Below are 57,671 nucleotides of genomic sequence, written 5' to 3' on the forward strand. Positions count from 1 at the left end.
TTCCAGAAGAGGAGCACGGAGCTGTCAGCTGGAACGGTAACCGTAGTATTGGCTTTGTTTTTATCTGCAAATACTACCGAAGCGGTAGCCGGAGTAAACGACCAGGTGCCTTTCGCGCCGAGCTCAGTGGGAGCAGTAGCGTTGAGGGTAAATACGGTTTTATCGCAGGCAATCTGGTTGGTGCCCGCATCGCGCATCTGCGGTTTTTTCAGACTTGTGATTCTAACAGTATCAAAGTTAGTAGCAGCACATTCTGAGTTGTCAATTTTCCAGAAGAGGAGCACGGAGCTATCAGCCGGAACGGTAACCGTAGTGGTGGCGCTGTTGATGTCAGCAAACTTCACAGAAGCCGTAGCCGGAGTAAACGACCAGGTGCCTTTGGCGCCGAGCTCAGTAGGAGCGGAAGCATTGAGAGTGAAGACCGTTTTATCACAGGCAATCTGGTTGGTACCCGCATCGCGCATCTGCGGTTTTTTCAGGCTGGTGATCCTAACGGTATCAAAGTTAGTAGCAGCACATTCTGAGTTGTCAATTTTCCAGAAGAGGAGCACGGAGCTATCAGCTGGAACGGTAACCGTGGTAGTAGCGCTGTTGATGTCAGCAAACTTCACCGAGGCTGTAGCCGGAGTAAACGACCAGGTGCCTTTAGCACCCAGCTCAGTAGGAGCAGTAGCGTTGAGGGTAAATACCGTTTTATCGCAGGCAATCTGGTTGGTGCCCGCATCGCGCATCTGTGGTTTTTTCAGGCTGGTGATCCTAACTGTATCAAAGTTGCTGGCCGCACATTCTGAGTTGTCAATTTTCCAGAAGAGGAGCACAGAGCTGTCAGCCGGAACGGTAACAGTAGTATTAGCCTTGTTTTTATCAGCAAAAGCTACTGAAGCGGTAGCCGGTGTAAATGACCATGTACCTTTGGCGCCGAGCTCAGTAGGAGCGGAAGCATTGAGAGTGAAGACCGTTTTATCACAGGCAATCTGGTTGGTACCAGCATCGCGCATCTGCGGTTTTTTCAAACTTGTGATCCTAACGGTATCAAAGTTAGTAGCAGCACATTCTGAGTTGTCAATTTTCCAGAAGAGGAGCACAGAGCTGTCAGCTGGAACGGTAACCGTAGTATTGGCTTTGTTTTTATCTGCAAATACTACCGAAGCGGTAGCCGGAGTAAACGACCATGTACCTTTAGCGCCCAGCTCAGTAGGAGCAGTAGCGTTGAGAGTGAAGACCGTTTTATCACAGGCAATCTGGTTGGTACCAGCATCGCGCATCTGCGGTTTTTTCAGGCTGGTGATCCTAACGGTATCAAAGTTGCTGGCAGCACATTCTGAGTTGTCAATTTTCCAGAAGAGGAGCACGGAGCTATCAGCTGGAACGGTAACTGTTGTAGTAGCGCTGTTGATGTCAGCAAACTTCACAGAAGCAGTAGCGGGAGTAAACGACCAGGTACCTTTGGCGCCGAGCTCAGTAGGAGCGGAAGCGTTGAGAGTGAAGACCGTTTTATCACAGGCAATCTGGTTGGTACCAGCATCGCGCATCTGCGGTTTTTTCAGGCTGGTGATCCTAACGGTATCAAAGTTAGTAGCAGCACATTCTGAGTTGTCAATTTTCCAGAATAACAACACAGAGCTGTCAGCCGGAACGGTAACCGTAGTATTGGCTTTGTTTTTATCTACAAATACTACCGAAGCGGTAGCCGGAGTAAACGACCACGTACCCTTCGCGCCGAGCTCAGTAGGAGCAGTGGCGTTGAGAGTGAAGACCGTTTTATCGCAGGCAATCTGGTTAGTGCCCGCATCGCGCATCTGCGGTTTTTTCAGGCTGGTGATCCTAACGGTATCAAAGTTGCTGGCAGCACATTCTGAATTGTCAATTTTCCAGAAGAGGAGCACGGAGCTGTCAGCCGGAACGGTAACAGTAGTATTAGCTTTGTTTTTATCAGCAAAAGTTACAGAAGCAGTAGCGGGAGTAAACGACCAGGTGCCTTTGGCGCCGAGCTCAGTAGGAGCGGAAGCGTTGAGGGTGAATACGGTTTTATCACAGGCAATCTGATTGGTGCCCGCATCGCGCATCTGCGGTTTTTTCAGGCTTGTGATCCTAACGGTATCAAAGTTAGTGGCAGCACATTCTGAGTTGTCAATTTTCCAGAAGAGGAGCACGGAGCTGTCAGCTGGAACGGTAACCGTGGTAGTAGCGCTGTTGATGTCAGCAAACTTCACCGAGGCAGTAGCCGGAGTAAACGACCAGGTGCCTTTAGCGCCGAGCTCAGTAGGAGCGGTAGCGTTGAGAGTGAAGACCGTTTTATCGCAGGCAATCTGGTTGGTGCCAGCATCGCGCATCTGCGGTTTTTTCAGGCTTGTGATCCTAACGGTATCAAAGTTAGTAGCAGCACATTCTGAGTTGTCAATCTTCCAGAAGAGGAGCACGGAGCTATCAGCCGGAACGGTAACTGTTGTAGTAGCGCTGTTGATGTCAGCAAACTTCACAGAAGCCGTAGCGGGAGTAAACGACCAGGTGCCTTTAGCGCCCAGCTCAGTAGGAGCGGAAGCGTTGAGGGTAAATACCGTTTTATCACAGGCAATCTGGTTGGTACCCGCATCGCGCATCTGCGGTTTTTTCAGACTTGTGATCCTAACGGTATCAAAGTTAGTAGCAGCACATTCTGAGTTGTCAATTTTCCAGAAGAGAAGCACGGAGCTGTCAGCTGGAACGGTAACTGTTGTAGTAGCGCTGTTGATGTCAGCAAACTTCACAGAAGCAGTAGCGGGAGTAAACGACCAGGTGCCTTTGGCGCCGAGCTCAGTAGGAGCAGTAGCGTTGAGAGTGAAGACCGTTTTATCGCAGGCAATCTGGTTGGTTCCTGCATCGCGCATCTGCGGTTTTTTCAGGCTCGTGATTCTAACGGTATCAAAGTTGCTGGCAGCACATTCTGAGTTGTCAATTTTCCAGAAAAGTAATACAGTACTATCAGCCGGAACGGTAACCGTGGTAGTAGCGCTGTTGATGTCAGCAAACTTCACCGAGGCTGTAGCCGGAGTAAACGACCAGGTGCCTTTGGCGCCGAGCTCAGTAGGAGCGGAAGCGTTGAGGGTAAATACTGTTTTATCACAGGCAATCTGGTTGGTACCAGCATCGCGCATCTGCGGTTTTTTCAAACTTGTGATCCTAACGGTATCAAAGTTAGTAGCCGCACATTCTGAGTTGTCAATTTTCCAGAAAAGTAATACAGTACTATCAGCCGGAACGGTAACCGTGGTAGTAGCGCTGTTGATGTCAGCAAACTTCACCGAGGCAGTAGCCGGAGTAAACGACCATGTACCTTTAGCACCCAGCTCAGTAGGAGCAGTAGCGTTGAGAGTGAAGACCGTTTTATCGCAGGCAATCTGGTTGGTGCCAGCATCGCGCATCTGCGGTTTTTTCAGGCTCGTGATTCTAACGGTATCAAAGTTATTAGCAGCACATTCTGAGTTGTCAATTTTCCAGAATAACAGCACAGAGCTGTCAGCCGGAACGGTAACAGTAGTATTAGCCTTGTTTTTATCAGCAAAAGTTACTGAAGCGGTAGCCGGTGTAAATGACCAGGTACCTTTGGCGCCTAGCTCAGTAGGAGCAGTAGCGTTGAGGGTAAATACTGTTTTATCACAGGCAATCTGGTTGGTGCCCGCATCGCGCATCTGCGGTTTTTTCAGGCTGGTGATCCTAACGGTATCAAAGTTAGTGGCAGCACATTCTGAGTTGTCAATTTTCCAGAAAAGTAATACAGTACTATCAGCCGGAACGGTAACCGTGGTAGTAGCGCTGTTGATGTCAGCAAACTTCACCGAGGCTGTAGCGGGAGTAAACGACCAGGTACCTTTGGCGCCCAACTCAGTAGGAGCAGAAGCGTTGAGGGTAAATACGGTTTTATCACAGGCAATCTGGTTAGTACCCGCATTTTGAACCGCTGGTTTTTTCAGACTCGTAATTCTTACGGTATCATAAGTAACAGCGGAACACTTGGAATTTGAAATCTGCCAGAAGAGTAACACGGTACTATCCGCCGGAACGGTAACAGTAGTATTGGCTTTGTTCTTATCAGCAAAGACTACAGAGGCTGTAGCTGGTGTAAACGACCATGTACCGAAAGCGCCCAGTTCCGTAGGAGCAGTAGCGTTGAGCGTAAACACGGTTTTATCACACGCAATCTGATTGGTACCGGCATCACGAACAGCCGGCTGCTTATAATTGGTAATAAATACCGTGTCATTAGTAGTTAAACATGGTCCGTTGGAAATAGTCCAAACCAATGAAGCAGTATCACCAACAGGTACTTTCACAGTAGCATTCCACTGCGTTGGATTGGTAATCGTAACTCTTGGATTAGGAGATGTCCATACGCCCGTTGCGCCCGCAGGAGCAGGCGTATTACCGGCTAACTGGAAGGCAGTAGCACGTTCACATTCTGTTTGATCGGTACTTGCGTTGGCAGCATTAGGCTTCGCAAATACCTTTACTGTTACACTCGCACAGGCTGTATTGCCACAAGGGCCGGTACTTTCGGCACGTACATAATAAGTAGTGGTAGCAGTTACATTATTAAACACCACTTCAGCTCCATTATTAATAGAGGAAGCCGGAGTAACGGCTACGCTGCCCGGTAAACCAGGACAAGCGCCGGTATACCATTTCCATTTATGGGTATTACCGAGAGAATCAGTTCCCAGGGAACCCCCGGTCACTTTTAAAGTAACATTACCGGAAACGCATATACTATCTATGCTGGCATCAATAGCAGTAGGAGCGGTTGACGGTTTTTCTACTGAAACAGAGAATGGTACAGTAACCTCACATCCGTGTAAGGTATCTTCCTTTGCTGTAATTACGAAGTCGTAACTACCAGCCGGTGTGTTAGCAGGCAGCGGCACATTAAAGGTACCGGAGGTATTGTTAGATGGCCATGCCTGGGCCACCGCTACAAAACCAGGCATCTTCCGGGTGCTGGCTACATCAAGCACATACTTCGTTAAAGTTCCAGGTGTTACATTGCTGTAGGCTACAGTAAAGGAGGCTACATTATTACAAACCGCGGCCGCAGTAACACTCAGCGTAGGCTTATCCTTAATGGTGAGCTTAACGGTAGTTGAGTTCGGACCAGGACAAACGCCATTGGAGATAGTCCACGTCAGCACAAAGGTTTTAGGCCGAGCATTGCTGACAACGGAGGCAATCGCATTATAAGCGGTGTCGTAGTTAATGGTGATATCCGAAGAGGTGGTACCGGGCTGTAATGTCCATTTACCGGTTTCACCAACACCTGGCTTACTGGCGTTCAACTGGAAATCACGTATCTCGCATTGTACCTGATCCAGGCCGGCAACACTTGGTGTGAGCGGTTTGGTGTTAATGAGTGTAACACGGTTGGTATCTGTACACGCAGCCAGCGCTTTGTTGGTAATTACCCAGAAGAGACGTACTGTATCACCCGCGGGAACACCCGTTACGCTGGTGGCGGGAGTAGTGGCACTGGTGATAACAGCTCCTTTGCTAGGACCGTTAAATGACCAGGTACCTTTCTGATCCGCAGGAGGCGTGCTCCTTTTAATATTAAAGGTAGAGGTATTACACTGTCTGTAGGTAGTATCCACATCTGCTATCGGTACCGACCGCACATTTACCCTGAATGTGTCAACCACCACGCAGGTTTTGTTGGTCACCACAACGTTATACGCTTTGGTACCGGTATCTGCCGGAACGTGGGTAATAGCAGGAACTTTACCTTTAATAGAATCAATTCCGTATTTCCATTTCCAGTTCAGGCTGTCGGCGGGCGCGCCTGTTATGCCTAAGTTCAGGTTAACCTGTGCACCAAGACAAATATTTACCGGTCCGCCTGTGATAGCAGTTACCGGTTTTTTATCTACAATAACCCTGGCAAATCCACTGTCCTTACATTGCCGCGGTTCGTTCTTCACGGAGTTCCAGCCATAATCGGCAATCCCGATAGCCCAGTAGTCTCTGGTGCTGTCGGGAAATACGGTCATTTTAGGACCAATATAAACCGGGTTCACTTTCCATTCATAGGTACTATATCCTCCATCTGCCGTCAGGTCCACACTTTCGCCGATACAGATCCTGCCGGACGAAATGGTTACTTTAGGTTTTGGGAGAATAGTGATCTTGGTGTATTTCGATGGAGACGCACAGTTGCTGACGTTCCCCGATTCGAGGATATTTACCCGGTAGTATTTATGTACTATCTGGTTGGGATCCCCTTTCAGCGCGCCATCCGCAAATGTGAGCGTGTTGGTGGCAGCTCCCGAAATACCATTTCCGTTTACAACAGGAAACCAGTCGGCCGGATTATTTTCGTCGCCGGTGTTACTGTAAAACCATTGGTATATTGGATTCTTAAAATAATCCTGGTTGGGATCATAAGTACCGTTCGGCAAATGACCATCCGGACTATATAACGCTTTAATAGTAATAGGAGCGCCTTCGCAAAGTGAATCTGCTCTTAATTCTGTATCAATCTGACCATCGATAAATGAGTAGATATCCGGGCTGCAATAATTAAAGCCGATATCATCTATCGCAATATCATTTCCGCAATCACCAAGACGGTCATTCACAATTTCCAGTGTAACAGCTGTTACACCTCCGGGTGTTTTAAAGCTGCCGCCATATTGCTGCCATGTTGAATAAGACAGGTTCATGGATACGTCGTAGGTTTTAAACCTGGCGAGTGTATCCCACAAAGCAGCGTTAGTACTGCCCTTTTTATTAATGATCAGAAAGGTAACCCCGGCATAGTGATAACCATCCCAGTTACCTGCCGCACAGTTATTGTTAAATACACCGTAACTGTTCACGTTCAGGAACCAGGCGCTGAAATTATAGGAAGAGCCCGGACATACCTGCACATTATTTTTAGTATAGAAAGATTTTTTATTGATAGATGAGTTGGCGATGAGCATACCACCCACGGAATCTACGGTGCTTCCTGTGTGGTCAGTTGCCTTTACCCACTCACTTCTTATTTGTGTATGCCAGAAGATATTGTAACTATCATCAATAAAATTAGCCCCGTTCAGAGGCATGGGTACATAGTTATATCCGGTAACCGCTGCGTTGGAGCGGCTGTCGGTTGCATTCTTTTTAAATTTACCAAAGTCCTCCAGGAAATCGCTTTTACTGGTGGTATTACCCAAACAGGGTTGAATGGTACAGTCTTTTACATAAATAGGCTTTTTAACTGTATACTTATTGTTTCCTCTGAACAACACTACGGTGACCTGGTACTGGCCGGCGTCGTTGAATTTAATGGTCAGAGAGTTCTTATTAATATTTGTGCTGTTATCCCGCAGCTGTCCCACTAACTCATGGCCTGGCCTGTTGTCAGTGGTGAAGAGAACATCATAGGTCCCCCCCGTGATGGTCCAGGTAGCCGAATCCGCGTAGTTACTGGTGTTATTCCAGAAAAAGGCATTCATACTGGCGAAACTTCCCTTACATATAGTATCGGGAAGGTTCATAAAAGGAGTGCCGTTTGCCGGCGCAGATTGTGCCGCCACCTGCTTATTAAGCAGCACAAACCCCAGTATCAGGTACAAAAAGGTTAATAGTCGTTTCATAGGTGCAAACAGTTAAGTAAGAAAAGTATCAGGGTTGAGCAGTTTGTTTGCTCAATCCATATTGTACCTCAACTCTTTACATCGGTTATCTTTCCCGGACGGTTTTTTCCGGCAGAGGGTGGAGCAAGTGTAAAATGGTTTCATAGGCGTCAGGTGTTTATACATGGTATGGCTAAAATATATAATTAAAATAAGATTAAAATTAGATATAATATAGTGAAATAAAAAAAGTGTTATTATTTGTAATATGATAAAGTGCCAGATAAGTTGGAGGAATGGGTTAGCGAAAAATTGATTGTCAATTGCTTAAAGGGGGTAAAAAAATATCAGAAAAGTTATCCACATTCAGGATGGGAGCTGAATTATTTGCAGGAGACTGTGCTTTATTAAATTATTTTCATACCTTTGCAGACCAAATTTGATGTAAGATGCCCAAAGTAAAGACACATTCCCGTGCCAAGAAAACGTTCAAGGTTGGTGGGAACGGACAGATTAAGCGGTTCATGGCCTTCAAAAGCCACTTACTGACTAAAAAATCTACGAAAAGAAAACGTAGCTTAAGAGGTAGTACGCTGGTTCATGAAGCAAATCTTAACCTGGTTAAGAGAATGCTCGGAATGCGCTAGTATCTGTCAAAAGAATCGAATTTTATAACCTGAGAAAAAACAAAGCAAATGCCTCGTTCAGTTAATGCCGTAGCTTCAAGAGCCCGGAGAAAAAGGATCTTAAAGCAAGCCAAAGGCTTCTACGGTAAAAGAAAAAATGTGTACACCGTAGCAAAGAACGTTCTTGAAAAAGGACTCACTTATAGCTATGTTGGCCGTAAATTAAAGAAAAGAAACTATCGCCAGCTGTGGATCGCCCGTATCAACGCTGCTGTTAGAGCAGAAGGGTTGACCTATTCTGTGTTTATGAACAAATTAGCCGGTAAGAATATCGACCTGAACAGAAAAGTTCTCGCTGATCTGGCTATGAATGAACCAGAAACATTTAAAGCACTGGTAGCTTCTGTAAAGTAAGACTTACCTGATAGTAAATACCCGGTAGCTGGCATCCCACAGGATGTCAGCTATTTTGTTTTTAGGATATATCCCGAATATCGCGGAACCACTACCACTCATCGCTGCGTATATCGCCCCGGAAGCATACATCTGCTCCTTTATCGCCCCCAGCACGGAATGTGCCCGGAACACCGGCGCCTCAAAATCGTTCGTCACTATATCTTTCCATTCTTCTACCGGCAACCGGATCATCTCCCGGAGCGAATGAACCGGCGTACCCGGAATGAGTTGCTTAAATGCCCAGCCCGTATTTACATGAATACCCGGATGCACCAGCAAAAAGGAATAGCCGGACAAATCCAGCGTTATCTCCTCCATGATTTCTCCACGCCCGGTGGCATAGCAAGGCTTATTGACAACAAAAAAAGGGCAATCACTGCCCAGTTGAGCGGCATAGTTCACCAGCGCGGCTTCCGGAAGCCCCAGCTGGTATTTCTGGTTCAGGAGCTGCAGCATAAATGCGGCATCCGCCGAACCACCACCCAGGCCGGCGCCAATGGGTATATTTTTCAATAAATGAATGTTCACCGGCTGCAGTTGCGGAAAATCGGCCTGCAACAACTGAAATGCCCGTATACAAAGATTATCAGCCGCATCACCGGGAACCGGAATGCCGCTGCTTTCAAACTGAAGCTGTGTATGCGTAATTACCTCCAGCGCGTCATTAACAGGCAGAGGATAGAAGATGGTTTCCAGGTCATGGAAACCATCCGGGCGCTTACCGGTAACATGCAGGCCCAGGTTTATCTTACAGTTTGGAAATACAATCATATAGTTAATTGCACGGCAAACCAACAGCTACAGTCTTTACACCGCCGGCTGCAGGGAGTATACGAAATAAAAAGTTATTTGCTTTTGCGGCTGTTGATCTCATCGCGGATAGCGATGGCACGGATATAATCTTCCTGTTCCAGCACTTCCTGTAACAGGGTCGTTAATTCCTCTACATTCAATGCTTTCAGGTCATCTTCCACACCTTTCTCATGCTCTGAAATAGTAGGGGTTACCGGCTTATTGGTTTTCTTACCGGCAGGGTCATCCAGCAGGATTCCCGCGCTGTTGAGGATATTTTCAAAAGTATAAATAGGGCATCCAAAGCGAACTGCGAGGGCCAGTGCATCCGATGTCCTGGAATCTATCTCTATTGTTTCGTCGTTGTTAGAACAGATAAGCTTTGAGTAAAAGATGCCTTCCTGCAGATTACTAATGACCACCTCCTGTAATTCTACATTAAAGGCGTTCATAAAGTTTTTCATCAGGTCGTGTGTTAAAGGCCGGCTGGGTTGCATTTTTTCCAGAGCTACTGCAATCGCCTGCGCTTCAAAGCCACCAATCACAATAGGCAAACGGCGCAAACCGTTTACTTCTCCCAGTACCACGGCATATGAATGAGTCTGCGTAATGCTGTGCGATAAAGCAACTATTTCCAGTTCTATTTTTCTCATATCTGTCTTGCGTTGTCGCTGAATAGTTTGTAAGACCGTGAAGTTAGAAAAATATTCCTTATCTAAAAAAAATCTATAATGATAAATCTATGATATAAGAATTACGGTACAGGAATTACGAATGAAAAATCAACACGATCTTAAAAATTGAATACCTCACTCGTAATTCTTATACCGTAAACCCTTTGATTAGCTCTGTTTCAGCTTTTTCACTGCGTCTGTAAGCTTAGGCACTATTTCAAATGCATCACCTACTATGCCATAATCTGCTGCTTTGAAAAAAGGCGCTTCGGGGTCCTTGTTAATGACCACAATCACCTTGCTGCCGTTCACACCGGCGAGGTGCTGAATGGCCCCGGAAATGCCCACCGCGATGTAAAGGTTGGGGCGTACCGTTAAACCAGTCTGACCCACATGCTCATGATGCGGACGCCAGCCTGCATCAGCTACCGGGCGGGAACTTGCGGTTGCTGCTCCCAGCGCCTTTGCCAGGTCTTCCAGAATTCCCCAGTTTTCAGGACCCTTCATACCACGGCCACCACTCACAATTACCTCCGCTTCGGTTAACGGCACCTCGCCGCTCACGGTTTCCGTTTTCACCACCTTCACTTTAAAATCAGCATCGCTGATAGCGGGAGAGAAGGCTTCTACTGTTGCTGTGGCAGTTCCCGGGTTTACAGGGAAGGTATTGGGTATAATGGCAATCACTTTCTTATCTGAGGTAATATTGATATTGGCAAAAGCCTTACCGGAGAATACGTTCTTTTTTACCACAAACCCGTTGGTCGTATCCGGATAGGAGATGGCGCCGGCCACCAGACCTGCTTTCAGCCTGGCAGATACTCTCGGCGCAATGGCTTTACCATCAAAATTATGAGGGAAGATCAGCACCTTACTGCCTTCTTTTTCTGCTGCTTCGGCAATAGCTTTGGTATATACAATGCTTTCCACTTCATGTAAGCGGGCATCTGCTGCGTGTAAAACTTTCTGTGCGCCATAGTTGCCCAGTGCGGCCAGCTCGGCAGCGTCAACAGGACCCAGTACCAGCGCAGTAGCAGTAGTACCCAGCTGTTCAGCCACTTTGGCGCCATATTGCACGGCTTCCAGCGCCGCTTTCTTGATTTTACCCTGTGCCTGGTCGGCGAATATTAATATAGACATGAATAATTTAATTAGTAGTTGAGAGATAGTTTACCCTTAGATCACTTTGGCTTCTTCGTGGAGCAATTTCACCAGTTCGTCCACGTTATCAGGACTGATCAGTTTAACGCCGGCCTTTGCAGGAGGCAGTTCAAAGCTTACTATGGAAGTGAGGGCATCTGCCGCAACAGGTTCCACCACCGTGAGGGGTTTGGTTCTGGCGGCCATAATACCGCGCATATTGGGGATCCGGGCTTCTGCCATTCCTTTCTGGCAGGAAACAACTACCGGCAGCGATACTTCACAAACTTCTTCTCCGCCTTCTATTTCCCTGTTAACAGTAGCTACTGTACCATTCAGGTCAAATTTGGCAGCTATGGATACATAGGGCAGTTCCAGCAGCTCCGCCACCATACCGCCTATACCGGAACCATTGTAATCAATGGTTTCTTTCCCGGTAAAAATAATATCGTATTGTTTATCCTTTGCATGCGCAGCTATCTGCGATGCAATATAGTAACTGTCTGCACTATCCGCATTTACACGGAACGCCTCGTCTCCGCCCAAAGCCAGGGCCTTGCGGATCACGGGATCACAATCTGCACCACCTACCGTAATGAGATGCACATCAGCCCCTATGGTTTCTTTCAGCTCCAGCGCCCTTACCAATGCATACCATTCATCGTACGGATTAATAATAAACTGTACACCAGCCTCATTGAATTTCGTGTTATTGTCCGTGAAAGCTATTTTTGCAGTCGTGTCCGGAGTTTTGCTGATACATACTAAAATCTTCATGGCCTTAAACTGTTTTGTTTTAAAATGCGGTAATAGCAAATATATCTAAATAATATACGCCAACCGCAGAGAGGGAAGATGATTTTAATCAGTGTCAGAGATCGACATATTGTATAATTAAATAATAACAAACGGAATGGACAGAATCGCACAAATAAAGCAGTTCCTGGCAGCCACACCTAACGACAGCTTCCTGAAACATGCGTTGGCGCTGGAATATATTAAGCTCAACGACGATGTAACAGCCAGGCAGTTGTTCGAAGAACTGTTGGCTCATGAACCCGGCTATGTAGGTTCTTATTATCACCTGGGGAAGTTACTGGAACGTGCAGGTGATAACGCCGCTGCTATCAGTACCTATGAAAAAGGAATGGCAATGGCCAAAGCAGGTAATGAAAGACATGCATACAACGAATTACAGTCGGCCTATGAAGACCTGGTATACTGATATTATTAATCCAACAAACAACGCATGCCTCAACATTTAGTAACTGATTTCGCTGCTTATATCTCCCGCCAGCAATTGTTTGATCCTGCACAAAAGGTGCTGCTGGCCGTAAGTGGTGGTGTGGATTCCATCGTAATGGCCTGGTTGTTTAAAAAAGCCGGTTACCGTGCCGGTATTGCCCACTGCAACTTTCAGCTGCGGGGCGAAGAATCTGAACGGGATGAAACCTTTGTGCGGAACATGGCTGCAACCCTGGAACTGCCGCTGCACGTGGTGAAATTTGATACCAATGCCTATGTGGCCCAACATCGTGTAACCATACAGGTAGCGGCCCGCGAACTGCGCTATCAGTGGCTGGAAGAAATACGCGCCGCTGAAGGATATGCGTATGTTGCTACTGCCCATCATATGCAGGACAGCGTGGAAACAGCGCTGATGAATTTTGCAAAAGGAACCGGTATCGCCGGCCTGCATGGTATTCTGCCAAAGCAGGAGCACCTGATCCGCCCGCTGTTATTTACGGAGAAAGACAGGCTCGTAGCTTATGCTGCCTTGAATAATATTTCTTTTGTAGAAGACAGCTCCAATATAACTGACAAGTATACACGTAATTATTTCCGTCACCAGGTAATTCCGCGCTTACAGGAAGCTTTTCCCGGTGTGGTGAAAAATATGTCGGCTACCATTGAACGGATGAAGGAGGCGGAAATCCTTTACCAGGAAGCATTGACGAAGCACCGCAAACGGCTGCTGTTTCAGCAGGGGAATACCTGGATGGTACCGGTGCTGAAGCTGCAGAAAACAATTCCGCTGCAAACAATTGCCTGGGAACTGTTCCGCACTTTTGGCTGTTCTTCCGCGCAAACGCTACAGGTATTGTCATTGCTGGAAAGTGAGTCCGGCCGTTATGTTGATACTGCCAGTCACCGCATCGTGCGTAACCGCCAATGGCTGCTCATTACCCCGCTGGCAACAACAGCGTCGCCACTGGTGGTGATTGAACCGGGACAACAACACATTCACTTCGGCGGCGGACAATTACAGATCCGTGAACAGGAGCGGGGTAACGCCGGTATTCCAACAGCGCCGGAAATTGCCTGGCTGGATTCCGCGCAGGTCAGCTTCCCGCTGATCCTTAGAAAATGGAAACAAGGGGATTACTTTTACCCGTTGGGTATGCCCAAAAAGAAAAAGGTAAGCCGCTTCCTGATTGATCAGAAGTTATCAATGCCGCAGAAAGAAAATGTATGGGTGCTGGAGTCCAACAAACGTATCGTGTGGCTGGTAGGAATGAGGGTAGATGACCGGGTGAAAATTACGCCCAAAACGAAAGCAATACTTAGTATCACTTTTGCGAAATAACATCTGTTATTAAAAGGACTGGCTTCCAATTTTGGAAGCCAGTCCGGAGAGGTGGTTAATTAATATGTGTTACTCAAAAAACTCATGAGCATATTCAACTGTCCCGGAGATTCCTTCCAGTCCTTTTGGCACAAGTTCCACAGCCATGCAATTTTCCGCAGGAACTTCAAAGGGCAGGGAAATGCCAAAGTTAACTGTTGGCACATAACCGAATTTAGGGTAATACCCGGCGTGGCCTAGCAGTATCACTGATTTGTGGCCTGATTCAGCTGCAACGCGATGCGCAGCCATAATCAATTTCCCACCAACTCCCTGTCCCTGGAAATCGGGATCCACAGCTACCGGAGCTAAAGCCAATGATGGCCATTCCCCGCTACCGTTTTTGATGTAGATTCTTGTCAGTAAAATGTATCCAACAATTCGGTTATCAATTTCTGCCACCAGGGATAATTCCGGGATAAAAGCAGTCGAGTTCCTTAATCGTTCTACCAGGAATTGCTCTTTATGGTCTGAATGTTCTAAAGCGCTAAAAGCTTTCGTAATCAGGGTAAAGACATGTTTATGGTCAGCGGATGTTTCCTTCCGGATATTTAAATGTGCGGTCATTGTATAAATATTTACCTCATCGTTCAAGTATTAAAACTTTAAACGATAAAAGATCATGTTCAATAATAAATAAATAGATAACGTGCCATAGGTCTATGGCAGTGGTATAGCGCCCGGAAATGGGCTATTATGCTATTGCAGAGAGGCGATATATGAAGTTGTTACTTAACATAGGACACGAAAATAGGATTTTAAAATTAAACTACCTATAATTTATAAGGAAATTTTACATGATCCGATAGGGTTTCCATATTTTCAGCAGAATGCTTTCGCCGGAAAAGAAAATGGGAGGAGTCTATCAATTATAGACTCCTCCCATTTTGTAATCTATTGTTTGTTTTTTGAGTTTTTTAGTAGAAAATATATTGAGAATATAAACACAATTCCGTAAATAATGGCTAATCCTGTATTCTCAAATTTTAAATTTTTGAAGTCGAATTGCTTGAATAATGTTACACCTAAAATGATTGCTACAACACTAAAAGTAAACGTTAGTGCCTTTTTCTTTTCCATATTTCTATTGTTTTATTATCAGGTTATTGATGTTGCTGAAAGAATTGCCGGCAGCGTAAATGTTATCGGTAGCCCGGGTACAGTAAGCAGCACCTAAAAACCCGCGTTGCACCAGGTCAAAATGTATTATGCTGATAGGATTCAGGGGTATTCCGGCGAAAGGAGACATGCTGCAATTGTATTTTCCTCAAAAATCGAAACAAAAAATTTGTAAATGCCTACACCGGGGTGTAAATTTAGTTTTCTATAAATTTTGTACATGAAGCACAACGCCGGTTCTACCTTACTGACCACCAATAAGCTGGGAGATATCACGGAAACCGACCAGCACTACCTGGAGGCAGTAAAGGCCTTTGCCCGCCTGAGCTACGAGAGTATATATGTGATCGACTATAAGGACATGTCGTTCGAATACGTTTCAGAAAATCCGCTTTTCCTGTGCGGGTATAGTGCGGCCGAGGTATTGCAACTGGGTTATGAGTTTTACTTCCGGCAGGTTCCACCCCAGGACATGGAGTTATTATCGCAGCTCAATGAAGCAGGCTTTGAGTTCTACGCGCAACTTCCCGTGGAGGAGCGAATACTTTACAGTATTACCTATGATTTTCATTTGCGCCATAAAAACGGCAAACAAATCCTCATCAATCATAAACTAACTCCGCTCTTCCTGACACCAGAGGGGAAGATGTGGAAGTCTATGTGCGTAGTATCCTTATCGCGGCAGCAGGCTGCAGGGAATGTACGGATTTACAGACAGGGGAGCAACGAGATGTGGGAGCTATCCATTGGAAAAAAGAGCTGGCAGAAGTTGGTAAAGCCTTCGCTCACGGAAAGAGAGCTGGACGTTTTGCGGTTGCATGCCCAGGGCTTTTCAATCGATCAGATTGCGGAGAAGTTATTTGTTGCTCCGGATACGGTGAAATATTACCGTAGAAAGATCTTTGAACGGCTGGAGGTGGGCAATGTGATGGATGCGTTGTCGTTTGCAGTGGCAAGTAAGTTGATTTGAGGGGTAGCTAAACGAATTTAGTGTCTCCGGGGCGTAGGCAACTATTTTCATTGTGTGATGGACTATTTCAAAAACGGAGACCTGGGTAAAAGCTACTAGAAAATAGTGGGCTAATACCAATGACGCAGTAGCAGGTAACACTCAATTATACGATTGCCTAAATTCCAGTGGTGTCAGTAGTGTTTTCTTTTTGAATAGTTTGTTGAAAGACTGCGGATATTCGAAACCTAATCGGTAGGCTATTTCATTTACCGATAAGTTGGTTGTAGTAAGCAGTTCTTTTGCCTGCTCAATAAGATAATTATGCAGGTGCTGCTGTGTGGTTTGCCCTGTAAGATTTTTGAGCATATCATTCAGATAATTGGCAGATACAAAAAGACGGTCAGCAAAATATTGAACCGTTGTTAGTCCTGCTGTTTCAGCTTTACCTTCTTTAAAATATTCTTTTAAAAGAGTTTCGAATCTTACTAGTAAATCATTAGATACTTTTTTTCGGGTAATAAATTGACGGGCATAAAACCGGTTACAGTAGCTAAGTAAAAGGTCTATATGTCCAATTAAAACATCCTGGGTGTGGCTATCGATCCTTTCCACGATTTCCCGTTGCAGATTTTGCATTAAACCCACAATAATTTCGTCTTCGGCTTCTGAAAGATGTAGCGCTTCATTGGTGGCGTAATCGAAAAAACCGTAATCTTTTATTTTTTTTGCAAGTGGATAACCATGAAGAAAATCGGGATGGATAACCAGCATCCAGCCTTCTACTTTGGTGGGCTGGACACCCTCCAGGCTTATTAATTGCTTAGGTGCATAAAAGGACATTGTACCATTGTCAAAGTCGTAATATTTATGGCCATATTTGACCCGTCCATCAAAATTTCTTTTCAAAAAAATGGTATAAAAATTAAAGACGATTGTTGCCAGACCCTCACTTGCATTGGGGCTGATATCTTCAAGTTTCACGACACTTATCAACGGATGGGCAGGCTTTTTTAGATTCATTACAGCATGATAGTCCGAGACAGAATCGAATATATATGGGGTACTTTTTTTCATAATATAAATAATATAAAGAGAAGAAATCTCCAGCACATAAAACAGCTGGAGATCAAAATATTATAGATTTACACCTTTCATGCTTTGCGCATCGTACCTGTCACCCGTATCTGTTCCTAAAGGAATAATACGTTCCAATCGGCTTAGATCTTCTTGCGTCAGTGAAATGCTTGCTGCTGCTATATTCTCTTCCACATATTTCACTCGTTTTGTCCCCGGAATAGGCGTGTGTCCTTTGGCAATAACCCAGGCAATAGCCAATTGTGCAGACGTGATATTTTTTTCGACTGCTACTTTTTTAATTTCATTCACCAATTCCACATTCTTGTAAAATTGCCCGCCTTGATATTTGGGTATAAATTTTCGGAAATCATTTTCGTTAAAATCTTCGGGCTTTTGTATTTCGCCATTTAAAAATCCCCTTCCTACCGGTGAATAGGCAATCAGACTGATGCCTAATTCTTTCAGCGTATCCAAAATGCCCAATTCTTCAATTTGTCTTTCAAACAAGGAGTATTCGGACTGAACTGCCGTAAGCGGGTAAACTTGGTGTGCTTTTCTGATGGTTTCAGAATTTACCTCCGAAAGACCTATATATTTTACTTTTCCATCTTTTACTAATTCGCCCATTGCTTCTACGGTCTCTTCAATGGGCGTATTGGTATCCAATCGATGCAGATAATACAAGTCAATATAATCCGTAGCAAGATTTTTTAATGAACGTTCTACAGCTTTCTTTACATAATTTTTACTTCCATTTATTGCACCTGTAGCTTGTCCATTATCATCAATTTCAAATCCGAATTTTGTGGCTATAATGAATTTCTCCCTGTTTCCCTGAATGGCTTTTGCAATTAGCCGTTCGTTGAGAAAAGGACCATATATATCTGCCGTGTCCAAAAAATTACCGCCCAATTCTAATGAACGGTGAAGGGTAGCAATCGCTTCTTTCTCATCTGCTTTTCCATAGATATCTCCCCCGAACCCTGTTGTCATACCCATACAGCCCAGACCAATCGTTGGTACAGTAAGTCCCTGATTGCCCAATTTCACTTTTTTAATATTGCTCATAGATTTATATTTTAATTTATAGCAAAATTATGCTACACTACATTCTTAAAAGTGTCCAAATCCCATGATGTTGTATCCAAAAACCTTTTTGCAGTAAGTGTGTTGCTTTTTAGAAGAGGAGACGTTATGCTCGACATATGTTGGAATAACTCCAAAGCAATACCGTAATAAATTATCTTAATAAGATTGCGGTTTGCCAAATGCCCCCTGAAGTTAAGCCATCATAAACGGCATGGTTTGAATTCTGGCTGGGATATTCGGGTTATGAATTATCAATTTTTGTAACGCACTAAAACTATACTGCGTTATAAATTAAACAGGGATAGCATCTGACTAACCATTTTTAGTTTACCGAACCGCAATTCGTCGCCTGCATTAATAACAATTAACAATGCCTCTTGACGATCATATGTACAAAATAAAACAGGACAAAGTGAATATTTTCACTTTGTCCTGTGTGGTGACCCCGTCAGGATTCAAACCTGAAACCTTCTGATCCGTAGTCAGATGCTCTATTCAATTGAGCTACGGAGCCATGCGTTTATAGTGGATGCCAAAGGTAGGAGATTTTTTGAAAATCCCAAATAGTTGTTAAAAAAATCCTGCAATCTTCTGATTTACACTTACTTTTACATCAATTGCTTAATTATTATACGAAGTGAAAATTCAACTCTGGAGCATAGGAAAAGAACATGATCCCTACATCAGGGATGGGATGGCTGTTTTTCAGAAAAGACTGCAGCATTACGTGGATTTTGAGGTGAAATTGATCCCGACGGTAAAACAGGCCGCCAGTTTATCTGTTCCGGAATTGAAGAAACAGGAAGCAAAAATTATCCTGGATATGTTGCAGCCCACCGACTTTCTGCTGGCGCTGGATGAAAAGGGAAAGATGATGACCACTGTGCAATTTGCCGACTTCCTGCAACAACGTAATAATGCAGGTACGCGGCAGCTGATCATATTAATCGGCGGTGCATTTGGTATCGATGATGCCGTGCTGCAAAGAGCGCAACTGAAAATGTCTTTATCCCCGCTTACTTTCCCGCATCAGCTGGTGCGTCTTATTTTTGCAGAACAATTGTATCGTGCCTATACAGTTTTAAACAGAGAAAAGTATCATCATCAATAAGTACCTTTACTATCTAAATAAACCGGCTATATGACGCTTTCCATCAGTTTGATCATTATCATTATTACCTGTCTTGTTTCCTATACTGCCCTTAAGAACTATGACCAGCTGGACAAGATGAGCCTGCAACCCTATATGGTACAGCGTTACAAACAATATTACCGCTTTATTACTTCAGGGTTTGTGCATGCCGATTTTCAGCATCTTATTTTCAATATGCTTACCTTATTTTTCTTTGGACCGGCCATTGAAAATTTATTCATGCAGCTTTTTCATAGCAAGCTGGTTTATATCTTATACTATATACTGGGAATAATTGTTGCGAATATTCCATCTTACATAAAACACCGGAACAACTCCAGTTATTCTTCCCTGGGCGCTTCGGGCGCAATTTCCGCGGTAGTGTTCACCGCCATCATGATAGATCCGTGGAACACTATCTTTTTATTTTTCATCCCCATTCCTGCGGTAATTTATGGCGTTTTATTTCTCGCTTTATCAGCGTATATGTCGAGAAAAGGCGGAGACAATATCAATCATGATGCGCATATGTGGGGAGCATTATTCGGAATTGTATTTCCACTGATCTTCCATCCTGAACTGGGAACCTATTTCCTGGAAGCGCTCAGGCATCCACGATTCGGGCGATAAATAAAAACGGCCGGCAGTAGTGGTATTTTCCGCTCCTGCCGGCCCGTCTCAAAAGCTGCCATACAGGCCGGTTATCTGCTGAAGCCTGCTTCTTCTTGATATGCCAGGTGAACAGTTGGATGATATATTTCCAGTAAGCCGGAAGCGTTAGCAAGATCCTTAAATTGAAATTGACGATATAAGCCATGTGCATCGCTTGTATTCAACATCTTCCTCCTCAAGCGCTTTGACCAGGGCTGATCCAGTATATAGGCTAACATTTTTTTTGAAATGCCCTTCCCCCGGTATGCGGGTAATACAAAAAAGTCGGCGAACCATCCGAAAGTATAGTAATCGGTAATCACTCTTCCAAACCCTACCTGTTCACCATTTACAAAAGCGCCGGTACAAAATGAATGGGTCAGTGAATGATCTACCAGCGCATAAGAAATGCCTTTGGCCCAGTAGGAGTCTTCCTGCAGGAAACGATGTATCATCTTAACATCCATATTTTCCTTACCTGTTTTAATGATTACTTCTGGCATATTTATGTATAGTTTTTATGCAAAAATAATCATGACGGCTCAATGGGTACAGTCACAGTTTTGTGTATTTTGATAGACACAGTTATCTTTATCCTATGAAGAACGACTTTCTATACGTGGAGATATCAGATAACATGGCAAAGCTGATCAGGAACGGAGTTTTAAAAGCGGGTGACCGCCTGCCTTCCGTAAGAATGCTATGCCGGGAACACAACATCAGTATGAACACTGCCAAAAGGGTATTCCTGGAACTGGAAGCGCAATCGCTTATCGAATCAAAGCCACAGTCGGGGTACTTTGTAAGCAGGCTGCCTTATCAGAGGCTTCCGCTTCCGGAAGTAAGCAAACCTTCACCGGTCAGTAACAGTAAGGAGCCAGCAGAATTGATCGGGAAAGTTTATGCCAACATGGGTAAAAATAACCTTACGCTTTTTTCTGTTGGCGCGCCGTCCAATGAATTATTGCCTTTGGCAAAACTGAATAAGGAAATAATGCATGCCACCCGGGAACTCAGCGATAGCGGTACCGGGTATGAACAGTTGCAGGGCAACGAAAAGTTGCGGAGGGTAATTGCTGCCCGCTCTTTATCATGGGGAGGGAGCCTCCATGAAAATGACCTGGTAACTACTGCCGGAGGAATGAATGCGTTGTCTTTTTGTATGATGGCGCTGGGAAAGCGGGGGGATACCATTGCTATTGAAAGTCCTTGTTATCCGGGCATCCTGCAACTGGCGGGTAGTTTAGGGCTAAAAGTATTGGAGCTGCCTACGCATCCGGCTACAGGTATTGAATTGGATGCCTTGAAGAAAGCCATCCCCAAAATCGACCTCTGTTTGCTGGTTCCCAACTTCAATACGCCTTTGGGCTCTTGTATGCCTGATGAACATAAAAAGGAAGTGGTGAAACTTTTGGCCAGACATGGCATTCCGCTTATCGAAGATGATATTTATGGCGATCTTTATTTTGGAAGGCAACGTCCCAAATGTTGCAAGTCGTTTGATCAAGAAGGTACAGTGCTGTGGTGCAGTTCTGTTTCCAAAACCCTTGCGCCAGGCTACCGGGTAGGCTGGGTAGCACCTGGTATATACAAAGAGCAGATCCTGAAACTAAAACTGGTGCATGCCATATCCTCGCCAGCAATTACGCAGGAGGCAGTAGCCGGCTTCCTGAAAAGTGGGCGGTATGAAAATCATCTGCGTAAGCTTCGGCACACTTTGGAGAGCAATTATCAGCACTATATAGAGGCCATCGCCGAATATTTTCCGGCAGGTACCAAAACAAGCAGGCCACAGGGTGGGCTTGCCTTGTGGGTGGAGTTCAATAAAAAAATCAATACTACAGAACTGTTTGACAGTGCCATGAAACAAAGGATCAGTATTGCTCCGGGAAGGATGTTTACCATGCAAAATCAATTTGAAAACTGCATGAGACTTTCTATCGGCCTGCCCTGGTCGGAAGAGGTACAGCTTAAATTGAAACAGCTGGGTAGATTGGTTGCAAATTTATGAGTTACTGCCCGGTGCTATTTATCAATTTAATTTCCTGCTATTATTTTTTTTACAGAAGAATGATCGCCGCCATCCATTGATGGCAGCGGCTTGCAGGGAGGTACATAAACTGCGTGTACCCGTTAACGATAGCCTCCTGAAAAAATAGTACTAATTTTTTTTGTTTAATTTAAAACAAATCCTACATTTGCAATCCCAAACGGGGAAATGGCTTCATAGCTCAACTGAATAGAGCATTTGACTACGAATCAAAAGGTTTCTGGTTTGAATCCAGATGAGGTCACAAAAAGATAGAAATGCTGCATTAACTGCAGCATTTTCTGTCAAAAGAAAAAATCTGAAGAAAAGCTTTCAGATATAAAAAATTGAAAAATAATTTGTTAGAATAAGAAATTGTTCTACATTTGCAATCCCGAAACGGGAAAACGGCTTCATAGCTCAACTGAATAGAGCATTTGACTACGAATCAAAAGGTTTCTGGTTTGAATCCAGATGAGGTCACCAACTAAAGGACGAACACGAGTTACATCGGTTCGTCCTTTTTTTATGTGCAGATATTTATATTATTTATATTTAGTATATATTTAGGTGTCGCTACCTATTGCTGTCTTTTGCCAACACAACCATGAAAACACTACTCGCATCCGCACTTCTTATACTGATCTCGGCTACCTCCCTGGCTCAGCCGCAAAACAATCATACGGAAGAGAAGATCTGCTTCCTTACCTACGGCTTCCCGGACGTGGAAAGAGTGGAGGTGGAACAGGCCATTGCCGGAAAATGGGGCTTTGCTTTTTATACGGTAGGAGAGTGTACCATCAATCAGGCGCTGATCGACAGCGTGGCCCGTGTAAATGACGCAGCCAATAAGAGGATGGAAGCAAGATACGGCGGCAACTGGCGGAGCAGGTACCAGCAGGAAGTAGATGCGGCTTTTGCTACGCCGGAGAGGGCGCAGCAACTGGTGAACCAGCAGTTGTACATCTGGCGTAAAGAACAGGAATTAAAAATGCATAACGACAGCCTGCACTATGCCTGGGCTGCCACCGGAAGAAAAGGCGTTTATAAGGTAATCGTTTCCGGATCACTAAAAAATACTATCTTTTACAAGCTGTTGGTGGACTATCCGAAATATAAAGTTTCCCTGCTGACAAACTGATAATTGTTTTACCCAAACGGAAACCGGGAATTATGATACGGATCAAAAAAGAAGGCATACTCCTGAAACAAAGCGATCTGGAATTTGAAAACGAAGGCGTGCTGAATCCAGCCACTATCAGGGCGGGAAACCAGGTGCTTTTTTACTACCGGGCAGTGCAGAAAGGCAATCACTCCAGTATTGGTTTTTGTAAATTAAGCGATCCGCTCACGATAGAACAACGCCTGGATAAACCCATTTTATTTCCGGAACACGATTACGAGGCCAAAGGATTGGAAGATCCGCGCGTGGTGCATATCGATGGGTTATACTACCTCACCTATACCGCTTACGATGGCGTGAGCGCCTGTGCAGCACTGGCTACTTCTTCAGATGGTCTGCAGTTTGAAAAACACGGGCTGATAGTGGCGCAGATGGACTATACAGAGTTTAAACAGCTCGCAGAAACCAATGCACCACTGGATGAAAAATATATCCGGTACAACGATTTTAATCCCCGTTTATGGGATAAGGATGTTGTATTTTTTCCAAGAAAGATTAACGGCAAATTCTATTTTCTGCACCGTATCAAACCGCATATACAATTGGCGGTGGTGAACGAAATAGCTGACCTCACCCCGGAGTTCTGGAAAGATTATTATCTCCACCTCCAGGATCATATCATACTAACGCCAAAGTATAAACACGAAATGAGTTATGTGGGCGCTGGTTGTCCGCCGGTGGAAACCCCGCACGGCTGGCTTTTCATATACCACGGTGTGCATGAAACACCTAACGGGTACGTATATGTTGGCTGCGCTGCACTGTTCGACCTGGATGATCCCATGAAGGAAATTGCGCGGTTACCTTACCCCATACTGGTGCCGGAGCGGGATTGGGAAATCAGGGGAGATGTGGACAATGTTTGTTTTCCTACAGGTACGGTCGTATTTAACGATACCCTTTATATTTATTATGGAGCCGGCGACGAGGTGATCGCCACCGGAACCATCAGCTTAACCGAACTGCTGAATGAACTGCTGAATTATCCTGCATAACAGGCTATAACCGTTTCTATTACCCGTTTCGTTTCATCGGGGTCACGCACTTTGATGCAGGTTACGCCGGTTTCTTTTGCCGGGTAATCATTGCCGCCGGGAAAAATTGCATCTCCCGCAAACAACATCTCTTCAATAGGGATACTTAAAATATCCCGGAGTTTACGGATGCCGTAAGCCTTGTCGATGCCGGGTTTGGTGATATCTACCGAAGTGGTGCCACCCAGGCTCACAGAAAATTCAGGAATAATACCAGCCAGTAATGCTTTCATTTTTTGCCGCTTTGCAAAGTCAGGGTCCCACTTTTTCTTTTCTTCCAGCGGCGCTTCCTGTCCTAATGCGGAGAAAGTGATCTGGCTGCCACGGTCTTCTATAGCAGGCCCCCAGAGTTTAGCCGCCTTGTAACCCAGCGTGTTTACCACTTCGTTCAAAGCATCGGTGATTTTCTTTTTTTCTGCTGTGGTAAAATCTTCCGCATATAGTTTATGCCATTTGCCGGTATACTCATAAAACTGCGTGCCGCAGGTAGGGAGAATGGATAACCGTTCCAGTCCCTTTTCGCCAGGCAGTTTTGCCAGCACCTGCTGCTCAAACTGTGGCCAGGCGCCGCCGGAAATAATCGCTATCCTGGCCACAGCTAACAGTGAATATAATAATCCGCTCATTTCTTCATCAATGGCAGACTTGCTTTGCGCCAACGTGCCATCCAGGTCAAATACCACCAGCTTCTTCATTTGTGATAGTTATTTTTTTAGTAAGGCCAGTGCATGTTCACAGATATTTTCTACCGTGAATCCAAACTCGCGTAACAACACTGGTCCCGGTGCGGATGCCCCAAAGTGGTCGATGGATATAATTTCGCCTTTGTCGCCCGCATAACGGTGCCAGCCCTGTGAAATGCCTGCTTCCACCACTATCCTGTTGGTGACATCAGGAGGAAGTATCTGGTCGCGGTATGCCGGCGACTGCGCCTCAAACAACTCCCAGCTGGGCATGGATACGGTGCGCACCGCGATATTAAACGATTGCAGCTTTTCCTGCGCGGCTACAATTAAATCCACTTCAGCGCCGGTGGCTATCAGGATCAGCTCAGGCTTTGCATCGGGCGCATCTGCGAGGATGTAACCGCCATAGCGCAGGCCATTGGCTGCTGCATATTTGCTGCGATCCAATGTAGGCACCGCCTGGCGGGAGAGGATCAATGCAACCGGTTTGTCCGGTTCAAGTATCGCTATTTGCCACGCTGCAATGGTTTCATTGGCATCTGCCGGACGAATCACTACCAGGTGGGGTATGGCGCGAAGTGCGGCCAGCAGTTCCACCGGTTGGTGTGTAGGGCCGTCTTCTCCCATCGCAATACTGTCGTGCGTAAAAACATAGATCACTTTCAGCTCTGAAAGTGCCGCCAGCCGGATGGATGGCCGCATATAATCTGAAAAAGTGAGGAAGGTGGCGCAATAGGGGATAATACCTCCATGTGCTGCCAAACCGTTGGAAATAGCGCCCATAGCGTGTTCACGCACACCATACTGGATGTTCCTGCCGTCGTATCCCCATACGCCACCGGCTGCGCCCTGGAGGTCGCCCTGCTTCATAGCCGGACTTTCAAAATTACCGGCATCCTTTAATTCTGTATTGGTGGAAGTATTGAGGTCCGCAGAGCCGCCGATGAAGCCGGGAAGGTGTTTAAAAAATGCCTGTATCACTTTACCGGAAGCAGCACGGGTGGCCAGTCCTTTAGGATCTGCCGGGAATGGGGTGATATCCTTATCCCAGTCTTCCGGAATATGATCATGCATCAGCGAACGTAATTCTTTTGCCAGCTCCGGGTATTTTTGTCCGTAGATGATCATTTGCTCTTCCCATTTGGAAGATAATGTTTTCCCAACGTCTACGGCTGCACGAAAATGATCCAGGGCTTCCGCAGGTTCTAAAAAATCCGGTGCTACCGGCCAGCCGAGTTTTTCTTTCGTCAGTTTTACATCTTCAGGCCCCAGGGGAGAACCATGCGCGCCGGTAGTATCCTGTTTCGGGGAACCAAAACCAATATGTGTGCGCACCAGGATGATGGAAGGCCGGTCTGTTTCCGCCTGCGCATTGCGGATCGCTTCATCAATGGCTTCCAGGTCGTTGCCGTCCGCTACTTTCTGGGTATGCCATCCATACGATTCAAACCGTTTGGCGTGATCTTCTGTAAAGGTAACCGGTGTGGCAGATGCCAGGGTAATCCGGTTATCATCATATAAATAGATCAGCTTGCCCAGCCGCAAATGGCCGGCGAGGGAAGCGGCTTCGGAGGCTACGCCTTCCATCAGGTCGCCATCGCTTACCAGCGCATAGGTGTAGTGATCAATTACTGCATCACCCGGACGGTTATACTTTTCTGCCAGGTAGGCTTCCGCCATGGCAAGGCCCACACCGTTGGCAAAGCCTTGTCCAAGCGGACCGGTAGTTACTTCCACGCCCGGCGCCAAACCCCGCTCGGGATGCCCCGGCGTTTTACTGCCCCATTGCCGGAACCGTTTCAGTTCTTCTAACGGTAAATCATACCCGGTAACATGCAGCAAACTATATAACAAGGCAGAGCCATGCCCGGCAGATAAAACAAACCGGTCGCGGTTAAACCAGTGCGGATCTGAAGGGTTGTGACGCAGGAACCGGGTCCACAATACATAGGCCATCGGCGCCGCTCCCAATGGTAGCCCGGGATGTCCGCTGTCTGCTTTCTGCACGGCATCCACCGATAAGAAACGAAGCGTATTGATACATAGCTCATCCAACGCAGCAGGATTGGGAATAAGAGAAGTGTTGTTGGTCATGGTATTCTTTTTTTGTAAAAGATGATCACACATAGGTCAACAAACTTCATGCGCAGAAGGTTGCCGTATTATTTTTTAATTAGTCTACTAAAATTATAGACTTTTCAAAAAATATTGTATTATTGTACTTCGTAGGCTTTCCGGGTCCGCTTTAGGGGAAATTCATCCACCTGTTGACATACCCCGTTTATCTTTCAAAAAATACCGACATGGATACATCATTACACTTAATGAGGAAAATTTGCTGCGTGGAATATTCAGCAAACCGATGTTAGGAAGCATCAATCAGAAATAAAAAGGCCGGAACTGTTGACGCAGTTCCGGCTGGTAATCAAGGCTGTTGGAGACATTTTACAGTGATGGCAGTTACCTGCTTTCACCGGCCTCATTTTTTCATACCAAAGTAAAGATAATGAAAATTGCTATTGCATGCAGCTGCGGGCTGCTGCTGGCGGCTACCGCATGGTCGCAGGAATTGCGCGCACCTCACAGCGCCGACACCACCAAACCTGCGCACAGGAACATCGTTCAAAACAACATTTCCCTTTCCGGACGAATTATCGACGCCAAATCACAACAACCTATCGCCGGCGCTATTGTACATATCAAAGGCACCACCCATGAGGTGCAGAGCGGTACAAACGGGGAGTTCGCGTTTCTTACCGGTCAGAAAGTGCCGGTCATCTACCAGATCTCTTCCCTGGGTTATAAACTCAAAGAAATATATGCCGATAAGTCTAATGCCGGCAACATCGCCCTGGAAGAGCTCAGTACACAACTAAACGACGTGGTGGTAGTAGGATATGGTACCCAGAAAAGAAGGGATCTTACCAGCGCCATTTCCTCCGTAAAAGGCAGCGACGTGGTAACCGTACCGGTAGCCAGCTTTGACGCACAGCTGCAGGGCAGGGCCGCCGGGGTGCAAATTAATTCGAATACCGGCGTTCCCGGCGATGGCGTGTTTGTAAGGGTACGGGGTACTACCTCCATCAACGCCGACAATGATCCGCTATACATCATCGACGGCGTATTTATGAATAATTCCAGCCTGCAAACGGTAAACACCGGCGGCCGGTCCAGCTCCCCGCTGGCAGATATCAATCCTGCCGATATAGAAAATATAGAGGTATTGAAAGATGCCAGCGCAACAGCCATCTATGGCTCCCGGGGCGCCAACGGCGTGGTGATTGTTACTACCCGCCGCGGCAATTATAACAGCAAAGCCAAAGTAACTGCAGATGTATCGGCAGGCGTGGCCTGGGCGCCCAAAATGTGGGACCTCACCACGGGGCCGGAACATGCTACGCTGGTCAATGAGTTTTACCGCAACTCCCTGGCAGATGCCACCGCCCTTAACGATAAGGCTGGCATCACCAAATACAGCTACCAGCCTTTCCGCGCGCTGAATGATAATCCGGATAAATCGCCTGCCCCGCGTGGACTGCCGCAGGATCAGCATACCTACGACCGCCTCGGGGAAATTTTCCAGACTGCCCCGCTCCAGAATTATAACCTGTCGCTTTCCGGTGGTAACCGCGAAACAAAGTATTATTTCGGTGGCGGCTACTCGAAGCAGGAGTCTATTCTCCGGCCCATTTCCTTTGAAAGAGCCAGCTTTAAACTGAATATCGATCAGCGCGTGAATGACAAGGTGACCATAGGTTCCAGCAACAGCTTCTCGCGTAGCTTCCGCAGCCAGGGCCGCGCAGGTGACGGTCCGCAGGGAGGTTTGTTACAGGCGGCCTTACACACGCCTACCTATCTCCCGGAAACAAATCCCGACGGTACACCCGCCCGGTGGGCAGGCTTTGATAACGTGCAGGTACTCATCGATAACTACGACGTACACACGACAAGCCTCCGTTATATCGGTAACCTTTACCTCGATGCCACATTGCTGCCGGATCTGAAGTTTCACAGTAATATCAGCATCGATTATAACAATTACAATGAATCCGAATACTGGAATAACCTCACCCAGCTGGGTGCCAGTCCCACCAACGGTTTGGCCACTTCCGCCATTACACAGAATACTTCCTGGATCAATGAACAAACACTTACCTGGCGCAAACATGCAGGAGAAAAACATTTCTTCGGCGTATTGGTAGGCAACACCATCCAGAGTAATACGGAAACATTAACTTCTGCACAGGGCACTGGTTTCCCTAACAATTCCTACAAATATATTTCTGCTGCCGCTACCCGCACTGCTGCGCAAACATGGACCCGCAGCACGTTGTCGTCTTTCTTCTCCAGGATCGATTACAACTATGCAGGTAAATATTATTTTGAGGCCAGCATCCGCGCAGATGGTTCTTCCAAGTTCGGCGATAATTATAAATGGGGATACTTTCCTTCTGTAAGCGCCTCCTGGCGGCTCAAGGAAGAAAATTTCCTGAAGTCGGTGAACAGTATCAGCGATCTGAAAGTTCGCGCCAGCTACGGCATCACGGGGAATCAATCCGGTATCAGCAACTTCGCGGCAAAAGGACTGTGGTCCGGTGGTGCAGGCTACCCCGACAACAGCACCGGCGATCAGCCAGGCACGGCGCCTTTGCAGCTGCCCAATCCCGACCTGCGCTGGGAAAAAACCAGTCAGCTCAACGGCGGAGTGGACCTCGGATTATTCAATGGCCGTATCAATATCACCGCAGATGTATATTACAAATACACCAGCGATGTACTGCTGCAACTGCCTAAGGCAGGCGTTTCCGGCTTTACTTCTATCTATAGCAACGCCGGTGAAATCAGCAATAAAGGATATGAAATCGGGATCAATACTACCAATATCAGCACCCGTAATTTCACCTGGACCAGCAGCCTGAATATTGCCGGTAATACCAACCGTATTGAAAAACTGCCAACACCGATTTACCAGTATAACCGCGACTGGATTATCATGCAGCAAGGTTCACCCATGTATTCCTTCTGGCTGTACAACCAGCTGGGCGTGGATCCGAAAACCGGTAACGTAATCTTTGAAGGCGAGAAAGATGGCAAGCTCCCTGTGTCTGCGCGTAAGGTGATGGGTAACGCTATGCCGAAATTCTATGGTGGCTTCAGCAATACCGTTTCCTATAAAGGTTTTGATCTCAGCGTGCTGTTATCATTCCAGTATGGCAACGATGTATATAACCTGAACAAATTTTTCGGAGAAGGAGGTGGCACCCGCGATGCCAACCGTGTACTGTTTGCCGATCAGCTGAACCGCTGGCAGAAACCAGGCGACATCACAGATGTACCGCGCCTCACCGCTTACGGTCTCAACTATACCATCGATCAGAACAACCGCTTCCTGGAAGATGGTTCCTTCCTGCGGCTCAAATCACTTACACTAGGATATACCATTCCCAAGTCTGTCAGCGAAAAACTGCATATCCAGTTGCTGCGTGTATACTTCACCGGTAGTAACCTCTGGCTGCTTACCAAATACACCGGGCTGGATCCTGAATCAAACGTAACCGGTATACAAACCGTACAGGGACTGGATCTTGGTACACCGCCGCAACCGCGCAGTGTACAGTTTGGCTTAAACGTAACTCTTTAAACGCTCTTAATTCTCCTATATGAAAGCATATCGGAAATATATATCGCTCTTCTTTCTTTCGCTGACAGCTTTGTCATGCAAGAAATTTCTCGACGTGGAACCACGTGACAGTGTGTCTGACGAACAAACGATCATTGATAAAACGTCCGCCAATACTGCTTTGCGTGGCGTATACAGAAAGCTGGGCAGCGACGGCTACTACGGCGCATTGTTCCAGACCTTCGGCTACCTGCCTGGTGATAATGTGCAGTGGACCGGCTCCCAGTCGGTTATTCAACAGTTTATCACCCATAAAATAAATGCGGACAATGGCAACCTGCAAACTGTATGGGCGGCGATTTACGCTACTATCAACGGCGCCAACAACGTGATTGCAAAAGTTCCCGGCTTGCAGGATGCCACGTTTTCTGCCACAGAAAAGAACCAGGCAGTGGGAGAGGCGTACTTTATCCGCGCCCTGAGCTACTTTGATCTCGCCCGCACCTGGGGAAATGTGCAGATAACGTTAACGCCTACACTCAATGCTTCCGATAAACTGGATGTAAAGGGCAGCACACAGGCGCAGGTATACCAGCAGGTATTGAGCGATCTGAATGCGGCAGATTCCCTGCTGCAGCCGCCTTCTCAAACACCCAACCCGGTAAGGGTAAACCAGCAAACTGCCTGGGCGCTGAAAGCGCGCTACTATTTGTACCAGTCGGATTGGGCCCAGGCAGAAGCCTATGCCACCAAAGTAATCAGCGATACCAGAAGTTATTCTTTGCTGAAGCCTTACAGCGCTTTCTTTTCACCGGCCAGCGCCATCGCTACAAAGGAATCAGTATTTGAGCTGTCGTACAGCGCTACTTACCTGAGTGGCCACCGCAACTACTGGCAACCGCCCGCCAACGGCGGTACCCGGCAGTGGGCGCCGTCGGACGCGTTTATCACGCTGGTAAATGATCCGAAAACAGGCGGCAACCGCAACGCGCTGGTCGCTAAAACCTCCGCCGGCCTGTGGTATGGTAACCTGTACTACAGAAGCCCCGCCACCGATCCAGCTTATGTTATCCGCATTGCTGAGCTGTACCTGATCCGCGCAGAAGCACGCGCCCAGCTGGGTAAAACGGACCTGGCCCGCGAAGATCTCAACAGCATCCGCGACAGGGCCGGGCTCACACCGGTTACGGAACTGATCGGAAAAGATGACCTGCTGCTGGCTATTGAAAATGAACGGAGAATAGAATTCGCACTGGAACCTCACCGGTGGTTCGACCTGGTGCGTACCAAACGAGCAGGCGCTGTTTTAAATATCACGAATCCTCAGCTATATGTATTTCCGATCCCGGCCAACGAAGTCACATTATCGAACGGCAATCTGAAACAAAATGATGGTTACTGATCTTATCACCTTATAACAAATCACCAATGAGTAATGTCATAACCGCGGAAACTCCCGCCTGGAAAGACTATGAAAAGATTGGGTTCAGGGTAATATTTATTTATTTCCTGTTGCAGGCGTTGCCGTTCGACTGGAAGTTTTACAGTTACCTTTTTTCTACTCCCATTTTTAACCTTCATTATGAAGATATTTTTAACCTGGCCAACTTTACAACACGCTTTGGCGCGGGGCCTGCAACGTATGCCGACTGGGGCATACTGCTGATAATTGCAGTAGCCGGCGCTATCGTGTGGACTTACACCGACCGCCAACGGACACGCACCTACGACGAAGCCTTTTACTGGTTGCGCGTGATTCTCCGGTACCGGCTGGCGCTGGCATTGCTGGCCTATGGCTTCCTGAAGCTGTACGCGTTGCAGGCGCCCTATCCTTCGCTGAGCAGCTTGAATACACCTTATGGTGATTTTAACCGCTGGAAATTATTTTCGCTGAGCCTGGGTATCGTACCTTCCTACGAACTGTTTCTCGGTGGCGTGGAAATCGGGTTAGCATTGCTGCTGCTGTTCCGCAAAACGGCTTCTATCGGCGCTTTCATGTTCCTCATCTTTTGCGGCAACATCTTCGTGTCCAACCTTGCATACGAAGGAGGCGACCAGGTATACAGCCTGTTGCTGATCACTTACGCTTTCGTTATCCTGAGCTTTGATCTGCAACGGATCATCCGCCTGCTCATCTTACAACAGCCTACAGCAGCGGCTACTTTTAAACCGGTGTTTGAAGGCATCCGGAAAAACGGCAGATGGATTTTGAAGACAGCCTTCCTGCTTTTCTTTGTGGTGATCTATGGTGTGAAAACAGGCGTGGGCGCCAAACACGACCCTTACCAGTATCCCACCACCAAAGGATTACCGGCGATCAGCGGGTTATATAACGTGGCCACGTTTATTGTCAATGGCGACACACTCGCTTATTCTTTAACGGATTCCCTTCGCTGGCGCAATGTAGTGTTTGAAGAATGGAATACTATCAGCATCCGCACCAACAAACCGGCACTGGTAGATTCCAATAATCTGCACCTGGTGAAACGCGATAACGCGGAACGGCTATACGAAATAGAAGGTACCAGCGGCAGGCATTACTACAGTTATGCAGCCGATACCACGCAACACCTGCTTACGCTGCAAAACAGGCATCCTGCGTTGTCGGCGGAAACCTTGTCGCTGCACTATTCGCGGCCGGATACAAACCGGGTGATCCTCACAGGCACCACTTACAGCAGGGATTCTATCTATGTAGTACTGGAAAAAGTAAATAAAAAATACCTGTTGGAAGAAGTGGCAAACGGAGGGGGACGAAACAGGAAGTTAAAACTTTAAACCAATTATCATGGCTCATAACACACAAACATTACCAGATGAACCCGTGATCAGGGACGCTGCTTCTGTGGCTATCAACGCACCGCTGTTGCAGCTGCCCGCCTGGAAAGAATATCAGCTGATATTATTCCGCATCGCTTTTATTTTTTTCATCGCGTTATCCGTTCCCAATAGTGTGGAGTGGTACCAGCAACTGGTGCAACTGGATTGGACACGGCTGAATTACCGCGACCTGTATGATATTGCGCGCTTTGGTTCCGGGATTAATTTTCTCGGCAACACCATCTTTGGCAGTTCCCTGTTGGGATATGCCAACTGGATCACCACAGCGTTGATAGCTACTGCCGGCGGCCTTGTATGGACCGGTATTGTGAAGGCCCGTAAACTGCCGCGGAAGGAATATTATACCGCATGGTACTGGCTGCGGGTAGTGGTAAGATACCGCGCCGGTATCGGCATCATCGGCTTTGGGTTTACGAAGCTGTTACCGGTACAGATGCCGTATCCATCTTTCGGAATTTTAAATACCAACTTTGGTGATCTTACTGCCCAGAAAATTTACTGGTTATCTATCGGCATTGTGCCCTGGTACCAGATCTTTGCGGGCGTGGTGGAAGTAGCGGCAGGCACGCTGTTATTTTTCCGTAAAACTACTACACTCGGTTCCATTTTACTGTTCGCCGCGCTGGGAGATATTGTGTACGTGAACTTTGCCTACGACGGCGGCGTACATGTATACAGCAGTTATTTCGTACTGCTGGCAGCGTTACTGCTGGTAAATGATGTACCCAAAATTTATCGTTTGCTGGTACAGGAGCGTTTTACTGTGCCGGTAAATTATTATCCGGTTTTTCCGGAGAGATGGCAACGCTATACCCGCATAGGGCTGAAATCTGCTACCATCTTCCTTTTCCTGGGAGTGCTTTTTTATCTGCAGCTGATTAACTTCCTGTATGATCCATACAAACAACCATCCGTGGCGGGCGTAAAGGAATTACGCGGCAACTACCAGGTAACGGAATTCCGGTTAAACGACCAGGTGATCCCGTATTCACCGGTAGATACGGTTCGCTGGCAGGAAGCCACGTTTGAGAACTGGTCTACTTTTACTTATCGCGTAAATAAACCGCATCCGCTCGATTTGTCGAATGGTGGCGGCGATCCGCAGCGTGATGTGAACCGCACCTTTGAAATAACGGGTCTTGCCGGTGGTCAGCGGGCCTTTCACTATTACGCCGATGAAGTAAATAAAGTGCTTTATCTCGAAGATAAATACAAACCCATTCCGGACAGGCGTAACCGCACTGCCGGTGTGGGCGGCGATGGCGGCGTGGTAGTGGATGCAGCTGCGGAAAAGGCCGCGCGTGAAGAGGCGGCCAAATCGGCGAAAGACTGGATCCCCGCAGCAGCGCGTGAAAATATCGGAGATGAATCACTCAAGATAGCACCCATTGCATTATCTGCCCGAAGGGCGAAAGACTATGCCGCCGCACCTGCCAGGGAAAACAGGAAACGCTTTACCGTGAAATATTCTACCGGTGATGGTTCGCATGTAATACTCACCGGCGTGGATGAGAATAAGAATAACATTTATGTGGTGCTGGACCGCATCGACAGGAAATACACATTGGCGCCGAGCACTTTGCAGGCAGGAAAATATTAAGCAGTACTATGTTTATAAAACGAACCAACTGTTACCGGGCGGCCGTTGTAATGGTGTTGGGTATGCTGGCTTGCCATACCAACACCCGGCCACCGGTACCAGGTTGGCCGGAACATTTCGGATTTGGAAAAACAGCCACCCGCAGGCAAATCGATTCACTGAACATCTCCATTGCCCCCGATGGCAAAGGATTGCCCGCCGGCAGCGGCAATGCGGCATCTGGCCGGGTTATTTACCTGGCAAAATGCGCTTCCTGTCATGGTGAAACCGGCGCAGAGCCCTCACCAAACCGGCTGGTGGCCACGCTCAGCGATACGGTGCGCACAAAAACGATCGGCAACTACTGGCCTTACGCCACCACGGTATTTGATTATATCCGCCGCGCTATGCCCTTTAATGCACCGGGATCGCTCACAAATGAAGAGGTGTATAGTCTTACTGCTTTCCTGCTGTACCGCAACGATATCATTGACAGCACCCTGCAGCTGGATGCCGTGAAGCTGCCAAACATTGTGATGCCGGCGAAAAAATATTATGTGAATGACGACCGTCGCGGTGGTAATGAAATAAAATGAATATTATGTCAGGCGAAGATAAAAAGATACCAAGAAGAACGATACTGAGAGCAGCGGCAGTTTCCGCTGCTGCGGCATTAATGGGCGCTTCCAGGGTGCAGCGTGGCACAGATACTACCGTCACGGGAAAAGACACTACCTATATTGATCCTACGAAAATCACGGGTACACTTCCCGGTAAACTGGGCACCCGATCCCCATTTGAGCAGCCGGTAAAAAAGCCTTCGGATATTTCCTCCCGCACACCCTTGCAGGATTTGTATGGCATTATCACCCCGTCGGATCTTCATTTTGAAAGAAGTCATGCCGGCGTGCCGCTTATCCATCCTGATAAATACGAACTGCTGATTCACGGGATGGTGGATCGGCCTATGATCTTTACCTTGCGCGATTTAAAGCGTTTTCCGGCGGCATCCCGTATCGCCTTTATCGAGTGCTCAGGCAACTTCAGATCGGGCAAGGAAACCATGACGCCGCAGGAAATTTGTGGACTCACCAGTCAGAGTGAATGGACCGGTGTAATGCTGTCCACTCTTTTCCGCGAAGTAGGCGTGCATCCAAAGGCCACCTGGTTCCTGGCAGAAGGCTCTGATGCCGCGGTGATGACCCGCAGTATTCCCGTGGAAAAGGGCTGGAAAGACGCTATGATCGCCTACGGGCAGAATGGAGAGGCGATCCGCCCGGAGCAGGGTTATCCTGCGCGGTTATTTTTGCCGGGATGGGAGGGGAATACCAATGTGAAGTGGATCCGGCGCATTGAATTATCGGACCAGCCCTTTATGACGCGGGAGGAAACGTCCAAATACACGGAAACCATCCGGGATCATAAGATCCGGCAGTTCAGCTTCGACATGGATGCCCGTTCTATTATCACCTATCCGTCGTTTCCGCAGCAGGTGGAAAAGGGCTGGATAGAAATAAGAGGCATCGCGTGGAGTGGCCGCGGAAAAATTGATAGCGTGGAAATCAGTACTGATGCGGGGAAGCACTGGACCAAAGCGGTGTTGCAGGAGCCGGTAATGGACAAAGCACATACATATTTCCGTCATCTCTGGTATTGGGACGGGCAACCCACAGAGATCATGAGCCTTGCAGCAGATGACACGGGCTATCGTCAGCCAACATTAAAACAACTGATCCAGGCGCGTGGTACAGACATGGGCGGGTATCATGTGAACCCGGTTACCGCATGGGTGCTGAAGAGAGATGGCACCGTGTTGTTCAAGCCGGAAAAATGGAAGTGATCTTACTCAAATAAGGTAAGTTCATCGCGGGTAACTGCGTGAAAAAGATTTTGCAGCTGGTGTACATGTACAATGGCGCGGCCGTAGGGTACCAGTCCTTCTGCGGCATCTGTAAGCGGCTGGAATACTTCGTTTTCGTGCCTGATATGCACGCTGTGCAGCCGGTTATATTTCAGGGAATATACATTTACATCTTCGCCGTAGTCGGGATCTCCTTTGATAAAGCCAAATCTCAGCAGGAGGTCCACATCCAGCACCATCGGGTTTACTTTTGCATAGGGAAGTTTGCTGAGCGGCAGTCCTGAATTATACACAAAACCCTGCAAAATGCCTTCTACTACAAAGGCTGTTTCTTCCATGTTATAATCAAAGTAGGATACATAGTTGCCTATCCGTATGTCTGATTCTTCTATCATGTTTTATCTTAATAAAATATAATCAGCAACAGGGTGATCAACGCCGGTAATGCCTGTACGAAAAAGATTTTTTTATCGGCGGTAAGCGCTCCATATATACCGGCAACGGCTACACAACCTAAAAAGAAAGCGGCTACCCGTAAGCTCCATACCGGGTCTGAAATAAAAAAGGTCCAGGCGAGGCCGGCAGCCAGGAAACCGTTGTACAGGCCCTGATTAGCCGCCAGGGCTTTGGTAGGGGGGAACAGTTCTTTGGGCAGCTGCTTGAATATTTTAGGCCCCCTGCTGGTCCATGCGAACATTTCAAACCAAAGGATATAAAGATGTTCCAGCATCACAAAAGCGATCAGTATTTTGATGAGTACCAGCATAATGTTGTGGTTTATAAATAAATATAGGTCAAATTATTCTTTCTGCAAGCCAGGCAACAGCCAGCGCCAGGAGGGTGCCCACGGCATAACATACGCAGTCGCTCCACAGGAATCCATGTCCCAGCAGGATGCCGGCAGGCGTGTTCCGGAACTTCACGGCCCATTCGGCCTGGTATAGCTGCTGTATTTCTATCAGCAGGCAAACCACGTAGTTGCCGATGCCAATTTTCCACAGTGGGGTGACTGGAAAAAGGAAACGGATGCCAAAAAAGATACAGGTGGCCGATAATACATCGCCTCCATATATACGTATGATGTCAGGGAAATATTGAGGAGCCCACCTGGTGGCGAGTCCTAAAGGGATATTCAGTAAAATAAGGAAAAAGTAAATCCAGCGCCTTTTTGCTACCATAGGTAAAAAAGCGGTAAATATAGCAAAGAAATCTGGAATATGAGTGTGGTCAGGAGAGAGAAAAAGGGACCTGTGGCCCCTTATGCGATGCAATAACCCGGGTGATCGGGTTATTGCTGATTATCACTTTCAACGCTACTTTTCTTTTTTCCGCGGTTGGTTCCGCCTTTACGGCCAATAGCGGCCATGTGTTCACGGTTTCTGCTAACGGCTTCACCGCCTTTTTTGCCTGCAGCACGGGCTTCCTCAGAAGTGAATTTGTGGGCAACACCTTGCTGGTGTGCAGCTTTTCCACCTTCTCTTGAAATGGCACGTTGCTGTTCAGGGTCCATAGAAGCAAATCCGCGTTTACTGTGTTTACTCTTTTGATCGGAGTTCTTTTCCGAAACATGATTAACCGGCATGGCAGTTTGATATCTGATGTCTTCCATAATCCTGAGGTTTTTTTTAGTGATAGTAGTTAAACATTTACGCTAACCCGGAACAAGATATGTGCCATCACGGATCAGCCACGCTGGTAGCGGACTTGAGGCTCATGGGGATATGAAATGGGGCAATACATTCCACAATCCATAGAATTTTCCACACACTTTTATTGTCCATTCTACAGTTTTTAAACAGGAACTCTCTCATTTTCCGTGGCTTATATTTTGTTTTTGCTTCAACGTTATTTCTTTTCTTAACCCATCTAAATTTTTTTGTTATGGCAAAATATTCAAAAGAATCACAGAATAAAGTGAAAAGAAGTATGCACGAAATGCATGAAGGAAAACTGAAAAGCGGAAGAAGCAATAAAAAGGTTGCGAATCCTAAGCAAGCTATCGCTATAGGTTTGTCTGAGGCCCGCGAAGAAGGAGCAAAGGTGCCTGAAAAACCGGCGGCAAAAAAATCCACTACCAGGAAATCCACCGCAAAAAAAGCAGCGCCCAAAAAAGCAGCAGCGAAAAAATCTCCCGCTAAAAAAACAACCGCTAAAAGAGCCGCACCTGGAAAAGCTGCGGCTAAAAAATCTGCCGGAAGAAAAACGGCTGCTAAGAAAACAACGGCCAGAAAAGCTACCGCAAAAAAAGCAGCGCCTAAAAGAAAGTCAGCCGCCCGTAAAAAATCAGCCGCAACCGCATAATTAACGGGCTTTCCGGGTCGTTTTATCCGTTCAATATATACAAAAGGACCGGTGACTGGACAGCACCGGTCTTTTTTTGTGGTATATCGCTTGCAGGATTTTAAGTATGGAAAAACACAGCATTACTGTGATCATCAGAGGGAAGCCCTATGGGTTGATTATTACGATCGACAAGGGCGCTCTGGAAACAGCATTTCAAGTGATTCCTGATGTGAGCGAACATGTGCTCGATGAATTTGAACCCCATAGTACTAGCTTTACTGCTGATCACGAAGATACGCTTGAGGGAAGCATCCGCACGGTAGAAACCGAACAGATTGCCCGCATTATCTGGGAAGATATTCTGGATAAAATGAAATAAGGCTTTGTTGCTTAACCACTACGGTTGTACCTTCGCAGCAAAGCGAGTATGAATTGCTATGATGGTAACCGATAAAACCTATAAAAACGCTAATCGCAGGGAGAGGGTCATATTCCTCGTAAAACTGCTGGTATATCTGGGCATTGTTTATTTTAACCTTGAACACCCTCCCGTATATGATAAGTTTACATGGCTGTTTAAGCTCACCAACGCGCTCTCTTTTTTCCTGGGCGCCAATCTGGTTATCTCCCTGGCCTGGCTGGTGATCCTCTCCTGGTATACCCGCCGCCGCAACCGGCAGCGGCCCATTGAAAAGGATAATTTTATTCTAGGGATCAACCGTATTTCCTCTGTTTTAAATACGCTTTTTCTCCTGCTGGCTATCACCATCTTTTTTGGCGTGGATCTCCTCAGGCTTGTAACCAGCATCACTATTGTGGCAGCAGCTATCGCCCTGCTTACAAAAGATTATATTACCAATATGATCAATGGCCTCATCATTATGTTCTCGGATCAGCTATCGCTCGGCGATCATATCCGCATCGGCGAAGTAAAAGGCAGGGTGATGGATATTACCCTTATCAACGTGGTGTTGCAGAACGACGACGATGATATCATTATTATTCCTAATTCGGTCGTGTTTACTTCGACTGTACTGAACCAGTCCAAACAAAATATCCGGAAACTGACCATTGAATTTGAACTGGATCATAAACATCCGTTTACGATCCGCGGACTGGAAGACCGGCTGAAACGTTCTATAGACGCCTATTCCCGCAGCTATACGCCGGAAAGTTTTTCCCTGAAAACAATCGAGATCAAAAAAGACTTTGTACAGTTTAAAGTACAACTGCTGATGCCGCAAACCAACAAGGAAACGGAACGCCTCATCAGGCGGGCGCTCAACACCGAGATCATGGCCATTGCAGAGGGCGTAAATTAAACCAACGCCATCGCGCCTACGAAGCTGTCCACAAATTCATCTACCTGCGCCTTACTTACGTTAGGCATGCAAATGATATGCGAACAACCGCTTTCTGAAGCCAGCTGCCACTTCCGGCGGATGCTTCCGGGAGGATCCGGAAACACCACCGTAATAGCATCGGGGTTGCGCCATGCCGGAATACCGTTTTCGTTGAGGCGTTCCACGGCATACGCAGCTACTGTTAAACTGTGCCTGGCCCTTTCCCGCAAACCTTCCACACCCAGGCTTTTCAGTGCATACCACAGGAACAATGGACTATGGCCGTTTCTTGAACCGGTAATGGTGGTGTCCATACTCCCGATATACGCCACCGAGCGGGCAATCCGGTCGCGATTGGATTTTCTCGCAATCACCACACCACAGGGGATGGGCGCGCCAATAAATTTGTGACCGCTGATAGCAATACTATCTGCCCCGTCCGCAAAATCAAAAGCGGGCCGCGGCTCCAGGAAAGCGCTGTAGCTGCCGGACAGCGCCCCATCTGCATGAATATAGTGATGACGTATTGCCAGGTTCTTCAAAATACCCTTGATCCTTTTTACATCATCCCGCGCTTCGGTCATGGTAGTACCAATATTTGCCAGCATGATTACCGGCAGATGCCTGTTCATACGGATGGTATTTTCCAGGTCGTCATAATCTATTTCACCATTGGGCAATGTGCGGATAATAATTCCCGGCATATTGAGCAGATGCAGGTTCTTTTGCACACTGTAATGAGTGGCTTCGGAATAATAGACCATCCCTTTGGGATACAGCTCCCGCGCGAGATATAAGCCATATAAATTGCCTTCAGAACCGCCGTTGGTAACATATCCCCACCAGTCGTCTTCCGGTGCGCGGAAAAGGCCGGCAAAAAAGGAAACAACGTATTTCTCCATCTCCCTGGACCCCACAGCATAAGTGGCGGGCACAAAAGGATCACCGAGGTTATTTAACGGATATTGTAAAAAAGGCAGGAGGGGACTATAATCAAAATCTTTGGATACAGGATATCCCAGGAAATCCCTGGTACGTGTTTGTACCTGCGCTAACAGTTCATTCAGCGCCGCAGCATCTGCTGCAGCCAGCCGGTACTCTTTCATAATCGTATTTTACAGGTGTATGATGCTGTAAAAGTAAGTATTGATAACCTGATTAAACTGGCATAGTAATATAATTAGAAAATATACACTATTTTTAAGTTTTTGGGAGATAAACAGCACTGCCCGGCCATCGCCGGACATCTTTTAAAAGAAAAATATAACTACTATGGATACACTGGATAAAACAGACCGGAAAATACTGGAGGCACTGCAGGCAGATGCCCGCCTGAACACCAAAGAAATTGCGCATCGTATAGGGCTGTCCGTTACCCCCACCTATGAACGGCTTAAAAAGATTGAGAAAAGCGGGGTGATCAAAAGCTATGTAACCCTGCTGCATGGCGATAAAGCCGGCAAAACACTGGCGGCCTACTGTAATGTATCGCTGCAACTGCACTCACAGCCGCTGATAAAGAAATTTGAAACCGCTATCGCAAAAATGGAAGAAGTGATGGAGTGTTATCATGTGGCCGGGACCTACGACTACCTGTTGAAGGTAGTGGTAAACGATATGCGCAGCTACCAGCATTTTTTAACCAATAAACTGGCGGCCATTGAAAATATCGGGCAGGTACACAGTTCTTTCGTAATGACGGAAATCAAGCACACCACAGCTTTCCGGCTGGGATAGTTATCGCCTCAGCACACTCACGCCGCCCAACGGATGATCCTGTACCACCACCGTATAGGCGCGGGGGTTAGGCTCCGGTTCTTCAGACAGGGGAACGGTAAAGGAAAAACTGCTGCCGCTGCCAGGCATACTGTTAAACCAGATCTGCCCGTGATTGCGTTCTACAAAGTCTTTGGAGAGATGCAGCCCAAGTCCGCAGCCTTTTTCATTCTGCGTACCGGTAGTAGAGTAGTAGATGTTGGAGAAAATACGGTGCTGGTTTTCCACGGGAATACCGGTACCATTGTCTTTTACCGTGATTTCCGCCTGTTCATTATCATGTGTGGCGGTAATCAGTACTTCACCGCCGGAAGGGGTGAACTTAATGGCGTTATTGATCAGGTTACGCATTACCAGCCTGATCATATCAGGATCTGCGTATACCATAATGCATTCGTTCAGTTCGTGCGACAGCTTCACTTCTTTTTGCCGCGCCAGGGTTTGCAGCAGCTCAAATTCGCGGTTTAATAGTAAGGTCACATCAAAATCATCCGCTTTCACGCCAATACCTTTCATCTGGTTGCTGGCCCATTGCAGCATATTGTCCATCATGTAGGCCGTATTTTTTACGTCCCTCCATAATTCATCAGTATAGATACGGAACTGCGCCGCATCAATTTTTTCATCTTTCAGTAAAAAGAGCAGTCCCTCCAGGATGGCCAGCGGCGAACGCAGATCATGTGAAATAACCGAGAATATTTTATCCTTTACCTGGTTGAGATTTTCCAGGGTAGCGTTTTGTTCCAGGATAATGCGGTTCTGCATGGATACTTCCCGGTTCTTGTTATTCAGTTCAAGATACAGCTCCTGTTGCCTTTTATAAAGACGGTATACCATCACGGTAATCAGCAGCAACGCCAGGAAAAGCGCCGCGGCAGACAGTACCAGCACCCGCTGTTGCTGTATGGTAGCGAGGTGCATGTGTTGTTCCTTCTTCAGTAAAATATTTTCGCGTTGCTTTTTTTCAGATTCATATTTCTCCTGCGAGCGAGATATCAGCCGGCCTTTTTCGGCGTTGAAAAAGTCGATGTTCCGGTTACTGAATTCCTTATAGCTCTCAAAGGCGGCGGCATAGTCTTTCCGGGCAGAATCCAGCTCATAGCGGATCTTGTAATAGATCATCTCATTTTTCACATTGCCCAGCGTATCATTTAACAGCTTCGCCTTTTCCAGGTTTTTCGCGGCGCCTTTCAGATCGCCCTGCATGGTTTGTATTTCAGCGAGGTTCAGGCTGGATTTCACCACACCGGGTAAATTGCCGGCATCCTGGTAATAGGTATTGGAAAGCTGGTGGTAGCGCAGCGCATCATCATACCGGTGGCGGAGCATGGCAACAATACCCATGTTTTCATAGGTATAGGCCAGTCCGCGCTGATCATGCAGTTCCAGCTTTATTTTCTCGGCCCTTTCCAGGAACAGCATCGCAGAATCTGGTATTTTCAGGGAGATATATGCGGAGCCAATATTATTGAGGGTCTTGGCAATTTCTGTTTTTTCGTTTCTCTTCAGCTTTATTGCCAGGGCCTTTTTAAGATAAATGAGTGCGTCCCGCGGGGTATTCAGTTCTGTGAAAATATTCCCCACATCGTTATTCAGTACGCCCAGGGTATAAGAGTCACCCAGGGCTTCCGCCAGTTTCAGGGCATTGAGGGTCAGCTGCATCTGTTGATCCAGGTGTCCTTTGGTATTTTCCACGAGGGCAAGGTTGCGCCAGGCCCATATTTTTCCTTTGGTATAATGAAGACTATCGCTTAACCGGAGCGCTTCGGCGCCATATTTTGCTGCAGTAGGGGCGTCTATAGTGAAATACGTCCTGGCCACCTGGTTCAGGAGGTTCACCCGGGTGGTATCGTTTTGTGAATGGGAGTGCAGTACTGCCAGCAGGCTGTCGTTGATAAACTGTTGCGCTGTTACCGCAGGCGACAGCAAAATCAGACATAATGGGATTAAAACGCTCTTCTTCAAAGGACTGGCCGGCAGCATATGTAATAGTGTTGGCAGTGACAAGGGTGGAGCGATTCGGGGACGGTCCACTTTAACATAGGTTAAAATTAAAGATAATGTGCCACGATTCAAAGTAAGTTGAGAAAAAAGTGAGGAATGGGGCGATGAATTTAGTGTTATGACCCTATAAATCAATTATGGTTGTACCTTTCTGCAAAGTTTAGTAACGATGAAACCGTTCATTACCATAGAATATTGCCCGAAATGTGGCTGGCTGCTCCGGGCCGCCTACATGGCCCAGGAACTCCTCACCACTTTTACAGATGAATTGGGAGGCGTTACCCTTCGTCCCAGTGAAATTGGGGGCTCCTATATTATCTGGCTCGGCGAAGAAAAAATCTTCGACCGCAAGGAAAGCGGGCATTTCCCGGAAATCAAATTCCTGAAGCAGCTGGTACGGGATCACGTGAATCCTGAAAAGAGCCTGGGGCATTCGGACAGGCCATGATTTCAGAGAAGAGGATCCCGGAATGCGATCCTCTTCTCTAAAATCTTTACATTTGCACCCTATGCGTAAAAACCTCCATATCACGGCTTTATCACTTTTATTAGCAATAGGCGCAAAGGCTCAGCAGGATAGCACTATCACAACCCCTTCTTCTTCACGGGAAGGGCTATACGACAGCGTATGGTTACGTAAGCGGAGCTTCTTTCCGTTGCCGGTGCTGGGCTATTCCCAGGAAAAAGGACTGGAAATCGGCGCCGCCATGTTGTATTCTTTTTATACCGATAACAAGAATCCCGACAGGGCTACCCGGAACTCCACCCTCAACCTGATCCCCGCAGTTACCACGGAGAGCCAGTTTAAAATCGACCTGAAAGCAAATATCTGGACCCGCAGCAATACCTGGCATTTTAAAAGCAATCTCCGGTATCATAATTACCCGCTCTATTTCTCTGGCATCGGCGATACTACCCATTACGATAACCGGTCGCTGGTAAACAACAGCCGCTATAAAGTACAGGTGGAAGGGGAGCGGCGCATCAGCGGACACTTTTACGCAGGTGCCTCCATATTATACCAGCATGACACGTACAGCAGCGGCGATGATAAAGGCATTTATACTACCATGCCGCTTACCGACAAAGAAGGGGGATATGTTACCTTTCTCGGGCTCACCGGTATTTTCGATAACCGTGATAATGAAAACTATGCCCGCCGCGGTTCCTGGCTGAAACTCAACCTGGCATACGCACCTTCTTTTTTAAGCAAACATCCGCTCTTTAAAATAGAAGCACAGGGTTCACATTTCCTGTCCATCTCCCGCAAAAGCACACTGGGCTTTAACGGCATCTTTAATAGCCTCCAGGGCAATGAGCTGCCCTTTTACCTGCTGCCTGAAATGGGAAACGACCTTATCATGCGTGGCTATTACACCGGCAGGTACCGTAACCAGAACTACCTGGCCGGGCAGGCGGAATACCGTTATCTCATTGATCCTAAAATGCGCATTCATATCTGGTTTGTAGATATCAAACCAAAATTTGCGCTTGCTGCATTTGCCGGTACCGGCACCGTATTCGCCAACCGTGATTTCCGTTTCGGCGGATTTAAACCAAGCTATGGCGCTGGAATCCGTTACTTCTACGACGAAAATGCAAGGCTCACTATTCGTATAGACTATGCCGTTGGTGAAAAACGCAGCGGTGAATCCAGGCAAAAAGGATTGTATCTGTCTCTGGCGGAAGCATTCTAACTGAATGCTTCCGGCGATGGTTATGTGGTAATAATTTGTTAACTTTCAATAGATTAAATACCATACTCCAAAACCATCGCATATGAAAAATCTATTCCTGCTAGGGGCAGTCGCCATGCTTTTGATTGTTACCCACAGCACCCAGGCACAGGACAATTCCAGCACAAGCTCTTCTTCACACTCAAAATTTTATCTGAAAGTTGTAGGCGGTTATTTTTTCAGCGTATCCCCGGGGCAGTTCCCGAATGTTGGCCCATATCCACCGCAGGATCTGCATACTGAATTTGGTGCATCCGGCCTGGATACCATTAGCCGTAAGGTGCTTACAGGCTCTTACGGAGAAGGTTTCAGGGCTGGTCTTTCTGTCGGCTATAATATCAACAAATATTTTGCGGTAGAAGGAACCTTTAACTATTTCCACAGTAAAAAAAATCTGATGACCCGTCAGCGTGCTACTATGGCTGGTTCCGGCAAGGAACTGGGCCATGTGGAGTCGCACGGATATGTAAACGCAATTGATTTTGCACCCAGCCTGGTGGTAAGTCCGGGCCTGGAAAAAGTAAATCCATATGTGCGCTTCGGTGTTATAGTGCCGTTATGGGGCCGTCTCTATATTGAAACCGATGCTACCCAGGTGTCCAGTCCTGCCGGTATTCCTCCGGGTACGCAGGTGGTTACCAATATCAACAGGAAAGAAGCAATTAAGCCTAATCCTACTGTCGGTTTCCAGGGCGCATTGGGCGTGTCTTTTACGGTATCGCCCCGCTTTGATATTTTCGTGGAAACGGAGTACAAAAATGTACCGGTGCGCAGTAAAGAAAAAGAGATCACTGAATACAATGAAACCAATACGCTCATAAATGGTACCACCGGTGCAGTAGTACAATCGCTGCCGGGCCGTACCATCAACGATTTGTCGGTAGCGGAAAAGAATACAAAATATGTAACCACGCTGGATCAGAGCTCCAATACACCGGTAAACCAGCAGGGCACCAAAGTGATTTATAAAGATGATAATAAACCGGCCAATGACCTGAAATCCTATATCAATATCGGGGGACTGGGATTGAATGCAGGATTGAAATTCCGGTTGTAACAATAAACAAACAGGTAAAAAAGGGAAGGCTGGAACCTTCCCTTTTTTTATGCGCTTGCTTTATCGAGTAACGCCACCGCTGCTGTATCCAGCTGGAGCTGCACACCGTTCATCAACTCATGCAGCTGTTCTTTACTGGTGGCACTGGCAATAGGCGCCGCCACCGCAGGGCGTGTAAGCAGCCACGCCAGCGCAACACCAGCCGGTGTGGAATGATATTGCGCGGCCACCTGGTCCAGCGCCGCCAGGATACGGAGCCCTCTTTCATTGAGATAGCTGAGTGCTTTCTGCCCGCGGGCCGCACTCTTGCCGGTATCGGCGGCTGTGCGGTATTTGCCCGTAAGAAAACCACTCGCCAGTGAATAATAATTGATCACGCTGAGGTGATGTTCTTCGCAGATCTTTGCATATTGCCGCTCATAATTTTCCCGGTCGTACAGGTTGTACTCCGGCTGAAATGTTTCATACCGTGGCAAGCCGTTTTGCTTACTGGCTTCCAGGCTTGCCAGCAGGCGGGCAGCGCTCATATTGGAAGCGCCGATAGCTCTGACCTTACCTGCTTTTATCAGCGTATCATAAGCTGCCAGCGTTTCTTCTACAGGAGTCGCCTCATTATCAAAATGTGTTTGGTAGAGATCTATATAATCTGTTTGCAGACGCTTCAGGGAAGCCTCTGCGGCTTTGAGGATATAAGCTTTGCTCACATTTTTGCCCTCGCCCATATCGCCGCCGGCTTTGGTGGCCACAATGATTTTGTCGCGGTTGCCGCGGTCACGCATCCATTTTCCGATAATGGTTTCAGATTCGCCACCCGAATTTCCCGGTACCCAACGCGGGTATACGTCTGCGGTATCTATAAGGTTGAAACCAGTTGCAGTAAATTCATCCAGTAACGAAAAAGAAGTGGATTCATTGGCCGACCAGCCGAATACATTGCCGCCAAAGGCCAGCGGGGCTACCAATAGCCCGGATTGTCCCAGTTTCCGTTTTTCCATAATAATTTTTTTTATTGATTCATACTACGGGTACATCCCGTACGTAATTTAACTACTTTTGTCTTTCACCGACTAATTTTTATGCCAGAACAGATGCCTGCTATTTCTCGTGAAGATTTTAACTGGTTAACACAAACCTATGGGAAGGAGAGTGGCTACTCGCACATAGATACCAAAGAAAGCGTGGTACACGAAATATTCATGGATAAGGTACTTATCGGTACTGCCTTCCTGAATTGTGCTTCTTATGAGCTTTCTTTTGGTACGCCGGGATTGCACATCCGGAAAAACAGGCTGGATAATTATAAGTTGCACGACAAAGCAGTGCTCATCCCTGATGAGATGAATGAGGAAGATGAAGAGGAACTGTTGCTCCGCTGGTCCGCTCTCATGCAGGAACTAAAGATGCTGGAAAACCTGCACGGTCTGTCCAATGCCCGTGAACCACTGGTACAGCTATATCTCGATATCTTTAATGAAGACGATGCCGAGGAGCAGATCAGCCATTTGCCGGATATCGTGCTGCCAAATGCCACCGCCATATGGGAAGAATTATATACTGCATTATCAGCCACCGGCAACGTGGTGGAATTTGAATGGCAGCAGTTTGCAGAAAGCGGCATCAGCGCGCTGAATGAACTTACCCCTTTGCGACAGGCCGGTATTACGCTGAAAGCCCCTGATGCGGCCGATTTTGAAGCCATCATCGGCGCGGAAGATTTCGCCAAAGGTGTGCTGGACTTTGTAAATGATCAGCTGGATGAACACGAACTGAAAATAGTAGCAGCCGGCACCAGCCTGGATGAATATCAATCCTTCACCTGCCTCAATATGCAGGACTTCCGCCTTGCCAACGCCCTGCTGAAAATGGAAGAACTCTGTCTCATCTGTTTTTTTTAAGACATTAAAATCCGGTTAAAAAAATATATACCGGCTACCGAAGCCCGTACTTTTGGATATCTTAGTAAATTCATTACAGTATACCACATGAAATTATTCCGGCATTTATTTTTTGTATTAATCGCGGTGATGTTCTTGCCACAGGTGCAGGGGCAGGCCGGGAGGATACAATTAAAAGGCACGGATAATATTCACGCCACCACCGGCATCACGTTTAAAGCGGTGGAGAAAGCGCCCCGGTTCCGCGCTACCATTAACCGGTTCAAACGCCGCCCCGTTGGTATCAACGACAGCTACGGCCACGAAAAGGTTTGCCCGCTTTTATTGTCGGCGGTTACTACCCGGTTTATTTATGTAGACAAAATCCTCAAAGGATATTATTTCAATCCTTACCTCAGCGTACCCACGCCGCTAAGAAGCTGGAGAGGCCCACCTGCCGCCTGATAACCCGTTTTATCATTTTATTTATTTCATTTCTTTTTTAGCGATTTATGAACTTACATAGGATCGTGAAGAAGAGGTGTGGGTGGTTGCTATGTATTGTCCCCTTCACTTCTTTATTCGCACAATCTGCAGCGGATAGCTTTTCGCTGCAGCGGGCTATTGCGCTTACCCTCGCGCATTACCCCGCTATAAAGGCCAAACAGGCCCAGGTAAACGCCGGCCAGGCCAGCCTTACAGATATTAAACACAATTGGTACCCGGCCATAAAACTGCATGACCAGGTAGATGCCGGTACAGACAACAGCATTTACGGATCTTACTTCACATTGGGGATGATCCCTTCCACATCAGGTGGTATCCGCGCAGAAAATAACAGCGCATTAATGAGCGGTAACATCGCAATGGCAGCCATGCAATGGGAGATCTACAACTTCGGCGCCTATGGCAGTGAACAGAAGGAAGCGGCCCAGTCGCTGAAAGTACAGCAAACAGATCTGAACAATACGGCTAACCAGCTTACGGTATCGGTTATTCAAAATTACCTGGAACTGCTCCGGCTATACGCATTGCAGCAAATAGCCACAGACAATATCCAGCGTAATGCAGAAGTGCTGAAGGCGGTTACGGCCACCGTGCTGCATGGCCTCAAACCCGGGGTGGACAGTGCCATAGCAGCCGCAGAGTTGTCGAAAGCAAGACTCACGCTGCTGGATATAAAAAACAACTACAACCAGGTACGCATTCAACTGGGCGTTTTTACCGGTCTTGATACTGCACAGATACAGCCCGATACCGTTAATAACAAACGCTTACCGGTACTGCTGGGCAGTGAAGCGCCGGATAGCCTGGCTGCCCATCCTATGCTGGCATATTACAATGCCGTATACCAGCAACAACGCGCCGCCGCCGATGTGATCCGCAAATCACGGCTGCCAAAAGTAAACCTGATGGCGGCAGGATGGATGCGCGGTTCCAGCGGATCATTCAATGATGTATATGATAAAAACCTGTGGAGCGGCCTGGGATACAGCAGGTACAATTATTTACTCGGACTTGGGATCACTTACAATCTTACTGACCTGAAACGCACACATGAAAAAGTAGCCGTACAGCAGTACCGTTCGGAAGTAGCCGCGCAACAACTGGCCACTACCCGCACTACGCTCAGCGGCTTACTACAACAGGCGCAGTCGGATATCCAAACATCGCGCGATAAGCTGAAGGAGCTGCCTTTGCAACTGGCCGCCGCACGGGCTGCAGCAAGGCAGAAAATGGCGCTGTATAAAGGAGGACTCACCAATATTATTGATGTCACCACCGCTTTGTTTGTGCTGAACCGCGCGGAAACAGACCTGGTACAAACCCGCGACGCCGCCTGGAAAGCACTGTTCCGTGCCGCTTACGCAGGCAATACTATTTCACAACTTTTACCTGATCTGAACTAAACGCTATTCATTATGTCATTTGTATCTTCGGCACTGAAGAAGCCTATTGCAGTGGTGGTGATCACCGGTGGATTGCTGCTTTTTTCTTTGCTGTCTGTCTTCAATATACCCATCGACATCTTTCCGAAATTAAACCTGCCCACTATCTATGTGATAGAGCCATACGGGGGGATGTCGCCGCAACAGATGGAAGGCTTCTTTGCCACCCGCCTGCAGGATCAGTTCCTGTATGTAAATGGCGTAAAAAGTATTTCTACGAAAAACATACAGGGATTAACGTTACTAAAGCTCACCTTTTATGAAAATACAGATATGGCGGAAGCCTCCGCCCAGGTGGCATTACAGGTAAACCGCGCCATGAAGTTTTTTCCGCCGGGAGCACTGCCACCGCAGGTAATGCGTTTCGACGCATCATCCCTTCCTGTGGGAGAGCTGGTGTTCAGCAGCCCGAAAAAGTCGCTGAAGGAAATTTACGACCTGGCCGCTACCCGCATCCGGCCTATGTTTGCCTCTGTACCCGGACTTTCGGCGCCACCGCCTTTTGGCGCCAACTCCCGGTCGGTGGTCATTAATGTTGATCCGCAAAAGCTGCGCAGCTTCAACCTCAGCGCTGATGAAGTAGTGGAAGCCATCGCAAAAAATAATGTGATGACACCCTCCGGCAATATCCGTATCAACAACACTATGTTCGTAACCACCATCAACTCCCTCGAAAAGGAGGTGGCCGGCTTTGGTGACATTCCCATTGTGACCAATGGCAACAACAACGTGTTTGTACGCGATGTAGCCCGCGTGGCCGACGCCACGGATGTAACGGTGGATTATGCACTGGTCAACGGTAAGCGCTCGGTGTATATCCCCGTTGTAAAAACGGCCGACGCCTCCACCTGGGATGTGGTGAAAACACTGAAATCCAAAATCCCGGAAATGCAAAGCCTGCTGCCGGACGACGTAAACGTATCGTACGAATTTGACCAGTCGGTGTTTGTGATCAATGCCGTGAAAAGCCTCATCACAGAAGGCGCACTGGGTGCATTGCTCACAGGGCTGATGGTACTGCTGTTTCTGCGGGACCTGCGCAGCTGCCTGGTGGTGATAGTCACGATACCGGTGGCGGTGTTATGCGCAGTAATGGGGCTTAAACTGGCCGGGCAAACCATCAACATCATGACGCTGAGCGGCCTCGCACTGGCCATTGGCATCCTGGTGGACCAGGCCACGGTGACTATTGAAAATATCCACCAGCACCTGGAAATGGGTAAATCCAAACGGCAGGCGATTTACGATGCATGCGAGGAAATTGCATTCCCGCTGTTGCTCATCCTGCTTTGTATCCTGGCGGTATTTGCGCCGTCATTTATCATGACGGGCGTGCCTCGCGCCATGTTCCTGCCACTGTCGTTATCCATCGGTTTTGCGATGGTAGCTTCCTATTTCGCGGCGCAAACACTGGTGCCGGTTATAGCCAACTGGTGGCTGAAGGCAGATAAATACCAGCATCATGCGCACGCCGTGATGGCACTGGATGCGGAAGAAGTAAAAGAAGTGAATGAACACCTGCAACAGGCCACGCGGCACCCGGAAAAAGCAACGGGCTTCGAACGTTTTAAAGGAGGCTTTATGCGGGTGCTCGAAAGCGGTATGAATAAATCGCGTGTAGTCGTTACCGTTTATATCATTGGTTCGCTGCTGCTGGCAGGTGGTTGCTATGTATGGATAGGGAAGGACCTCATGCCCCACATCAACGCCGGGCAGTTCCAGCTTCGTTTACGCATGCCCGATGGCACGCGCTTGGAACGCACAGAAACCGCACTGCATGAGGTACTGGCAGTAGTGGACAGCACCGTGGAAGGACATGTGGCCATCAGTTCCGCTTACGTGGGACTAATTCCCAGCAGCTATGGTACCAGCAACCTCTATATTTTTAACAGTGGCACACACGAAGCGGTGTTGCAGGTGAACCTGGAGGAAAACTATAACGTAAATATCGAAACATTGAAAGATCAGCTCAGGAAGAACATCACGGCAAAAATACCGGAGATGCGGTTGTCTTTTGAGCCGATAGATCTCACGGAAAAAATTATGAGCCAGGGAGCCGCTACACCCATAGAAGTAAGGGTGGCCGGGAAGGATATGCAACAGATCTCGACGTATGCACAACAACTGGTGAATAAGCTGCACGACATTCCATTTCTGCGGGATGTACAGATTGCGCAGCCACTGCATTTCCCGGTGATCAGCATTCACATCGATCGCCTTAAACTGGCGCAGATGGGGTTAAACATTTACCAGGTGGCCCGCTCTGTTACCGCATCCACGTCCTCCAGCCGCTTTACCGAAAAAAATCAGTGGCTCGATGAAAAGGTGGCCTATACCTACCAGGTGCAGGTACAGGTGCCGGAGTATAACATGACGGCATTAAATGACCTGAAAGAAATCCCGCTGGTGCAAGGCCAGCCGCGGCCCGTACTGGCAGACGTGGCCACTTTTACCCAAACGGAAATGCCGGGGGAATACGACCGTTCCGGCCCGCGTAGGTTCGTTACCGTTAGTGCCAATATTTCCGGTAAAGATCTGGGTACTGCCACCGCCGCCGTACAACAGGCAATCCGGGAAACCGGCACGCCGCCAAAGGGATTGATCACAGAACTGAAAGGCGCTTCCAGTCTCCTCGTGGAAACGCTGAACAGCCTGCAGAACGGGCTGATGATAGCGGTAGCCGTTATCTTCCTCCTGCTGGCGGCCAACTACCAGTCGTTTAAACTATCACTGGTGGTACTTACTACCATCCCGGCGGTAATTGCAGGCGCGCTGATTGCATTGTTGCTCACGGGCGCTACGCTGAACCTGCAATCTTATATGGGTATGATCATGTCTACCGGCGTGTCGGTAGCCAATGCCATCCTGATTGTTACCAATGCGGAAAAGCTCCGGATGGAATACCACGATGCCCGGAAAGCGGCCATTGTGAGTGCCGGCGTAAGATTGCGCCCCATACTGATGACCAGCCTGGCCATGATTGCAGGGATGATCCCGATGGCGAGCGGCCTCGGGGAAGCAGGCGATCAGACAGCGCCGCTGGGCCGCGCCGTTATCGGCGGACTGATAGCTTCCACACTCGCAGCCCTGCTCATATTACCGCAGGTATATGCACTGATGCAACGTAAAACAGGCTACCAGTCGCCTTCCTTAATGCCGGACAACGCCAATGTTTAAAAGAAAATCTAACATGATGAAGCATTCTAAATATTATCTGTTCACTGTAAGTATGATCGTTATCATGGCTGCCTGTAATTCAGCCGCTATGACCGATAAAAAGAAAACAAGTAAAGACGAACGTCACTATACCCTTGCAACAGTGGTACAACGGCCGCTGGCAGGGAGTATCCGCCTGCCTGGTACGTTGGCTGCCTTTCAGAAAGTAAGCATCTATCCGAGGATTAATGGTTTTGTAAAAAGCATTTCGGTAGACCGTGGCTCCAAAGTGAAGAAAGGACAGGTACTGCTGGTGCTGGAAGCGCCGGAAGTAACCCAGCATTACTACGCGGCACAATCCAAATACCTGCAGGCAGCGGCCATGTTCGCCTCCAGCAAAGATAACTATGAACGCACCGTGGCCACCAGCGAGGAACCAGGCACCATTTCCCCGCACGACCTGGAGCTGGCTAAAGCCCGTATGCTGGCCGACAGCGCATTAATGAACGGCGAACAGGCCAATTTCCGCGCACAGGAAGTGAACCGCGGCTACTTAACCGTTACGGCGCCCTTTGATGGTGTGATCACAGAACGCAATATCCATCCCGGCGCGCTGGTAGGGCCGGATACCAAAGTTGATGATAAGCCCATGTTGATGCTGGAGCAGGAAGATAAGCTGAGGCTGATGCTGGAGGTGCCCGAAATATACAGCGCGCAGCTATCGGAGCAATCGGCAATTACATTTGAGGTAAACGCTATTCCCGGTGGGCATTTCGAGGGTACCATTGCCCGGCAGGCAGGCACGCTGAATGATAAATACCGCTCTGAAGCTGTAGAAATAGATGTACAGAACGCGAAACGGTTACTCAAAGCAGGAATGTATACGGAAGTGATGCTGCCGCTGAAAGGCTCGGCGCAGGCGCTGCTGGTGCCCGCCAGCGCCATTGTAATGTCTACGGAAAAAAAGTATGTCATCGCCGTAAGGAATCATCATACAAAATGGATTGATATAGAAGAAGGCAATCACCACAATGATTCCACGGAAGTGTTCGGCCGCCTGCAGGCGGATGAACGGGTGATTGCGCCTGCAACAGATGAAATTAAAGAGGGTATTATGATTCCGTAAATGTGGTTCCGGCGTTTTTTTTGTAACCATACCATAAAACCATGACTTATGACGATCAAAAAAAGCACTTCCGAAAAGCGTGAGCTGAAAGAAACAAAGCGTAAGAATGAGACATTGGCCCCGGCCAAAGGCGGCGCCAAAAAGGAAAGGAACGACGACCGGAACAATGTACTGGAAGGATACGACGAAGACGAATATGATCAGAAAGATATAGCAGACAGCAAGCGCAGAAAGAAAAGCCAGGGCTGAAAAAAAAGTGCCGTCCCGAGGAATCGGGACGGCTTTTCTGCTAACTGTTCCGTCTATATTGATTTTCTTATGTTCTTATTAAAAAAAGAGAACAAATAACATCCACCTAGTAATCAATAACGGATTTACCTGTTGTTCAACTAAAAAAAGTTTTTAAAGAAGGCAATAAGATTCCCTCACGCTTTTTACGTGAAGAGTTTCAATAGGATAAAATGGTTTTGGATTTTTTGAATGATGCGTAATGACAGTCATAGCGGGCTAACGCTATGTGGATGATGGCTGCTATCTTCTTAAATATTCTTTCCTTTTTGTTTTTACCCTAAATAATCCTTTTAATGCGCATCTGAAATAATAACACGAAACGATTTAAAATTGTTCTCTGAAAAACTATTTTAAAAATTAAAAAGTTCGCGGATGCCGAGGGCAAACATCTGAACGCCGATAACGGCCAGGATAAGTCCCATCATTTTTGTGATCACCATCATCACGTTGGTGCCGATAATTTTTACAATGCGTTCACCTGCAATAAAGAGGAGATAGGTGATATAACATATAAATGCATAAATGCCTATTACAATTGCGAGATGTGTGAGATCTTTAGCCGCAGAATAGCTCATAGAAGTGGTAATAGCGCCGGGGCCCGCCAGCAGCGGCATCGCCAATGGGGTAATGGCTACGCTGATTCCCTGGTCGGCCTTCACCGGTTGTGTACCGAGTTTTGGATTCTCATTTTTATTCTCCTTTTCTCCGCGCACCATTTCATACCCGATTACAAAAACCAGGATACCGCCGGTAACCCGCAGTGCGGCCAGCGTGATGCCAAAAACATGAAAAATGAGTTTGCCCGCCACACTGAAAACAAGGATAATACAAAAGGCAATGATCACTGATTTGGTGGCAATGTTTCGCTTCGCTTTTTTATCCATATTGGATGTCAGCTCCATGAAAACAGGGATGGCTGAAACAGGATTTACAATTGCCAGTAATCCCATAAATACGGTAGTCGCAAACGCGATATAATTATCAAATAATGCCATCATATCAGCAATATAATAAATTTTATTTATCAGCAAATATCCCCGCTAGGAACGTAACCGGGGCAGTTGCCAGTTATGCCGCAGACTTGCCAGCCGGATGCCCACTATAACGGTAACGGCTATACCCTGCGCAATATCTCCGGAAACACCGGTAAAGTGCCCGGCAACCAGGTACAGGATGCCACCCGCTATGGACGCGGCTGCATATATTTCACGGGTAAAAAGAATGGGCTGCTCCCCGGTGATAACATCGCGCAGCAATCCGCCGAAAGTACCGGTAATTACACCAAGCGCCACACATATAGGCATGGGAAGCCCTGCTGCCAGTCCTTTGTTGATACCGGTAATAGTAAAGAGTCCCAGCCCTATCGCATCAAAGGTGCTGAGTAAACGGGTGAGTTTTTTTACATAGGAAAAAAATAATGCGGCAATAATGGCGGCCACAATAATAGCGCTGTTGGTGAGTTCATCCGTCATCCAGGCAACTGGTGTGGCGCCGGTTAGGAGGTCGCGGATAGTACCGCCGCCAATAGCCGTGATAAAGGCCAGCGCCAGTAGTCCGATTACATCATACGATTTATTAATAGCTGCTGTGGCTCCCGAAACAGCAAACGCAAAAGTGCCCAGTAATTCCAATACCTGGATGAAGGTAAGCTGCATTCTCCTTGTCGTATTTATGAACTAAGGTAAGGATACTTTATATGACTATAACAGGAGAGAAGCAACTAATTAATGCTGCTTAATAATCATCCTCATAGGCAGATTCACCACGAAGCGTACGCTCTATCTGGTTACGCAGACCATGACTGAATCCTTCCACTTCAATTTTCGGATGATGATCCAGGTAGATCAGGAAACGGCCTGTTTCCTTTGAAACAAGGTCATAAATGTCTTCCAGCAAAGCACAAAGTAATTTCCGGGTGTGTTCGGCTATCTGCGCAAGAGAGGAATCTTCAAAATGCCGGTATTCACGGTTTTTATAAGATAAGGCAATCTGTATCATAACTGATGGTTTTTCTGCAGGATTTAGGATTACCGGTTAAAATATGGCTAACCGGCTGGTTTTCATTATCTAATTATTAATTCTGACATAAAAATAGGCAAAAAGAAATTGTTTTTTTAATACGAAAGGGTGATTTTTTATCCAGTTAACGCTACCGTCCCTATATTGTTCATTTTTTTTCTATTATAATTTGGCTACCATTGCAAATTATTCTTACATAATGAAGAAACTTACGCTACTCATTGTTTTTATCGCGCTGTATTATTTACCCACACAGGCGCAGCCCGGAAAGGGCATCCGGTGGAGCCTCGACGGCAAATCTTATTTT

Annotated in this window: 53 protein-coding genes and 3 tRNA genes (1 of these 56 running past the window's edge); 32 read left to right on the plus strand and 24 right to left on the minus strand. The window is 47.2% G+C overall.

Going from position 1 to position 57,671, the window contains the following annotated elements; translation table 11 throughout:
- Positions 1-7,604: hypothetical protein (locus PV783_RS30325; protein ID WP_420990666.1), on the minus strand; the 7,604-nt coding region annotated here is incomplete at its 3' end.
- 428 nt (positions 7,605-8,032) lie between these two features.
- Here PV783_RS30325 and rpmI point away from each other — a divergent pair.
- Both rpmI and rplT read left to right on the plus strand, forming a co-directional pair.
- The gene (rpmI, locus tag PV783_RS30330) at positions 8,033-8,230 is read left to right on the plus strand and encodes a 50S ribosomal protein L35 (RefSeq protein ID WP_079471802.1); all 198 of its coding nucleotides are present in this window, start codon (positions 8,033-8,035) and stop codon (positions 8,228-8,230) included.
- A gap of 48 nt (positions 8,231-8,278) precedes the next feature.
- Complete coding sequence (gene rplT, locus PV783_RS30335; RefSeq protein ID WP_078673350.1) at positions 8,279-8,623, plus strand: 50S ribosomal protein L20; 345 nt, start codon at positions 8,279-8,281, stop codon at positions 8,621-8,623.
- A gap of 3 nt (positions 8,624-8,626) precedes the next feature.
- Here the strand turns inward: rplT and ispE are convergent, their stop codons facing one another.
- The 4 genes from ispE to PV783_RS30355 all read right to left on the minus strand — a co-directional run bounded on the left by ispE (position 8,627) and on the right by PV783_RS30355 (position 12,048).
- Positions 8,627-9,436: a 4-(cytidine 5'-diphospho)-2-C-methyl-D-erythritol kinase gene (ispE, locus tag PV783_RS30340; RefSeq protein WP_420990667.1), complete on the minus strand. Its 810-nt coding sequence runs from the start codon at positions 9,434-9,436 to the stop codon at positions 8,627-8,629.
- Between the two features lie 74 nt (positions 9,437-9,510).
- Positions 9,511-10,110: a bifunctional nuclease family protein gene (locus tag PV783_RS30345; protein ID WP_079471804.1), complete on the minus strand. Its 600-nt coding sequence runs from the start codon at positions 10,108-10,110 to the stop codon at positions 9,511-9,513.
- Positions 10,111-10,299: 189 nt separating this feature from the next.
- The gene (locus PV783_RS30350) at positions 10,300-11,271 is read right to left on the minus strand and encodes an electron transfer flavoprotein subunit alpha/FixB family protein (RefSeq protein WP_420990668.1); all 972 of its coding nucleotides are present in this window, start codon (positions 11,269-11,271) and stop codon (positions 10,300-10,302) included.
- A gap of 36 nt (positions 11,272-11,307) precedes the next feature.
- Positions 11,308-12,048: an electron transfer flavoprotein subunit beta/FixA family protein gene (locus PV783_RS30355; RefSeq protein WP_420990669.1), complete on the minus strand. Its 741-nt coding sequence runs from the start codon at positions 12,046-12,048 to the stop codon at positions 11,308-11,310.
- Between the two features lie 136 nt (positions 12,049-12,184).
- Between PV783_RS30355 and PV783_RS30360 the strand changes: the two genes are divergently transcribed.
- Complete coding sequence (locus tag PV783_RS30360; RefSeq protein ID WP_079471807.1) at positions 12,185-12,496, plus strand: tetratricopeptide repeat protein; 312 nt, start codon at positions 12,185-12,187, stop codon at positions 12,494-12,496.
- Positions 12,497-12,520: 24 nt separating this feature from the next.
- Positions 12,521-13,858: a tRNA lysidine(34) synthetase TilS gene (gene tilS / locus PV783_RS30365; RefSeq protein WP_420990670.1), complete on the plus strand. Its 1,338-nt coding sequence runs from the start codon at positions 12,521-12,523 to the stop codon at positions 13,856-13,858.
- A gap of 69 nt (positions 13,859-13,927) precedes the next feature.
- Here the strand turns inward: tilS and PV783_RS30370 are convergent, their stop codons facing one another.
- The 3 genes from PV783_RS30370 to PV783_RS30380 form a co-directional block, all read right to left on the minus strand.
- Positions 13,928-14,491 carry a GNAT family N-acetyltransferase gene (locus PV783_RS30370; protein ID WP_420990671.1) on the minus strand — a complete coding sequence of 188 codons (564 nt, stop codon included), beginning with the start codon at positions 14,489-14,491 and terminating at the stop codon, positions 13,928-13,930.
- A 300-nt stretch (positions 14,492-14,791) separates the two neighbouring features.
- Complete coding sequence (locus tag PV783_RS30375; RefSeq protein ID WP_420990672.1) at positions 14,792-14,977, minus strand: hypothetical protein; 186 nt, start codon at positions 14,975-14,977, stop codon at positions 14,792-14,794.
- Between the two features lie 4 nt (positions 14,978-14,981).
- Positions 14,982-15,146 carry a hypothetical protein gene (locus PV783_RS30380; protein ID WP_420990673.1) on the minus strand — a complete coding sequence of 55 codons (165 nt, stop codon included), beginning with the start codon at positions 15,144-15,146 and terminating at the stop codon, positions 14,982-14,984.
- Positions 15,147-15,236: 90 nt separating this feature from the next.
- Between PV783_RS30380 and PV783_RS30385 the strand changes: the two genes are divergently transcribed.
- Positions 15,237-15,986, plus strand: coding sequence for a response regulator transcription factor (locus PV783_RS30385; RefSeq protein ID WP_420990674.1), 750 nt, complete (start codon positions 15,237-15,239; stop codon positions 15,984-15,986).
- Positions 15,987-16,127: 141 nt separating this feature from the next.
- On the opposite strand, the gene PV783_RS30390 is transcribed toward PV783_RS30385, so the two are convergent.
- The 3 genes from PV783_RS30390 to PV783_RS30400 all read right to left on the minus strand — a co-directional run bounded on the left by PV783_RS30390 (position 16,128) and on the right by PV783_RS30400 (position 18,648).
- Positions 16,128-17,042 carry a helix-turn-helix domain-containing protein gene (locus PV783_RS30390; RefSeq protein ID WP_420990675.1) on the minus strand — a complete coding sequence of 305 codons (915 nt, stop codon included), beginning with the start codon at positions 17,040-17,042 and terminating at the stop codon, positions 16,128-16,130.
- 60 nt (positions 17,043-17,102) lie between these two features.
- Entirely contained in the window at positions 17,103-18,113 is a 1,011-nt protein-coding gene (locus PV783_RS30395; RefSeq protein WP_420990676.1) for an aldo/keto reductase, read from the minus strand.
- Positions 18,114-18,571: 458 nt separating this feature from the next.
- Positions 18,572-18,648: transfer RNA gene (locus PV783_RS30400), tRNA-Arg, on the minus strand.
- Between the two features lie 123 nt (positions 18,649-18,771).
- Here PV783_RS30400 and PV783_RS30405 point away from each other — a divergent pair.
- A complete protein-coding gene (locus tag PV783_RS30405; RefSeq protein WP_079471812.1) occupies positions 18,772-19,245 on the plus strand; it encodes a 23S rRNA (pseudouridine(1915)-N(3))-methyltransferase RlmH in 474 nt (157 codons plus the stop codon).
- A gap of 30 nt (positions 19,246-19,275) precedes the next feature.
- Positions 19,276-19,896 (plus strand): rhomboid family intramembrane serine protease, encoded by a 621-nt coding sequence (locus PV783_RS30410; RefSeq protein WP_336388602.1) that lies wholly within the window; start codon positions 19,276-19,278, stop codon positions 19,894-19,896.
- Positions 19,897-19,967: 71 nt separating this feature from the next.
- On the opposite strand, the gene PV783_RS30415 is transcribed toward PV783_RS30410, so the two are convergent.
- A complete protein-coding gene (locus PV783_RS30415; RefSeq protein WP_420990677.1) occupies positions 19,968-20,420 on the minus strand; it encodes a GNAT family N-acetyltransferase in 453 nt (150 codons plus the stop codon).
- A gap of 95 nt (positions 20,421-20,515) precedes the next feature.
- On the opposite strand from PV783_RS30415, the gene PV783_RS30420 reads away from it, so the two are divergent.
- The 5 genes from PV783_RS30420 (at position 20,516) to PV783_RS30440 (ending at position 24,124) form a co-directional block, all read left to right on the plus strand.
- The gene (locus tag PV783_RS30420) at positions 20,516-21,928 is read left to right on the plus strand and encodes a PLP-dependent aminotransferase family protein (RefSeq protein ID WP_420990678.1); all 1,413 of its coding nucleotides are present in this window, start codon (positions 20,516-20,518) and stop codon (positions 21,926-21,928) included.
- Positions 21,929-22,137: 209 nt separating this feature from the next.
- A tRNA-Arg gene (locus PV783_RS30425) sits at positions 22,138-22,211 on the plus strand.
- A 144-nt stretch (positions 22,212-22,355) separates the two neighbouring features.
- Positions 22,356-22,432, plus strand: a tRNA-Arg gene (locus PV783_RS30430).
- Positions 22,433-22,553: 121 nt separating this feature from the next.
- Positions 22,554-23,087 carry a hypothetical protein gene (locus PV783_RS30435; RefSeq protein ID WP_420990679.1) on the plus strand — a complete coding sequence of 178 codons (534 nt, stop codon included), beginning with the start codon at positions 22,554-22,556 and terminating at the stop codon, positions 23,085-23,087.
- Between the two features lie 32 nt (positions 23,088-23,119).
- On the plus strand, positions 23,120-24,124 hold the full coding sequence (locus PV783_RS30440) for a hypothetical protein (protein ID WP_420990680.1): 1,005 nt from the start codon (positions 23,120-23,122) through the stop codon (positions 24,122-24,124).
- Here PV783_RS30440 and PV783_RS30445 read toward each other — a convergent pair.
- Both PV783_RS30445 and tkt read right to left on the minus strand, forming a co-directional pair.
- Positions 24,112-24,858 (minus strand): HAD-IIB family hydrolase, encoded by a 747-nt coding sequence (locus PV783_RS30445; protein WP_420990681.1) that lies wholly within the window; start codon positions 24,856-24,858, stop codon positions 24,112-24,114. The genes PV783_RS30440 and PV783_RS30445 overlap by 13 nt on opposite strands.
- A gap of 9 nt (positions 24,859-24,867) precedes the next feature.
- Complete coding sequence (gene tkt, locus PV783_RS30450) at positions 24,868-26,943, minus strand: transketolase (RefSeq protein WP_420990682.1); 2,076 nt, start codon at positions 26,941-26,943, stop codon at positions 24,868-24,870.
- A 412-nt stretch (positions 26,944-27,355) separates the two neighbouring features.
- Between tkt and PV783_RS30455 the strand changes: the two genes are divergently transcribed.
- Genes PV783_RS30455 through soxC form a run of 6 tightly spaced genes read left to right on the plus strand, consistent with a single transcriptional unit; the run spans position 27,356 to position 36,729 of the window.
- Positions 27,356-30,490: a SusC/RagA family TonB-linked outer membrane protein gene (locus PV783_RS30455; protein ID WP_420990683.1), complete on the plus strand. Its 3,135-nt coding sequence runs from the start codon at positions 27,356-27,358 to the stop codon at positions 30,488-30,490.
- 19 nt (positions 30,491-30,509) lie between these two features.
- Positions 30,510-31,871: a RagB/SusD family nutrient uptake outer membrane protein gene (locus tag PV783_RS30460; protein WP_079471820.1), complete on the plus strand. Its 1,362-nt coding sequence runs from the start codon at positions 30,510-30,512 to the stop codon at positions 31,869-31,871.
- A 26-nt stretch (positions 31,872-31,897) separates the two neighbouring features.
- Entirely contained in the window at positions 31,898-33,247 is a 1,350-nt protein-coding gene (locus PV783_RS30465; protein WP_079471821.1) for a hypothetical protein, read from the plus strand.
- A 10-nt stretch (positions 33,248-33,257) separates the two neighbouring features.
- Positions 33,258-34,910 (plus strand): hypothetical protein, encoded by a 1,653-nt coding sequence (locus PV783_RS30470; protein WP_420990684.1) that lies wholly within the window; start codon positions 33,258-33,260, stop codon positions 34,908-34,910.
- A gap of 8 nt (positions 34,911-34,918) precedes the next feature.
- Positions 34,919-35,485, plus strand: a complete 567-nt coding sequence (locus tag PV783_RS30475) for a c-type cytochrome (protein ID WP_420990685.1) — start codon at positions 34,919-34,921, stop codon at positions 35,483-35,485.
- Positions 35,486-35,490: 5 nt separating this feature from the next.
- The gene (soxC, locus tag PV783_RS30480) at positions 35,491-36,729 is read left to right on the plus strand and encodes a sulfite dehydrogenase (protein WP_420990686.1); all 1,239 of its coding nucleotides are present in this window, start codon (positions 35,491-35,493) and stop codon (positions 36,727-36,729) included.
- Positions 36,730-36,731: 2 nt separating this feature from the next.
- Here soxC and PV783_RS30485 read toward each other — a convergent pair whose 3' ends face one another.
- The 4 genes from PV783_RS30485 to PV783_RS30500 form a co-directional block, all read right to left on the minus strand.
- Positions 36,732-37,145, minus strand: coding sequence for a hypothetical protein (locus tag PV783_RS30485; RefSeq protein WP_079471824.1), 414 nt, complete (start codon positions 37,143-37,145; stop codon positions 36,732-36,734).
- An 8-nt stretch (positions 37,146-37,153) separates the two neighbouring features.
- Positions 37,154-37,516: a DUF1304 domain-containing protein gene (locus tag PV783_RS30490; protein WP_079471825.1), complete on the minus strand. Its 363-nt coding sequence runs from the start codon at positions 37,514-37,516 to the stop codon at positions 37,154-37,156.
- A gap of 28 nt (positions 37,517-37,544) precedes the next feature.
- Complete coding sequence (locus PV783_RS30495) at positions 37,545-37,928, minus strand: DUF2809 domain-containing protein (RefSeq protein WP_420990687.1); 384 nt, start codon at positions 37,926-37,928, stop codon at positions 37,545-37,547.
- Positions 37,929-38,038: 110 nt separating this feature from the next.
- The gene (locus tag PV783_RS30500; protein WP_200817321.1) at positions 38,039-38,359 is read right to left on the minus strand and encodes a KGG domain-containing protein; all 321 of its coding nucleotides are present in this window, start codon (positions 38,357-38,359) and stop codon (positions 38,039-38,041) included.
- 272 nt (positions 38,360-38,631) lie between these two features.
- On the opposite strand from PV783_RS30500, the gene PV783_RS30505 reads away from it, so the two are divergent.
- The 3 genes from PV783_RS30505 (at position 38,632) to PV783_RS30515 (ending at position 40,355) form a co-directional block, all read left to right on the plus strand.
- Positions 38,632-39,051, plus strand: a complete 420-nt coding sequence (locus PV783_RS30505) for a DUF6496 domain-containing protein (protein ID WP_420990688.1) — start codon at positions 38,632-38,634, stop codon at positions 39,049-39,051.
- A 106-nt stretch (positions 39,052-39,157) separates the two neighbouring features.
- Positions 39,158-39,412: a hypothetical protein gene (locus PV783_RS30510; protein WP_079471828.1), complete on the plus strand. Its 255-nt coding sequence runs from the start codon at positions 39,158-39,160 to the stop codon at positions 39,410-39,412.
- Between the two features lie 58 nt (positions 39,413-39,470).
- Positions 39,471-40,355 (plus strand): mechanosensitive ion channel family protein, encoded by an 885-nt coding sequence (locus tag PV783_RS30515; protein ID WP_420990689.1) that lies wholly within the window; start codon positions 39,471-39,473, stop codon positions 40,353-40,355.
- On the opposite strand, the gene PV783_RS30520 is transcribed toward PV783_RS30515, so the two are convergent.
- A complete protein-coding gene (locus tag PV783_RS30520) occupies positions 40,352-41,482 on the minus strand; it encodes a histidine decarboxylase (protein ID WP_079471830.1) in 1,131 nt (376 codons plus the stop codon). The genes PV783_RS30515 and PV783_RS30520 overlap by 4 nt on opposite strands.
- Positions 41,483-41,648: 166 nt before the next feature.
- On the opposite strand from PV783_RS30520, the gene PV783_RS30525 reads away from it, so the two are divergent.
- Positions 41,649-42,113: an Lrp/AsnC family transcriptional regulator gene (locus tag PV783_RS30525; RefSeq protein ID WP_111578145.1), complete on the plus strand. Its 465-nt coding sequence runs from the start codon at positions 41,649-41,651 to the stop codon at positions 42,111-42,113.
- Here the strand turns inward: PV783_RS30525 and PV783_RS30530 are convergent, their stop codons facing one another.
- Positions 42,114-44,186 carry a tetratricopeptide repeat-containing sensor histidine kinase gene (locus tag PV783_RS30530; RefSeq protein WP_143313666.1) on the minus strand — a complete coding sequence of 691 codons (2,073 nt, stop codon included), beginning with the start codon at positions 44,184-44,186 and terminating at the stop codon, positions 42,114-42,116.
- 139 nt (positions 44,187-44,325) lie between these two features.
- On the opposite strand from PV783_RS30530, the gene PV783_RS30535 reads away from it, so the two are divergent.
- The 3 genes from PV783_RS30535 (at position 44,326) to PV783_RS30545 (ending at position 46,949) form a co-directional block, all read left to right on the plus strand.
- Entirely contained in the window at positions 44,326-44,604 is a 279-nt protein-coding gene (locus PV783_RS30535; RefSeq protein WP_420990690.1) for a SelT/SelW/SelH family protein, read from the plus strand.
- A gap of 61 nt (positions 44,605-44,665) precedes the next feature.
- Positions 44,666-45,853: a hypothetical protein gene (locus PV783_RS30540; RefSeq protein WP_336388585.1), complete on the plus strand. Its 1,188-nt coding sequence runs from the start codon at positions 44,666-44,668 to the stop codon at positions 45,851-45,853.
- Positions 45,854-45,935: 82 nt separating this feature from the next.
- Positions 45,936-46,949, plus strand: a complete 1,014-nt coding sequence (locus PV783_RS30545; protein ID WP_420990691.1) for an outer membrane beta-barrel protein — start codon at positions 45,936-45,938, stop codon at positions 46,947-46,949.
- A 47-nt stretch (positions 46,950-46,996) separates the two neighbouring features.
- Here the strand turns inward: PV783_RS30545 and PV783_RS30550 are convergent, their stop codons facing one another.
- Positions 46,997-47,944 carry an aldo/keto reductase gene (locus PV783_RS30550; RefSeq protein ID WP_336388583.1) on the minus strand — a complete coding sequence of 316 codons (948 nt, stop codon included), beginning with the start codon at positions 47,942-47,944 and terminating at the stop codon, positions 46,997-46,999.
- Between the two features lie 93 nt (positions 47,945-48,037).
- On the opposite strand from PV783_RS30550, the gene PV783_RS30555 reads away from it, so the two are divergent.
- The 6 genes from PV783_RS30555 (at position 48,038) to PV783_RS30580 (ending at position 55,303) form a co-directional block, all read left to right on the plus strand.
- Positions 48,038-48,844, plus strand: a complete 807-nt coding sequence (locus PV783_RS30555; protein ID WP_420990692.1) for a DUF6630 family protein — start codon at positions 48,038-48,040, stop codon at positions 48,842-48,844.
- Between the two features lie 87 nt (positions 48,845-48,931).
- Positions 48,932-49,288 (plus strand): hypothetical protein, encoded by a 357-nt coding sequence (locus tag PV783_RS30560; RefSeq protein WP_336388581.1) that lies wholly within the window; start codon positions 48,932-48,934, stop codon positions 49,286-49,288.
- Between the two features lie 65 nt (positions 49,289-49,353).
- Complete coding sequence (locus tag PV783_RS30565) at positions 49,354-50,733, plus strand: TolC family protein (RefSeq protein ID WP_420990693.1); 1,380 nt, start codon at positions 49,354-49,356, stop codon at positions 50,731-50,733.
- A 12-nt stretch (positions 50,734-50,745) separates the two neighbouring features.
- Complete coding sequence (locus PV783_RS30570) at positions 50,746-53,949, plus strand: efflux RND transporter permease subunit (protein ID WP_420990694.1); 3,204 nt, start codon at positions 50,746-50,748, stop codon at positions 53,947-53,949.
- Positions 53,950-53,962: 13 nt separating this feature from the next.
- Positions 53,963-55,054 carry an efflux RND transporter periplasmic adaptor subunit gene (locus tag PV783_RS30575; protein WP_420990695.1) on the plus strand — a complete coding sequence of 364 codons (1,092 nt, stop codon included), beginning with the start codon at positions 53,963-53,965 and terminating at the stop codon, positions 55,052-55,054.
- Positions 55,055-55,102: 48 nt separating this feature from the next.
- Complete coding sequence (locus PV783_RS30580) at positions 55,103-55,303, plus strand: hypothetical protein (protein ID WP_420990696.1); 201 nt, start codon at positions 55,103-55,105, stop codon at positions 55,301-55,303.
- 392 nt (positions 55,304-55,695) lie between these two features.
- Here PV783_RS30580 and PV783_RS30585 read toward each other — a convergent pair whose 3' ends face one another.
- The 3 genes from PV783_RS30585 to PV783_RS30595 all read right to left on the minus strand — a co-directional run bounded on the left by PV783_RS30585 (position 55,696) and on the right by PV783_RS30595 (position 57,343).
- Positions 55,696-56,343, minus strand: coding sequence for a MarC family protein (locus PV783_RS30585; protein ID WP_200817322.1), 648 nt, complete (start codon positions 56,341-56,343; stop codon positions 55,696-55,698).
- 42 nt (positions 56,344-56,385) lie between these two features.
- Positions 56,386-57,000, minus strand: a complete 615-nt coding sequence (locus tag PV783_RS30590) for a trimeric intracellular cation channel family protein (protein ID WP_079471843.1) — start codon at positions 56,998-57,000, stop codon at positions 56,386-56,388.
- 79 nt (positions 57,001-57,079) lie between these two features.
- Positions 57,080-57,343 (minus strand): hypothetical protein, encoded by a 264-nt coding sequence (locus PV783_RS30595; protein ID WP_079471844.1) that lies wholly within the window; start codon positions 57,341-57,343, stop codon positions 57,080-57,082.
- A 220-nt stretch (positions 57,344-57,563) separates the two neighbouring features.
- On the opposite strand from PV783_RS30595, the gene PV783_RS30600 reads away from it, so the two are divergent.
- On the plus strand, positions 57,564-57,671 hold the 5' end (the start) of the coding sequence (locus PV783_RS30600; RefSeq protein ID WP_420990697.1) for a S9 family peptidase. 2,055 nt of this gene lie beyond the right edge of the window; the window shows 108 of its 2,163 coding nt (coding positions 1-108); the start codon lies at positions 57,564-57,566; the stop codon falls past the right edge of the window.

The sequence above is a fragment of the Chitinophaga sp. CC14 genome, from assembly GCF_048957795.1.
Lineage (GTDB): Bacteria > Bacteroidota > Bacteroidia > Chitinophagales > Chitinophagaceae > Chitinophaga > Chitinophaga ginsengisegetis.

Bases quoted from the DNA above. Each gene is read 5' to 3' on its own strand.
- PV783_RS30580 (WP_420990696.1), top strand. From the start codon at position 55,103: ATGACGATCAAAAAAAGCACTTCCGAAAAGCGTGAGCTGAAAGAAACA.
- rplT (WP_078673350.1), top strand. From the start codon at position 8,279: ATGCCTCGTTCAGTTAATGCCGTAGCTTCAAGAGCCCGGAGAAAAAGG.
- PV783_RS30570 (WP_420990694.1), top strand. From the start codon at position 50,746: ATGTCATTTGTATCTTCGGCACTGAAGAAGCCTATTGCAGTGGTGGTG.
- PV783_RS30470 (WP_420990684.1), top strand. From the start codon at position 33,258: ATGGCTCATAACACACAAACATTACCAGATGAACCCGTGATCAGGGAC.
- PV783_RS30495 (WP_420990687.1), bottom strand. From the start codon at position 37,928: ATGGTAGCAAAAAGGCGCTGGATTTACTTTTTCCTTATTTTACTGAAT.
- PV783_RS30545 (WP_420990691.1), top strand. From the start codon at position 45,936: ATGAAAAATCTATTCCTGCTAGGGGCAGTCGCCATGCTTTTGATTGTT.
- PV783_RS30555 (WP_420990692.1), top strand. From the start codon at position 48,038: ATGCCTGCTATTTCTCGTGAAGATTTTAACTGGTTAACACAAACCTAT.
- PV783_RS30360 (WP_079471807.1), top strand. From the start codon at position 12,185: ATGGACAGAATCGCACAAATAAAGCAGTTCCTGGCAGCCACACCTAAC.
- PV783_RS30460 (WP_079471820.1), top strand. From the start codon at position 30,510: ATGAAAGCATATCGGAAATATATATCGCTCTTCTTTCTTTCGCTGACA.
- PV783_RS30535 (WP_420990690.1), top strand. From the start codon at position 44,326: ATGAAACCGTTCATTACCATAGAATATTGCCCGAAATGTGGCTGGCTG.
- PV783_RS30505 (WP_420990688.1), top strand. From the start codon at position 38,632: ATGGCAAAATATTCAAAAGAATCACAGAATAAAGTGAAAAGAAGTATG.
- PV783_RS30440 (WP_420990680.1), top strand. From the start codon at position 23,120: ATGATACGGATCAAAAAAGAAGGCATACTCCTGAAACAAAGCGATCTG.
- PV783_RS30510 (WP_079471828.1), top strand. From the start codon at position 39,158: ATGGAAAAACACAGCATTACTGTGATCATCAGAGGGAAGCCCTATGGG.
- PV783_RS30350 (WP_420990668.1), bottom strand. From the start codon at position 11,271: ATGTCTATATTAATATTCGCCGACCAGGCACAGGGTAAAATCAAGAAA.
- PV783_RS30410 (WP_336388602.1), top strand. From the start codon at position 19,276: ATGACGCTTTCCATCAGTTTGATCATTATCATTATTACCTGTCTTGTT.
- PV783_RS30575 (WP_420990695.1), top strand. From the start codon at position 53,963: ATGATGAAGCATTCTAAATATTATCTGTTCACTGTAAGTATGATCGTT.
- PV783_RS30395 (WP_420990676.1), bottom strand. From the start codon at position 18,113: ATGAGCAATATTAAAAAAGTGAAATTGGGCAATCAGGGACTTACTGTA.
- PV783_RS30435 (WP_420990679.1), top strand. From the start codon at position 22,554: ATGAAAACACTACTCGCATCCGCACTTCTTATACTGATCTCGGCTACC.
- PV783_RS30550 (WP_336388583.1), bottom strand. From the start codon at position 47,944: ATGGAAAAACGGAAACTGGGACAATCCGGGCTATTGGTAGCCCCGCTG.
- PV783_RS30420 (WP_420990678.1), top strand. From the start codon at position 20,516: ATGAAGAACGACTTTCTATACGTGGAGATATCAGATAACATGGCAAAG.
- PV783_RS30390 (WP_420990675.1), bottom strand. From the start codon at position 17,042: ATGAAAAAAAGTACCCCATATATATTCGATTCTGTCTCGGACTATCAT.
- tkt (WP_420990682.1), bottom strand. From the start codon at position 26,943: ATGACCAACAACACTTCTCTTATTCCCAATCCTGCTGCGTTGGATGAG.
- PV783_RS30500 (WP_200817321.1), bottom strand. From the start codon at position 38,359: ATGGAAGACATCAGATATCAAACTGCCATGCCGGTTAATCATGTTTCG.
- rpmI (WP_079471802.1), top strand. From the start codon at position 8,033: ATGCCCAAAGTAAAGACACATTCCCGTGCCAAGAAAACGTTCAAGGTT.
- PV783_RS30525 (WP_111578145.1), top strand. From the start codon at position 41,649: ATGGATACACTGGATAAAACAGACCGGAAAATACTGGAGGCACTGCAG.
- PV783_RS30515 (WP_420990689.1), top strand. From the start codon at position 39,471: ATGATGGTAACCGATAAAACCTATAAAAACGCTAATCGCAGGGAGAGG.
- tilS (WP_420990670.1), top strand. From the start codon at position 12,521: ATGCCTCAACATTTAGTAACTGATTTCGCTGCTTATATCTCCCGCCAG.
- PV783_RS30540 (WP_336388585.1), top strand. From the start codon at position 44,666: ATGCGTAAAAACCTCCATATCACGGCTTTATCACTTTTATTAGCAATA.
- PV783_RS30585 (WP_200817322.1), bottom strand. From the start codon at position 56,343: ATGATGGCATTATTTGATAATTATATCGCGTTTGCGACTACCGTATTT.
- soxC (WP_420990686.1), top strand. From the start codon at position 35,491: ATGTCAGGCGAAGATAAAAAGATACCAAGAAGAACGATACTGAGAGCA.
- PV783_RS30380 (WP_420990673.1), bottom strand. From the start codon at position 15,146: ATGTCTCCTTTCGCCGGAATACCCCTGAATCCTATCAGCATAATACAT.
- PV783_RS30560 (WP_336388581.1), top strand. From the start codon at position 48,932: ATGAAATTATTCCGGCATTTATTTTTTGTATTAATCGCGGTGATGTTC.
- PV783_RS30345 (WP_079471804.1), bottom strand. From the start codon at position 10,110: ATGAGAAAAATAGAACTGGAAATAGTTGCTTTATCGCACAGCATTACG.
- PV783_RS30595 (WP_079471844.1), bottom strand. From the start codon at position 57,343: ATGATACAGATTGCCTTATCTTATAAAAACCGTGAATACCGGCATTTT.
- PV783_RS30445 (WP_420990681.1), bottom strand. From the start codon at position 24,858: ATGAAGAAGCTGGTGGTATTTGACCTGGATGGCACGTTGGCGCAAAGC.
- PV783_RS30455 (WP_420990683.1), top strand. From the start codon at position 27,356: ATGAAAATTGCTATTGCATGCAGCTGCGGGCTGCTGCTGGCGGCTACC.
- PV783_RS30490 (WP_079471825.1), bottom strand. From the start codon at position 37,516: ATGCTGGTACTCATCAAAATACTGATCGCTTTTGTGATGCTGGAACAT.
- PV783_RS30485 (WP_079471824.1), bottom strand. From the start codon at position 37,145: ATGATAGAAGAATCAGACATACGGATAGGCAACTATGTATCCTACTTT.
- PV783_RS30415 (WP_420990677.1), bottom strand. From the start codon at position 20,420: ATGCCAGAAGTAATCATTAAAACAGGTAAGGAAAATATGGATGTTAAG.
- PV783_RS30520 (WP_079471830.1), bottom strand. From the start codon at position 41,482: ATGAAAGAGTACCGGCTGGCTGCAGCAGATGCTGCGGCGCTGAATGAA.
- PV783_RS30590 (WP_079471843.1), bottom strand. From the start codon at position 57,000: ATGCAGCTTACCTTCATCCAGGTATTGGAATTACTGGGCACTTTTGCG.
- PV783_RS30465 (WP_079471821.1), top strand. From the start codon at position 31,898: ATGAGTAATGTCATAACCGCGGAAACTCCCGCCTGGAAAGACTATGAA.
- PV783_RS30355 (WP_420990669.1), bottom strand. From the start codon at position 12,048: ATGAAGATTTTAGTATGTATCAGCAAAACTCCGGACACGACTGCAAAA.
- PV783_RS30375 (WP_420990672.1), bottom strand. From the start codon at position 14,977: ATGGAAAAGAAAAAGGCACTAACGTTTACTTTTAGTGTTGTAGCAATC.
- PV783_RS30475 (WP_420990685.1), top strand. From the start codon at position 34,919: ATGTTTATAAAACGAACCAACTGTTACCGGGCGGCCGTTGTAATGGTG.
- PV783_RS30385 (WP_420990674.1), top strand. From the start codon at position 15,237: ATGAAGCACAACGCCGGTTCTACCTTACTGACCACCAATAAGCTGGGA.
- ispE (WP_420990667.1), bottom strand. From the start codon at position 9,436: ATGATTGTATTTCCAAACTGTAAGATAAACCTGGGCCTGCATGTTACC.